Origin of the sequence: Nakamurella multipartita DSM 44233, assembly GCF_000024365.1 — a bacterium.
Classification (GTDB): Bacteria; Actinomycetota; Actinomycetes; order Mycobacteriales; family Nakamurellaceae; genus Nakamurella; species Nakamurella multipartita.
In genome coordinates, this window is the sequence record NC_013235.1 from 627,713 (window position 1) to 684,402 (window position 56,690).

Consider the following 56,690-nt stretch of genomic DNA (forward strand, 5'->3'; position numbering starts at 1 on the left):
AGATCATGACCGCCCTGATCCAGCCCGCTGCGTCGGATGTAACCGGCTCGAACGGCGCCGCCGACCACCTGTGGATGCACTTCAGCCGGATGGGCACGTTCGCGGACAAGCCGGTGCCGGTCATCGAGCGCGGCGAGGGCGCCTACCTGTGGGACACCAAGGGCCGCAAGTACCTCGATGCGTTGTCGGCGCTGTTCGTGGTGCAGGCCGGCTACGGCGTCGAGGAGATCGCCGCCGCGGCCGACGCCCAGGCTCGCAAGCTGTGCTACTTCCCGGTGTGGTCCTACGCCACCCCGCCGGCCATCGAGCTGGCCGACCGGCTCGCCGAGCTGGCTCCGGGCGATCTGAACAAGGTGTTCTTCTCCTCCGGCGGCGGCGAGAGCGTCGAGACCGCCTGGAAGGTCGCCAAGCAGTTCTTCAAGCTGACCGGAAAGCCCACCAAGACCAAGGTGATCAGCCGGGCCATCGCCTATCACGGCACCACCCAAGGCGCCTTGTCCATCACCGGCGTGCCGGGCTTCCAGATCCCTTTCGCCCCCCTGGTGCCCGGCGCGATCAAGGTGCCCAACACCGACTTCTACCGGGCCCCCGAGCATCTCGCCGGCGACGAGAAGGAATTCGGTCGCTGGGCCGCCGACCAGTTCGAGGAGGCCATCCTGCGCGAGGGGCCGGACTCGGTGGCGGCCGTCTTCGTCGAGCCGGTACAGAACGCCGGCGGGTCGTTCCCGCCGCCGGCCGGCTACTTCGAGCGGGTCCGCGAGATCTGCGACACCTACGACGTGCTGCTGGTCTCCGACGAGGTCATCTGCGCCTACGGCCGGCTGGGCACCATGTTCGGCGCCCAGAAGTTCGGCTACCAGCCCGACATCATCACCAGCGCCAAGGGTTTGACCTCCGGTTACGCCGCCCTGGGGGCCGCGATCATCTCCGACCGGATCTTCGAGCCGTTCGGCCGGGGCACCACCACGTTCCCGCACGGCTACACCTTCGGCGGCCATCCGGTGGCCTGCGCCGCCGCGCTGGCCAACCTGGACGTCTTCGCGGAACGGGACCTGCTGGGCAACGTGCTGCGCCACGAAGGCGCGCTGGAGGCCACCCTCAAGCAGCTGCTGGACCTGCCGATCGTCGGCGACGTCCGCGGCAACGGCTACTTCTGGTCGGTGGAGCTGGTCCGGGACCAGGCCACCAAGGAGCCCTTCACCCGGGACGACTGCGAGCGCATCCTGCGCGGCGTGGTCGCCCCCGGCATGTGGGAGGCCGGCGTCTACTGCCGGGCCGACGACCGGGGTCAGGCCGTCGTGCAGTTCGCCCCGCCGCTGATGTGCGGCCAGGCCGAATTCGACCAGATCGAATCCGCCATGCGGTCCGTGCTCACGGACGCCTGGACCAAGCTCTGACGCTCGCTTTCCCCGTCACCCCATCACCTCGTCACCCCGTCACTCCCATCACCCCAAGGAGTTCCACCGTGTCTGCTCTTGTCGTCGGCGTGCCCAAAGAGATCAAGAACAACGAGAACCGGGTGTCCGTGCAGCCCGACGGGGTCGCCGAACTGGTCCATCACGGCCATCAGGTGCTGGTCGAGTCGGGCGCCGGGGTGGGGTCGCGGTTCAGCGATGCCGAGTACTCCGCGGCCGGCGCGAAGGTCGTCGGCACCGCCGACGAGGTGTTCGCCGCGGCCGATCTGATCGTCAAGGTCAAGGAGCCGGTCCCGGCCGAGTACCACCGCTTCCGCGAGGGCCAGCAGCTGTTCACCTACCTGCACCTGGCCGCCGACCGGGAGCTGACCGAGTTCCTGCTGGCCAAGAAGATCGACTCGATCGCCTACGAGACGGTGCAGACCCCGGATCGCAAGCTGCCCTTGCTGACCCCGATGAGCGAGGTCGCCGGCCGGATGTCGGTGCAGGCCGCGGCCCGCGCGTTGGAGAGCCCGGCCGGCGGCGCCGGCATCCTGCTCGGTGGCGTCCCCGGCACCCCGGCGGCCAAGGTGACGATCATCGGCGGCGGCGTGTCGGGCACCGAGGCGGCCAAGATCGCCCTGGGCATGCGGGCGATCGTCCGGGTCTTCGACACCAACCCGACCCGGCTCGCCTACCTGTCCGACATCTTCGGCGGCCGGCTGGATCTGGTCACCCCCAACCGGGCCCGGATGGCCGCCTACATCGCCGACTCCGACGTGGTCATCGGCGCGGTGCTGGTGCCCGGCGCGAAGGCGCCCAAGCTGGTCAGCCGGGAGATGATCGCCAGCATGCGACCGGGCAGTGTGGCCGTCGACATCGCGATCGATCAGGGTGGGTGCTTCGAGACCAGCCGGGCCACCACGCACGCCGACCCGACCTACATCGAGGAAGGGGTCGTGCACTACTGCGTGGCCAACATCCCGGGTGCGGTGGCCCGCACCTCGACCCTGGCGTTGACCTCGGCCACCCTGCCGTACCTGGTCAAGGTCGCCGACCGGGGCATCGCCGGGGCCGCGCAGACCGACCCGGCGCTGCTGCTGGGCCTGAGCACGCTGGGCGGACACCTGGTCAACGAGCCGGTCGCCCAGGCGCACGCGCTGGCCTACCGCAACCCGGCCGACCTGCTGGTCGGCGTCTGAGGCCGGTCGTGACCGGCGCCGCGGTCTCGGGTCAGACCCGCACCGCGGCGCCGGGCACGTAGTCCGGTTCGTGCCGCTTGACCATCGCGATCACCGGGTAGGTGATCGGCAGGAAGACCACCTCGATCAGCACCTTGTACAGGTAGCCGGTGAGCACGTAGCTGAAGAACTCCCAGCCGGTGATGACGCCGAAGAACGCGATGGTGCAGAACACCAGGGTGTCGGCCAGCTCGCCGACCACGGTGGACCCGATCAGCCGGAGCCAGAGCTTGCCCTCCTTGGTCCGCTCCTTGATCTTGACCAGCACGTACGCGTTGAGCAGTTGTCCGGCCAGGTACCCCAGGATGCTGGCCAGCACGATCCGCGGGACGAACCCCAGGACCGCCTCGAACGCCTCCTGGTTGGTGTACGCGTCGGCCGCCGGCGCGATTTGCACTAGGTAGAACGTCACCGCGGCCAGCACCGAGAGGCCGAAACCCATCAGGATCGCTCGCTTGGCCCGCCGGAACCCGTACACCTCGGACAGCACGTCGCCCAGGATGTAGGTCAGCGGGAACAGGATCGCCCCGCCGTCGGTGATGATCGGCCCGAACTGGATGAGTTTGGTGGCCCCGATATTCGAGATCAGCAGCAGGCCACAGAACAGCACGACGATCAGGTCGTAATTCCCCAGGCGGGGCTTGGACCCCGACAGCGTCGGGTCCGGCGGCAATTCGGTCACCGGGTCATCAAACCAGCCTGACGGGTCCTCGTTGTACCGCCCCGTCGGCCACCCGGTCAGGCGAGCAGGTCCGCCGGCCGCACCACCCACGGCGCCCGGGGGAGTGCGGCCGGGTCGAAGCGGGTCAGCAGTTGCGCCGGGCTCACCTGCTCGCCCGGTGCGGCCAGCCCCAACGAGCCGGCGATCAGGCCGAGCACCCGCCCCGCCGGCACGCCCGCGGCGGCCAGCTCGGCCAGGGTGACCGCGCCGTCCCGCTTGGCCAGCCGTTGCCCTTCCTGGTTCAGAGCCAGCGGGACGTGGGCGTACTGCACCGGCGGCCGGTCCAGCAGGGCGGCCAGGTAGGCCTGCCGGGGCGCCGAGGTGAGCAGGTCGTCACCGCGGACGACCTGGTCGATCCCCTGCGCGGCGTCGTCGACCACCACGGCCAGGTTGTAGGCGGCGACCCCGTCGTTGCGGCGCAGAACCAGGTCGTCGACGGCGCCGGTGAACGGCCCGACGAGCAGGTCGGGCACCGTCCACCGGTCGACCTGCGCGCGCAACCGCAGCGCGCCGGGCCGGCCGGCCGCCCGGCGCTGCTCGACCTGCGCGGCCGTCAGCGCCCGGCAGGTGCCCGGGTAGGCGCCGTCGGCGCCCGGTCGGGTGGGGTCCGGGTGTGGCGCCGACGCGGCCTGCTGGATCTCCCGACGGGTACAGAAGCACGGGTAGGTCAGGCCGCGGTCGGTCAACGAATCGATGGCCTGCGCGTAGCGGTCGGTCCGGGCCGACTGCTGCACCACCGGCCCGTCCCAGTCCAACCCGAGCGCGGCCAGGTCGGCCAGTTGCCGGGCGGCCGCCCCCGGCCGGACCCGGTCCAGGTCCTCCATCCGGACCAGGAAGCCGCGGCCGGTCGACCGGGCGAACAGCCAGGCCAGCAGCGCGGTCCGCAGGTTGCCCACGTGCAGATCGCCGGACGGGCTGGGGGCGAACCGGCCCGCCCCCGCCGGCTCGGTGACCTGCGGGGTCGTCGGCGCGCTCATGGCCGCCCATCTTGCCAACCGCCCGGGGCACGATGGGGTCATGCCCGCCGAATCGGTCGACCCCGCGGTGACCGGCTACCTGTCCGAACTCGCCCGCCGCTGCACCGACCTGCTCGGGCCCGAACTGCTCGGCGTGTACACCGGGGGATCGCTGGCCCTGGACGGCTACCAGGCCGGCCGCAGCGACATCGACGTCGCCGTGCTCGTCCGGGCCGCACTGTCCCGGTCGACCACGCAGGCGCTGGTGACGGCGCTGCGTCAGGAGAACCTGCCGTGCCCGGCGCGCGGGCTGGAACTGGTGGTCTACCGGGCCGAGATCGCGGCCGCCGGCGACCTGGCGCCCGGCTTCGAGATCGAGCTGAACACGGGCCCGCGGATGCCGTTCCGGGCCGGCGAACCCGCCGACCGGCCCGCCGCCGACGGGTCGTTCTGGTACGGCATCGACCGCAGCATCCTGGCCGCCGCCGGCGTGCCGATCCTGGGCCCGCCGGCCGGCGAGGTGTTCGTCTCGCCCGACCCGACCGACCTGGCCACGCTGCTGATTCAATCCCTGGACTGGCACCTGGCCTCGGCGGTGCCGCTGGCCGACGACGCCGTGCTCAACGCTTGCCGGGCCCGCTACCGCACGGTCACCGGTCGCTGGCTGGCCAAACCGGCGGCCGGTCGGGCGGTGCTCGGTTCGGCCGATCCGGTGGACGCGGCCGTGATCGTGCAGGCGCTGGCCGCCCGCGCCGGCGGGCCGGCCCCGGATCCGGACCGGGTGCGCCGGTTCCTGTCCGACGTCCGGGACGACCTGGCCGCCCCGGCGCCGTGACCGTCAGCTCGCGGGTCCGGACGCCGGGGGCGGCACGGCCGCCGGCGCCTGATCGTGGTCGGGATCCGGCTCGGGCGGCGGGTCCGGCCGGGAGGGGGCGCCGGCGATGGCGTCACTGAGCCAGCGCCACCGGGGGTCCCATTTGGCCTGGAACTTGGCCTCGCGCCGCTTCGCCCGCTCCAGCTTGCGGCCGCGGTACCGCTGACCCCAGCGCGAGCCCGGCCGGGCCAGCCGGAACGCGGCCCACCAGGCGACCGGACTGACGAAGCACCCGACCAGGGCCGAGCGGTACTTGCCCTTGAGCACGCACACCACCAGCAGCACGAAATGCAGCACGGCCGCCGTGGTCAGGGTCAACCGCAGCTCGACGTCGTCCACCGACAGCTCGTCCACCCCGAGCGGGCTGAAGCCGAGCAGCACGAACCCGAAGACCGCAGTGGCCAGCCCGATCATCTCCACCGAGATCCGGCCCTCGTTGGACCAGTAGACGTCCTGCAGGTGCAGGATCAGCGCGAACTCGTCCAGGATCAGCGAGATCCCGATCCCCGAGAGCACGCCGGCGATCTCGATCCACGGCGAATCCGGACCGCGCAGGGCCATGATCGTGCCCAGGATCAGCAGCAGGATCCCGGGCACCGCATGGTGCACGTGCACCCCGCTGGAGGAGACGTTGTTACGGAACGGGCCGATGCCGGCCCGGATCAACCGGGTGATCAGCCGGGTCGACAGGAAGGTGACGATGAAGGCGGCGAAGCACAGGAGCAGCGGCAGCTTGCCCGGCTCGATGATGTTCTCCTGCCACCATTGCCCCATCTGCGCATGGTAGGCGGATGATCACTCGCGGGGCGGCTCGGTCGGCGCCCCGGCGATCACGTCGGAGAGCCACTGCCATCGGGGATCCCACTTCTCGTCGAAGGCCGCCTCCCGCCGCCGGCACCGCTCGAGCGTGCGACCGCGATACCGGTGCCGGGCCCACCAGGTGCCCGGACGGGCCAACCGCACCGCCGAGTACCAGGCGACGAGCGGAACGAAACACCCGATCAGTGCCGAGCGGTACTTGCCCTTGAGGACGCAGACCAGCAGCAGGGCGCCGTGGATGAGCGCGCCGACCAGCAGGGTGATCCGGATCCGGATGTCGCCGACGGTCAGGTCGTCGACCCCCAACGGGCTGAAGCCCAGCAGGGCCAGGCCGATGCACGCCGCGGCCAGGCCGGTCATCTCGACCGAGATCCGGCCCTCGTTGGCCCAGTAGACGTCGTCCAGGTGCAGGATCAGCGCGAACTCGTCGAGCACCAGCGAGGTGCCCACCCCGACCAGCACGGCGGCGATCTCGAACCAGGGCGATTCGGGCAGCCGCAGCGCCATCAACGCGCCCAGGATGAGCAGGATGATCCCGGGGACGGCGTGATGGATGTGCAGGCCGCCGGCCGAGACGTTGTTGCGGAACGGGCCGATGCCGGCCCGGATCATCCGGGTGACCACCCGGGTGGCCAGGAAGGTCACGACGAAGGCGAGCAGGCACAGCAGCAGCGGGAGCTTGGCCGGCTCGACGATGTTGTCGTACCACCACTGGCTCATGCCGGGGGCGCCGCCGCGGTCGCCGGCGGCCGTACCGGCAGCAACGCCAGCAGCCCCAGGCCGAGCACCAGCAGGATGCCGACGATGCCGGCCCGGTCGGCGTCGAAGACGAAGGTGAAGAAGCCGAACAGGGTCGGCGCCAGGAACGAGACCGCGCGCCCGGTGGTCGCGTACAGGCCGAACAGCTGTCCCTCCTTGCCCACCGGGGCGAGCCGGGCCAGGAAGGTGCGGGAGGAGGACTGGGCCGGCCCGACGAACAGGCACAGGAACAGCCCGAAGATCCAGAACATCGTCGGCCCGGAGACGAACAGCAGGATGGTTCCGGAGATCAGCATCCCGGACAGCGAGAACACGATGACCGTCTTCGGGCCGAGCCGGTCATCGAAGCGGCCCGCGGTGAGCGCGCCGATGGCCGAGACCACGTTGGCCACCACCCCGAAGATCAGCACGTCGGCGCTGTTGATGCCGTAGACGGTGACGGCCAGCACCGCCCCGAAGGTGAACACGGCGGCCAGGCCGTCCCGGAACAGGGCGCTGGCGCCCAGGAAGTACACGGTGTGCGGGCTGGTGCGGAACATCTCCCGCAGATCCCGGAACAGCACCCCGTAGGAGGCGAAGAAGCCGACCCGCTTGGCCGCCGGCGCGCCGGTGATCTCGGGCACCGCGAACAGCACGGGCAACCCGAACAGGGCGAACCACAGGGCCGCGAAGATCGCGACCATCCGGATGTTGAGCCCGTCCTGCGAGGTCACCCCGAACCAGCCCACGTCCGGGGCGATGAACCCGACGTAGCAGATCAGCAGCAGCACGATGCCGCCGAAGTAGCCCATCGACCAGCCGAACGCCGAGACCCGGCCGATCGTGCGCGGCGTGGAGACCTGGTGCAGCATCGCGTTGTAGGAGACGCTGGCGAACTCGAAGAAGATCGAACCCAGGCTCAGCAGCAGCAGGCCCAGCCACAGGTAGTGGTAGTCGTCCTGGACGAAGAACAGCCCGGCCATGGTGATCACGGTCAGCGCGGTCCAGACCCCCAGGGACAACCGCCGGCGCCCGCCGGCGTCGGCCCGCTGCCCGGTCACCGGGGCCAGCACGGCGATAAACAGGCCGGCCAGACCGAGTGACCAGCCCAGCCAGGTGTTGGCGGTGATCCCGCCGGGTAGATCGACCCCGACCGCGTCGGTCAGGTAGACGGAGAAGACGAACGTGAGGATGACCGCGTTGTAGGCGGCCGATCCCCAGTCCCACACCCCCCAGGCGACGACGCGGCCGGTGGGTACCGGCCGGCCTGCGGTGCCCGGTTCGATGGCGGGTGCGCTCATGGCTCCGTTTCCGGGGATCTGGGCTGGTCGGGTGGGTGCTGCAGCGCTGAATCTAGGACCTGGCCGGCCGATCGGCCGGCGCCGTGACCGATGTGTCACCCGACCGATGCGCGATCAGGTCGCGGTAGTGGGCGAATGCGGCCCGCGGGGTGCGCTCCAGGGTGTCCGGATCGACCCGGACCAGGCCGGTCCGGACGTGGCCCGGGGTGCCGGCCCAGCCGTCCAGCAGCGACCAGTGGAAGTAGCCGGCGACCGGCACGCCGCGGCCCGCGGCCCGGTCGACGGCGGCCAGATGCTCGTCCAGGAACGCGATCCGCGGACGGTCGTCGCCGTCCGGACGGTCGTCGAAGGCGCCGCCGGTGGTGACCACCACCGGCGGCAAGTGCGGGTACCGGCGGGCCAGGTCGACCAGCACCTGCTCCAGGGCCGGCGGGTCGATCGGCAGGTCGCCGGCGGTGCGCGGCACACCTTCCAGCGGGACCAGGGTCAGCGGCACGGACCGGTTCTCGGGCACCGCGGCGACCACCACCGGATGCTCGTAGCTCACCCCGTAGAAGTCCAGCGGGGCGGCGATCGCGGCCAGGTCGCCGTCGGCGATCACCCCGTCGGGGACCCCGGGCAGGGCCAGCAACCGGTCCGGGTAGCGGCCGAGCAGCACCGGGTCGGCGAACTGGCGGTTGTGGTACTCGTCGTAGAACGCTGCCGCCCACCGGTCCCGGCCGGACGGGCCGGCCGGCCGCACGGTCGTGTGGTGGTTGATCAGGCCGACCCGCCCCGCGCCGGCCGCCCGCAGCGCGGCGGTGGCCCGGGCGTGCCCGAGCAGCAGGTGGTGGGTGACCGGAAGGGCCCCGCCGAGCAGGGTCAATCCAGGCGCGTCCACGCCGACCGCGTGCCCCAGGGCCAGGTGCGGGAACGGATCCTCCAGGCTCGCCCAGGCGCCGACCCGATCGCCCAGCCGGGCGGCCACCGCGGCGGCGTAGTCGCCGAACCGCTCGGCGGTGTCCCGCCGCAGCCAGCCGCCCTCCAGCATCAGCTCCAGCGGCAGGTCCCACCGGTACAACGACACCCACGGCTCGATGCCCCGCGCCAGCAGGCCGTCGACCAGGGCGTCGTAGAAGTCCAACCCGGCCGGGTTGACCGGTCCGGTCCCGCCCGGCTGCACCCGCGACCAGGACAGCGTCAGCCGGTAGGCGTCCACCCCCAGCGCGGCCAGCAGATCCAGGTCCGTCGACCACCGGGCGTGGTGGTCGGCCGCCCGGGCCGGGCTGCTGCCGTCCTCGATCCGGCCGGGCAGGGTGGCGAAGACGTCCCAGATCGACGCCGTCCGGCCGGCGGTCCCGGCCGCTCCCTCGATCTGCATGGCCGCCGACGCGACGCCGAACAGCCGGGTCACGGCCGGCCCGCCGGAGGCAGCGGCTCGGTCAGGTACCGCTGCAGGGTCTGGCCCACGGACGCGATCAGCTGCTCACCGGTCAGCTGCACCACCGGGTCCAGGAACAGCAGGTAGCGGCTCACGATCACGCCCAGGATCTGCGACATCACCAGCCCGGCCCGCCGGGTGCGCTCCGGCTCGGGGATGCCCAACGCCGCGGTGAACGGCCCGACCATCCGGGCCACCACGAACTGGCGGATCAACGCGGCCCGCTGCTCGTCGGCCAGCGCGGTGCGCAGCCAGCCGGCCAACCCCGGGGCCATCGGCGATTCCCACACGCTGACGATCAGGCCGGCCAGCCGCACGCCCACCCCGTCCGGTCCGGCCGCGCCGATGCCGGCGAGCAGCGTCGGCAGGTCGATGGGCAGGTCGATGGTGGCCAGGAACAGCTCGTCCTTGGTACCGAAGTAGTGGTGCACCAGCGCGGGATCGACCCCGGCGGCGGCGGCGATCCGGCGGATGGACGCGCCGTCGAAGCCGGAGGCGGCGAAGGTGGCCCGGGCGGCGTCCAGGATGGCCGTGCGGGTGTCCGGGTTGCCCGGCCGCCGGCCGGTGCGGGCCGGCCGGGTTCGCTCGACGGCGCCGGGCATGCCGCTCCTTCGGGGGTGCTGGGTCAGGGGGTCCGTCGCCGCAGGGAGGCCGCGGCCAGGATCAGTCCCAGGATCACACAGCCGCCGACGACGGCCAGATCGACCCAGAACGTGGAGGTGGGCTCGGCGTTGTCGCCGACCTGTTGCAGCGCCTCCACCGCGTAGGACAGCGGCATCACGTCCGAGAGTGCGGAGAGCCAGCCGGCCATCTCCGCGCGCGGCACGAACAGTCCGCACAGCAGGATCTGCGGGATCACCACCACCGGGAGCATCTGCACGGCCTGGAACTCGGTGCGGGCCAACGCCGAACAGGCCAGCCCGAGGCCGACGCCGAGCAGCGCGGTCAGCACCGCGATCAGCACCACCAGGGCGGCCGAGCCGGCGGTGCTCATCCCGTACAGCCAGTACGCGCAGGCCGAGGCGATGACCGCCTGGCCGGCCGCGGCCGCGCCGAACGCGATCCCGTACCCGGCCAGCAGGTCGCCCTTGCCGGTCCGGGTGGTCATCAACCGTTCCAGGGTGCCGGACGTGCGCTCCCGCAGCATGGCGATGCTGGTGATCAGGAACATGATCACGAACGGGAAGATGCCGAGCATGATCAGCAGGATCCGGCTCACCGCGGGCGAGCCGTCGTACATGGCGTAGACCAGGCCCATCAGCACGATCGGGACCGCGATCAGCAGGCCGACGGTGCGCGGGTCGTGCCGCAGCTGGCGCAGGATCCGGGTGGTAGTGGCGGCCAGAATCCCGGGGCTGATCACGCTCATCGCGCCGCTCCCGCCCGGATCAGGTTCAGGAAGGCCCGGTCCATGTCGTCGGTGCCGGCCCGCTGCTTGATCGCCGCCGGGGTCTCGTCGGCGAGCAGCTCGCCCGCGCGCATCAGCAGCAGCGTGTCGCACCGGTTCGCCTCGTCCATCACGTGCGAGGACACCAGCACGCTCACCCCGTCGCGGGCCCGCTGCGCGAAGAAGTCCCACAGCTCCTCGCGCAGCACCGGGTCCAGCCCGACGGTGGGTTCGTCCAGCACCAGCACGGGCGGGTCACCGACGATGGCGCAGGCCAGGGACGCGCGCGACTGTTGCCCGCCGGACAGGTTGCCGGCCAGTTGCCCGGCGGCCTCGGCCAGGCCGACCTGCTCGATGGCCGCCCGGGCGGCGGACCGGTCGACGCCGGCGACGGCGGCGAAATAGTTGGTGTTCTCGGCCACGGTCAGGTCCAGGTAGATCGACGGCGACTGGCTGACGTAACCGATCTTGTCGCGCAGCGCCGGGGTGCCGGCCGGCCGGCCGAGCACGGTGACCGTGCCCGCGCGGACGACCTGCACCCCGACGACCGCCCGGATCAGCGTCGTCTTGCCCGCGCCCGACGGGCCCAGCAGTCCGGTGATCCGGCCGGCGGCAATGCGGCAGGTCAGGCCGTCCAGGACGGTCGCCTTTCCGCGCCGGACGACCAGCTCGGTGACGGTGATCGCGTCGGCCATGACGCGCCTCCTCCGCGAAGCGGTCGGCGGAATGTCAACGGTTGATGAGTTCCGCCGACTCCAGGGTAGGAGCGGCCGGCGGCCCGGTCAACAGCTGATGAATTCTCGACGGTGACCTCGCTCGCTCGTCGCGACCCCGATGACCGGCCCGGTTAGCCTGAGCCCCATGTCGCGCAGCCTCTATATCGCCTCGCCCGAGGCCCTGTCCGGAAAGTCGGCGGTGGCCCTGGGCCTGGTCGATCTGCTCAGCCGGCGGGTCGGCCGGGTGGGGGTGTTCCGGCCGATCGTCAACGCCGATCCGCAGCGCGACTCGGTGGTCGAGTTGCTGATCGCGCAGCCCGGCATCCGGCAGGACTACGACGAGGCGGTCGGCGTCACCTACGCCCAGTGGCACGCCGATCAGGACGCCGCGCTGTCCCGGATCGTGGACCGGTTCGGCGAGCTGAGCGCCGAGTACGACGCGGTCGTGGTGGTGGGCAGCGACTACACCGACGTGACCACCGGCAACGAGTGGGCCAGCAACGCCCGGATCGCGGCCAACCTGGGCTCGCCGGTGGTGCTGGTGGTGCACGGCCGCGACCGCACCCCGGCCGTCATCGCCGCGACCGTCGAGCTGGCCCGCTCCGAACTCGTGGCCTGGCACGCCCATCCGGTAGCCGCTATCGCCAACCGGGTCGACCCGGACGCGGTCGAGGACGTCCGCGAGCGGCTGTCCCGGGCCGGCCTGGTCGCCGGCGCGCTGCCCAACATCCCGCTGCTGGGCGCGCCGACGGTGGCCGACCTGCGCGACGCCTGCGGGGCGACGCTGTGGCGCGGTGACGAGGACCTGCTGACCCGGGAGTCGCTGGGCTTCCTGGTCGCCGCGATGACCCCGCCGAACGTGCTCCGCCGGCTACGGCCGTCGATGACCGTGATCGCGCCCGGCGACCGCTCGGACATGCTGCCGGCGCTGATCCTGGCCCACCAGTCGGCCACCTTCCCGGACCTGGCCTCGGTCGTGCTGACCGGCGGGTACGAGCCGCCGGCCTCGATCGCCAAGCTGATCGACGGCATCCGGGCCGACGTACCGATCCTGCTCACCGACGGCGGAACCTTCGAGACCGCCACCGGTCTGGGGCAGGTACGGGGCCGGTTGACCGCGGACTCCTCGGTCAAGCTGGAGAAGGCGCTGCAGGCGTTCGCCGAGGGGGTGGACGCCGACGCCATCGTCGACGCGCTGGACCTGGCCGACCCGACCGTGGTCACCCCGATGATGTTCCAGTACCGGCTGATCGAGCGGGCCCGGGCCGACCGCCGGCACGTGGTGCTGCCCGAGGGCGAGGAGGAACGCATCCTGCGCGCGGCGGCGATCCTGCTGCGGCTGGACGTGGCCGACCTGACCCTGCTGGGCGACGAGACCCTCATCCGGGCCAAGGCCGACACCCTGGGCCTGGACATCGCCAAGGCGCGGATCGTCTCGCCGACCACCCCCGAGCTGGTGGCCACCTTCGCCGCCGAGTACGCCCGGCTGCGCGCGCACAAGGGCATCACCCTGGAGCTGGCCACCGACATCGTTTCCGACGTCTCGTATTTCGGCACCATGATGGTCCACCTGGGGATGGCCGACGGGATGGTCAGCGGGGCCGTGCACACCACCGCGCACACCATCCGGCCCTCCTTCGAGATCATCAAGACCGCGCCGGGCACCACCGTGGTCTCCAGCGTCTTCCTGATGTGCCTGGCCGATCGCGTCCTGGTCTACGGCGACTGCGCGGTCAACCCCGACCCGACCGCGGAACAGCTGGCCGAGATCGCCATCTCGTCCGCGCAGACCGCCGCGCAGTTCGGCGTCGACCCGCGGGTGGCGATGCTGTCCTACTCGACCGGCAGTTCGGGATCGGGCGCCGACGTGGAGAAGGTGCGCACGGCCACCGACATCGTGCACACCAAGCGGCCGGACCTGTTGGTGGAGGGCCCGATCCAGTACGACGCCGCGGTCGACCCGGGCGTGGCGGTGACCAAGCTGCCGGATTCGCAGGTGGCCGGGCGGGCCACCGTGCTGATCTTCCCGGACCTGAACACCGGCAACAACACCTACAAGGCGGTGCAGCGCAGCGCCGGGGCGGTGGCCATCGGGCCGGTGTTGCAGGGGCTGAACAAGCCGGTCAACGACCTGTCCCGGGGCGCGCTGGTGGCCGACATCGTCAACACCGTCGCCATCACGGCGATCCAGGCGCAGGGGGAGACCGCGTGATACAGCACCCGATTCTGGTGGTCAATTCCGGCTCGTCGTCGATGAAGTACCAGCTGATCGACCCCGACGAGGGCCAGGCGGTGACCACCGGGTTGATCGAGCGGATCGGCGTCGCCGGCGCCGAACCGGGTCGGGCCACCCACCGGCAGGACGGCAAGGACTTCGACTACACCGGCGAGATCGCCGACCACGCCGCGGCGATCGAGGTGATGCGGTCCCTGTTCGACCGCTCCGGCCGGCCCATCCAGCGGACCGGGCTGTTCGCCGTCGGGCACCGGGTGGTGCACGGCGGGTCGTTGTTCGGCGAACCGACCCTGGTCGACGCGCAGGTGCTGGCCGAGATCAAGGCGTTGTCGGTGCTGGCGCCGCTGCACAACCCGGCCAATGCGACCGGGATCGAGGAGGCGATGGCCGCCTTCCCCGGCGTTGCGCAGGTGGCCGTCTTCGACACCGCCTTCTTCCGGGACCTGCCGGCGGCCGCCGCGACCTACGCGATCGACCGGACCGTGGCCGCCGAACATCAGGTGCGCCGCTACGGCTTCCACGGCACCTCGCACCAGTACGTCTCGCAGCAGGTGGCCGCGGTGCTGGGCCGGGAGCTCGCGCAGCTGCGGCAGATCGTGCTGCACCTGGGCAACGGGGCGTCGGTGTCGGCCGTGGACGGCGGCCGGGCGGTGGAGACCTCGATGGGCCTGACCCCGTTGGAGGGCCTGGTGATGGGCACCCGCAGCGGTGACATCGACCCGGGGGTGGTGTTCCACCTGGCCCGCACCGCCGGCCTGTCCATCGACGAGATCGACAGCCTGCTCAACCGCCGGTCCGGCATGCTCGGCCTGGCCGGGGTGTCCGACTTCCGGGACATCGACCGGCTGATCGAGCAGGGCGACACCGACGCCGCGCTGGCCCTGGACGTGTACTGCCACCGGGTGCGCAAGTACATCGGGGCCTACCTGGCCGTGCTCGGCGGCGCCGACGTCATCACCTTCACCGCCGGGGTCGGCGAGAACGCGGCCGGGGTGCGGGCCAAGGTGCTGGCCGGCCTGGAGCCGCTGGGCATCCGGCTCGATCCGGCCCGCAACGCCGAACGGGGTGGCGCGCGGGTCATCTCGACCGACGATTCGCCGGTGACCGTCCTTGTGGTGCCGACCAACGAGGAGCTGGCGATCGCCCGGGCGACGCTGGCCCTGGTGCGCTGACCATCGGTGCTCGCGGTCCTGCAGGGCCTGGCGACGATCGGCATCGTCGTCGGCGTGGGGTATCTGCTGGCCCGGACCAGCCTGCTGCCCTCGGGCACCCCGGTCGTGTTGTCCCGGTTGGTGTTCTTCGTGGCCACCCCCGCGCTGCTGCTGGAAACCCTGGCCGGGGCGTCGATCTCGGCGGTGCTGTCGGCCGGACTGGCGGTCACCGCGCTGACCACGACGGTGGCCTGGTCGCTGTACCTGCTGGTGGCCCGGTTGTGGTGGAAGCGGGACACCGCCTCGGTCGTGGTCGGTTCCCTGGCCTCGTCCTACGTCAACGCCGGCAACCTCGGGATCCCGCTGGCCGTCTACGTTTTCGGTGACGCCGCGCTGGTCGCGCCGGTCATGCTGTACCAGCTGGTGGTGCTGGCCCCGGTCGCCTTCGTGGTGCTGGACATGGTCGAGTCCGGCCGCCGCCCGTCCTGGCGGCGGGTGCTGATCCAGCCGGTGCGCAACCCGGTGATCGTCGCCTCGGTGATCGGCATCTCGCTGGCCGCGACCGGCGCCCACATCCCGCAGTTGATCGACGCCCCGCTCAAGCTGATCGCCGGGATGGCCGTGCCCGGCGCGCTGATCGCGTTCGGCATCTCGCTGCGCGGTGCGCCGATCCCCGGGCGGGGTGGCCGGGCGGCCGACCTGTCGCTGGCCGCCGCGCTCAAGCTGGTGGTGATGCCGGTGGCGGCCTACGCGTTGGGGCGCTGGGTGTTCGGGATGAGCGGGGTGCCGCTGCTGGCCAGCACGATGTGCGCGGCGCTGCCCACCGCGCAGAACGTGTTCGTCTACGCCGTCCGGTACAAGGCGGCGGTGCCGCTGGCCCGGGACGCGGTGGCCACCAGCACGCTGCTGTGCATCCCGGTGCTGGTCGTCATCGCCGGCCTGCTCAGCTGACCCCGGCCCCGTAGGCGTCCAACCAGCGGGCCAGCTGCGCGTAGACCTCGGCCCGCACCGGCGGGGTGGACAGCAGCAGATCGTGCATGCCGTCGACGATGCGCAGGCAGGTGACGTGCCGGCCCAGCTGCGTGGACCAGCGGGCCAGCGCGTCGGCGTTGAGCACCGCGTCGCCGCGCAGCAGCTCGTCGGACCACTCGCGGGCCCGGACGGTGCGGTTGCTGCACATCACCAGGATCGGCATGGTCAGCGTCAGGCCGGCGTGCGCCCGGGCGATGGCCCGCTGGGCGGCGGCCAGCCATTCCGCGCGCACCACCCCGCCGGTCACCGGCTTCCAGTCGGGATTGAACGTCCACTCGCCGCGTTCGGTGGCGTGGATGCTGATCTGGTACTGGCTGCGGGTGGGTTGCTGCAGCACCAGTTCGGGCCGGTTGCGGGCCAGCACCGCGAAGGGCCGCGGGGCCAGCGCGCGCACCGCCCAGTTGGCCGGCACGTCCAGGAACGGGCTGTTGAGCACCACCGCGCGCACCGCGCTCAGGTCGGCGTCGCGGTGCGGGGCGTCGTGCAACCAGAGCACGCCGATCAGGCCGCCGGTGGAATGGGCGTTGAAAACGATCCGCTCGTGCCCGTCGGCCCGGATGGTGGCCACCGCGGCGTCCAGCTCGGGGTAGTAGTCGGCGACGTCGCCCATCCGGGTCGGGGTCTGGTGGGGCAGCAGCGATCGCCCGTTCTTGCGCAGGTCGACCGCGTAGAAGTCCTCACCGCGGGCGAGGTGGAACTCGGCCAGTTCCTTCTGGTGGAAGTAGTCGGAAAAACCGTGCAGGTACAGAGCCGCGCCGGTGGCCGGCCGGTCGGTCCGGCGACGGACCAGGGTGGCCACGACCGGGCCCTCGCGGTCGTCGGGCAACTGCAGGGTCAGGGCTTCGTAGGGCGCGCCGAAGAAGTCGGGCCGGGGGTCGGTGAACACCTCGACGGACGGGTTTGGCACCGGGCCAGGATAGTGCGCCACACTCTGGGCATGAGGCGGGCGGCGTGACCGAGGCGGACGAGTTCGAACGGGGCACCGACGGTCCCAAGGTGATCGTGGCCGCGGTCGACGGGTCGACCACGTCGTTGCGGGCCGCCGCTTACGCGGCCGGGCTGGCCCGCCGGCAGGGCGCCGAGCTGGTGGTGGTCTACGTGGTCGCCGGATCGGCCATGGTCGGGCTGGTGCCGGCCGCGGGCCTGGCCCTGAGCGATGCCGAGCACCAAGTCGCCGACGAGCTGCGGGTACAGATCGGCGAGGCGGCCCGGCGGGCCGGGCTGCGGGCCCGGTTCATCGAGACCACCGGCGACCCGTACACCGAGATCACCCGGGTCTGCGAGAAGGTGCTGGCCGACGCCGTGGTGGTCGGTGCCTCCACCTCGGCCGGGCACCGCATCATCGGCTCGGTCGGGGTCCGGCTGGTGCGGGCCGGCAAGTGGCCGGTCACGGTCGTTCCGTGACGCGGTCCGGGCCCGGCGGGTCGACCGCCGGGCTCAGGGGGCGTCCAGGTCGACCGCGTCCGCGCCGCCGGGATCGGGACGGCCGTCCCGCTCGTCCCGGTCGGCCCACTGAAGCAGCTGATCGATCGGGAACACGGCCTGGTCGATGCCGGCGTGCAGGTCGCCCAGCTCGGCGTAGCGGGCCGGCACGGTGGCTATCGTGAAATCGTCGGGGAGGACGTCGTCGATCTCGGTCCAGCGGATCGGGGTGGAGACGGTGCCGCGGGGCGTGCCCCGGACCGAATAGGCGGACGCGATGGTGTGGTCGCGCGCGTTCTGGTTGTAGTCGACGAACAGCATCGCCGGGTCGCGGTCCTTGCGCCACCAGGCGGTGGTGACGTCCTGCGGCGCGCGGCGCTCCACCTCGCGGGCGAAGGCCAGCGCGGCCCGGCGCACGTCGGCGAAACCCCACTGCGGCGGGATGCGGACGTAGATGTGCAGGCCCTTGCCGCCGGAGGTCTTCGGCCAGCCGACCGCGCCGAGTTCGTCGAGCACCTCGTGCGCGACGTGCGCGACCCGGCGGACCCGGGCGAAATCGCAGTCCGGCATGGGGTCCAGGTCGATCCGCCACTCGTCGGGTTTCTCGGTGTCGGCCCGCCGCGAGTTCCAGGGGTGGAACTCGACGGTGGACATCTGGACCGCCCAGATCACGCTGGCCAGCTCGGTGACGCACAGCTCGTCGGCGGTGCGCTTGAAGCGGGGGAAGAACAAGGTGACCGTCTGCACCCACGGCGGGGCGCCCCGGGGCAGCCGCTTCTGGTGCACCTTGTCCCCGGCCAGGCCCTCGGGAAAGCGGTGCATCATGCAGGGCCGCTCGCGCAGCGCGTTGACGATGCCGTCGCCGACGGACAGGTAGTACTCGACCAGGTCCAGCTTGGTCGCGCCGGTCGCCGGGAAGTACACCCGCTCGGGGTGGGTGACGCGCACGGTGCGCTCGCCCACGGTCAGCTCAACGGGTTCGCTGGTGTCGCGGGAGCGGGCCACCGGATCAACGTACCCAGCCGGCCCGCGATCAGCTCAGGAGACCGGCCACGGCCTCATCGATCGGGGTGTCCCCGGCCACCAGCTCCAGGGTCAGCCCGGCGGTGCGGGGCTCGTCCAGCAGGGCCAGCAGCACCGCCGCGACGTCCTCGCGGGGCACCTGCCCGCGTCCGGTGTGCTCGGCCAGGTGAACCAGCCCGGTGCCTGACTCCATGGTCAGCGCCCCCGGGCGCAGGATCGTCCAGTCCAGGTCGCGGGTCCGCAGGTCGTCGTCGGCGGCCTTCTTGGCCACCAGGTAGGCGGCGAAGACCTCGTCGGTGCCCGGCGGGGGCGGGGCGTCCGCGCCCATCGACGACACCATGACGTAGCGGCGGACCCCGGCCAGTTCGCAGGCCTGGGCGAGCAGCACGGCGGCGCCGCGGTCGACGGTGTCCTTGCGGGCCACGCCGCTGCCCGGTCCGGCGCCGGCGGCGAAGACGACCGCGTCGGCGCCGTCCAGGATCCTGGCCAGGTCCTGCGCCGATCCGGATTCCAGATCGAAGACCAGGGGATGCGCGCCGAGGGCGACGACGTCGGCCTCCTGCGCCAGGGAGCGGATCAGGCTGATCGCGTGCTCCTCGCGCTCGCCGAGCAGCCTGGCCAGCCGCAACCCGATCTTGCCGTGTCCACCCGCGATGACGACCCGCATAGGCCCACCGTACGCACCGTCACCGGGGTGGCCCACCGGGGCGGGCCGTGCCGTCCGGCCGGCGCCTTGACATCATCGTCAAGTGCCCGACTGGCTCAGCTTGGTGCTGGCGATGGTTCCCATCGTCCTGGCGGCTGCCTTCGGCACCCGGCAGGTCATCTACTCCAAGCGGGCCCGGGAGTGGCCGGCGGTCCCGTCGGGGTGGGTCCGGGCGCAGGGCGTGGTCGTCGACGAGCAGGCGCTGGGCCGCCGCCGACCGGCCAAAGACGGCACTGCGCAACGCATTCGCCGGCCGGTGATCACCTTCCGGGCGGCCGACGGGCGGGAGATCACCTTCACCTCGCGGATCCGGGCGGCCGGCACCCCGGGCGTCGGCTCGCTGGTGGAGGTCTACCACGACCCGTTCGACCCGACTATGGCCAGCATCGCCCCGCAGTCCCTGCCCAACGTGGTGCCGGCCCTGGGGCTGGCCGAAAAGTGGGTCGTGGTCAACATCTGGATCATGGTGGTGGTGATCGGCGTGATCATCGGGCTGGTCGTCCTGCACCGGTCCTGAGGTTTCGGGACCAACTTCCGGGCCTTGCGTGGAACCAAGCCGGTGGATGTGCAACACTAGAACTGGTTAGCGCCACCCGCGACGTTTTCGCTGTCGGGTGGATCACCACGATTCTCTGCGTTTCTCGGGTCGCTCCGACGAAGATAGAAGTCGTCGGCTAGCCCGTGTGGAGCATTCGCTCCCCATGTCGGATTGATCCAAGGAGTTACGCATGGCGCAGGGCACTGTCAAGTGGTTCAACGCGGAGAAGGGCTTCGGCTTCATCACCCCCAATGAGGGTGGTCCCGATGTGTTCGTTCACTACTCGGAGATCCAGGCCGGCGGCTACCGCTCGCTCGAGGAGAACCAGCAGGTGACCTACACGGTGACCCAGGGCACCAAGGGCCCGCAGGCCACTCAGGTCACCCCGCTCTAGTTCTTCCGCTTGACCGCATGATCGTCCGGGTGGGCGTAGCGATTCTCGCTACGCCCCTCGACGTATTTCCGCCCGGTGCGCGGTTCAGTTTCCGACCCGGTTCCCGGCTCAGCCGGCGACCACGGCCCAGACGTGCGCCAGACCCCGTTGCGCCCATCGGTCGTGCAACGAGGCGAAGGTGGACCAGGCCTGCGCCGCCGGCCAGTCCGGCGGCAGCAGCGTGGCCGGCAGTCCCGGATCGATCCGGGGAAAGACCCGCCACGAATCGATGACCCGCAGGTAGTGGGCGAACGCCTGCTCGTCGGTCAATTCCTCGTCCGGCACGGCCAGATCGCTGCTGTGTTGCCGCAGGAATTGCTCGTACTGGTCCCGCAGCGCGGGCAGATCCCACCATTGCCCGACCTGAATCGGGCTCAGGTGATGGGCCTGGAACCAGGTCACGTAGTGGTCCAGATCGGCGGCGGCCAGGACCTGCCGGGTCGGCTCGGCCAGGTGCCGGGGGGCCGCCCAGACACCGGCGGCGACCGTGCCGAAGCCCAACCAGCTCAGCTCGCTGCGCAGCCGGTGCCGTTGCGCCCGTTCCGATTCCGGCACCGAGAAGACGGCGAGCACCCAGCCGTCGGCCTCGCTGGTGCTCGGCCGGTGAAAGATGCGGCGATCGCCGCTGTTCAGATCGGCCAGGCCCGCGGCGGTCAGCCGGTAGCCGGCCCGGCCGTCGACCCGGTCCGGGTCCAGGAAACCCCGGGCCTTGAGCCGGCTCAGGGCCTGGCGCACCGCGGGTTCGGCCACGCCGGCCGCGGCCAGGCAGCGGATCAGGTCGGAGACCGCGATGGCGCCGCCGATCTCGCGCAGGAACGACCCGGCGAACGAGACGATCACCGACGACGGGCTGCCCGGCCGGTCCGGAGGCAACACGGCCGAGCCGGTCGGCGCGGCCACGATCAGTGCGCCGGCGCCGACAGCGTCCGGATGACCTCCATCGCGTCCCAGACCTCGGTGAACGAGGCCGGCAGCGGCGAGAGCCCGATCCGGATCGCCTGCGGGGCGCGGAAATCGATGAGCACCCCGGCTTCGGTCAGCCGTTGCGAGAGTTCCCGGGCGTCGGGCCGGGCGATGCTGACGTGACCGCCGCGCCGGGCCGGGTCGCACGGGCTCATGACGGTGAAGCCCTGCGGCACCAGGGTGTCCTCGGCGATGGCGGTGACCATCTCGGTCAGCGCAACGGCCTTGGCCCGGATCGCGGCGATGCCGGCCTCGGCGATGACCGCGGCGCCCTCGCGCACTGCGAGCAGGCCCAGCAGCGGCGGGGTGCCGGACATCATCGAGCGGATGCCGGCGGCCGGCCGGTAACCCTGCTCCATCTCGAACGAGTCCTGCCGGCCCAGCCAACCCCAGATCGGCTGGTCCAGCCCGGCGTGGTGCCGGGCGTTGGCGTACAGCAGCGCGGGTGCGCCGGGACCGGCGCCGACGAACTTGTAGGTGCAGCCGACGGCGAAATCGACGTCCCAGGCGTCGAGTTCGATCTCGGTGGAGCCGACCGAGTGGCACAGGTCCCAGACGACCAGCGCGCCGGCCCGGTGCGCGACCTCGGTGATGGCCGGCGCATCGGCGAGAAACGCCGACTGGTAGGCGATATGGCTCAACGTGACGACCGCGGTCCGCTCGTCGATGACGGCCGCGACGGCCTCGGGGGTGACGCCGCCGTCGATCGGCGGCTCCAGCCAGACCAGCTCCAGGCCCAGGTCCCGGGCCAGCGATTCGGCGACATAGCGGTTGGTCGGGAAGTTGTCCCGGTCCAGGATGATCTTGGTGCGACCCGGCCGCAGGTTCAGCGCGGCCCGCATCGCCTTGTAGAAGTTCACCGTGGTGGAGTCGGCGATGATCGTCTGCCCGGGGGCGGCCCCGAGCGCGGCCGCGGCCAGCTCGTCACCGACCAGCTCCGGCAGATCCATCCAACCCTCCGACCAGCCGCGGATCAGCCGGCCGGCCCACTGCTCGTGGGTGAACCGCTGCCAGGAATCGGCGATCGCGGCCAGCGGCCGGCCCAGGGAGTTGCCGTCCAGGTAGGCCACGACGTCGTCGGTGGCCGGCAGGTAACGGTCCCGGAAGCCGGCCAGCGGGTCGGTCCGGTCGAGGTCCTGCGCCTGCGCGCGGGTGATCGATCCGGTGATCGCGCCGGTGGTGAGGCTGCTCATGCGTGCTCCTTGGCCGGGGCGCCGATCTCGGTGCGCACGGCGTACAGCTCGGGGAAGAAGGTCAGGGACAGTGCGCGGGACAGGAAAGCCACCCCGGAGGATCCACCGGTGCCCCGCTTGTAGCCGATGATCCGCTCGACGGTCTTGAGGTGCCGGAACCGCCAGGTCTGGAAGGTGTCCTCGATGTCGACGAGTTCCTCGCACGTCTCGTAGACGTCCCACTGGTGCTCGGGATCGGCGTACACCGCGGTGAGGATGCCGACCAGCTCTTCGTTGCGGGTGTGCGGCTCGGCGAAGTCGCGCTCGAGCAGCTCGGCCGGGATCGGGTAGCCGCGCCGGGCCAGGTAGAGCAGGAACTCGTCGTACAGGCTGGGCGCGTGCAGGTCGCGGTCCAGCTGGGCGGCGGTCTGCGGCTCGTGCGCGAACACCGCGATCATCGCGCGATTCTTGTTGCCCAGCAGGAACTCCAGCGTCCGGTACTGGGCCGACTGGAAGCCGGAGGACTTGCCCAACACGTCGCGGAACTGCGCGTACTCCGACGGCGTCAGGGTGGCCAGCACCGCCCACTGCTCGATCATCTGGCGCTGGATGTGCTTGACCCGGGCCAGCCGCTTCAGCGCGGGACCGAGCTCGTCCTGGGCGAGCAGACTGATCGCGGAGCGGATCTCGTGGATGATCAGCTTCATCCACAGCTCGGTGACGTGGTGCACGACGATGAACAGCATCTCGTCGTGGTGGTCGGACACCGGCTGCTGTGCGTGCAGCAGTTCGTCCAGGTGCAGGTAGCTGCCGTAGTTCAAACCCTGCAGGTCCCGCTCGATGCCGTCCTCGAGGGGTCGGATGTTGCCCGTCATGGTTGCCTCCGCCGCCACGGTATCGCGTACCTATGACGTGCGTCAAGCAGACGCAATAAACCCGCCCGGCCCCGGCCTGGCCCGACCCGGCCCGGTCCGGTCCGGCCCGGCACCTGCAGTTGATCATGGGGAGATGGTCGTTCTGGCGGAGCCAGAACGACCATCTCCCCATGATCAACACCCAGGCGGGGCCGCGGCGAGGCAAGGCGGGGCGGGGGGTCAGGCGAGGCCGCGGCGGGGCGCTGGGCGGTCACCGTGGGTGCGACAAGAGTCACTCTTTGCAGCAATCGGCTTGCTATCGGCATGTAGTCCGGGTCAGAATCATGAACGTTCAATCAAATGACACTTCCGTCCGACCGATCTTTGAAGGAGCGAGCATGGCCACCATGACCCGCAGTTCCGATACCTCGACGTCCGCCCGCAGCGCCGTCGCCACCGCCACTGGGTTGGTGGTGCTGCGCGTGGTCCTGGGCGCGGTGATGATCGTGCACGGCTGGCAGAAGTTCTTCGTGGACGGCATTTCCGGCGTCAGCGGGTTCTTCGGCCAGATGGGCGTCCCGCTGGCTGGATTCAGTGCGGCGGCGGTGGCCACGGTCGAGCTCGTCGGCGGCGTCCTGCTGATCCTGGGTCTGGGCACCCGGGTGGTCGGCGCGCTCTACGCCCTGTGCATGGTCGGCGCGATCGTGTTCGTGCACGGGGCCAACGGGTTCCTGGCCGCCGCCGGTGGGTACGAGTTCGTCCTCGTGCTGGCCGCCGTCTCGGCCGCGCTGGCCCTGCTCGGCGGCGGTCGCTACGCGCTGGACGCGCTGATCAAGCGCTGACCTCAGCGGGGCGGCTCGTCCCGGGTGAGCTGGCCGATGCGTTCGGCCGCCCCCGGGGCGAGCGCCGTCAACTCCTGGCGATCGCCCAGCACGATGTCGTCCCAGCTGAACTCGGGCGCCACCACGGTCGAGACCAGGGTCCAGGCCCCGGCACTGGACGAACCCTGCCACCACCCGCCCGGCACGTGCAGCTGCGGCAATTGCCCGGCGGCCACGTCGGGGCCCAGCACCACCTCGTGCGCCGCACCGGTGGGTTCGATCAGCAGCAGCCGCAGCGGCGCGCCCTGATGGTGGAAGTAGACCTCGTCGCTGCCCAGCCGGTGCATGGCCGAGAAATCGCTGCCGATCAGCATGTACAGGATCGCCGAGATCCCGCCGCCGGTGAAGGTGCGGCGAAACCGCCCGCCCTCCAGGGCGAGCGGCTCCAACTGCAGCGACTGGGCCAGTGCCCGGCCGGCGTCCAGCTCGGCCGGGTCCGTACTCATGTCAGGACGGGAATCGTCGACAGCGCCGCGTCCAGGTCGGCGTCCGAGAGCCCGGAGTCGACCATCCGGTCGTTGAGGTAGGCGTCATAGGCGCCCAGGTCCAGCAGGCCGTGCCCGCACAGCGCCGTCACGATCACCTTCTCCTCGCCGGATTCCTTGCAGGCCAACGCCTCGCGCATGGTGGCGGCCAGCGCGTGCGTGGGTTCGGGGGCCGGCACGATGCCCTCGGTGCGGGCGAACCGGACCGCGGCGGCGAAGCACTCGGTCTGCTCGATGGACAGCGCCTCCATCAGCCCGAGCTCGTAAATGTGCGAGATCAGCGGGGCCATGCCGTGATAGCGCAGGCCACCGGCGTGGATCGGGTCCGGCACGAAATCGTGGCCCAGGGTGTGCATCTTCATCAGCGGCGTGAAGCCGGCGGTGTCGCCGAAGTCGTAGCGGTACTCGCCGCGGGTCAACGACGGGCACGAGGCCGGCTCGACCGCGCGGATCACCGGGTTCTGCCGGCCGGCCAGCTTCTCCCGCAGGAACGGGAACGCCAGGCCGCCGAAGTTGGAGCCGCCGCCGGTACAGCCGATCACCAGGTCGGCACCGGTCTCGCCGGCCTTGGCCAGCTGCAGCAGCGCTTCCTCGCCGATCACCGTCTGGTGCAACAGCACGTGATTGAGGACCGAGCCCAGCGCGTACTTGGTGTCGGCGGCTCCCGCAGCCTTCTCCACGGCCTCGGAGATGGCGATGCCCAGCGATCCGGGGTGATCCGCGGCGAACGCCCGCCCGGCCGAGGTCAGCTGGGACGGTGAGCGGTGCACCGTGCCGCCGAACGTCTCGATGACCGTGCGCCGGTAGGGCTTGGCGTCGTAGGACGCGCCGACCTGCCAGACCTCGCACTCGACGTCGAACAGCGAGCAGGCGAACGCCAGCGCGGTGCCCCATTGGCCGGCGCCGGTCTCGGTGGTCAGCTTCTTCACGCCGGCCTTGGCGTTGTAATAGACCTGCGGCACCGCCGTGTTCGGCTTGTGCGAGCCGGCCGGGGAGACGCCCTCGTACTTGTAGTAGATCCGGGCCGGCGTGCCCAGCGCCTGTTCCAGGCGGTGTGCCCGGAACAGGGGCGAGGGCCGCCACAGCCGGTAGACGTCCTGCACCTCGTCCGGGATCGGGATGTACCGCTCGGTCGAGACCTCCTGCAGGATCAGGTCCATCGGGAACAGCGGGGCCAGGTCGTCCGGGCCGACCGGTTCGTGGGTGCCCGGGTGCAGCGGCGGCGGGGGCGGGGCCGGCAGATCCGGCACGATGTTGTACCAGCTGGTGGGCATCTCGGATTCGTCGAGAAGGTACTTGTGCTGCCGAATGGGCATCTGCGCCGCCTTCGCCGTCGAGCTGTTCGGGACTGCGAGGCTACCCGGCCCGGCCGAAGGACCCGATCAGGCCCAGAGGTCGGCCAGGTCGGGCAGCGCCACCCGGGTCCCGCGGGCGGCGGCCCCGGCCGGGTCGGCACCCGGCCGCGGCGGGGTCAAGTCCACCACCTCGACCCGATCCAGCGCGGCGTCGTCCAGGAACCGGCTCAGCGGCGCCATCGAGTGCCGGTCGTCCCGGGCGTGCCGGTGGTGCGGCATCCGCAGCGGGGCATACAGATTCAGCTCGTCGGCGGCCCGGGTGAGCGCGACGTAGAACAACCGGGCCTCCTCCTCGACGCCTTCCGGGGTGCCCAGGGCCATGTCCGAGGGGAAGGAGCCGTCGACCAGGTGCAGCACGTGCACCACCGGCCATTCCAGACCCTTGGCCGAATGCACGGTGGACAGCACCAGGTAGTCGTCGTCCTGGCTCGGCGGTCCGGCCAGGTCGCTGGTCGAGGCGGGCGGGTCCAGGGTGAGCTCGGCCACGAACGCGGCCAGGTCGGGGGACTGGTCGGCCGCGCCGACCAGTCGTTCGAGGTCGCCCAGCCGGGCCGACCAGTCCCGGTAACGGGCGGTCAGCAGCGGCCGCAGCAGCTCCAGGCAGCCGCGGGCCCGCTCGCCGATTCGGTTCCGGGACCGGGCGTCGGCCAGGGTGGACAGGCTGGCGGCCAGAGCGACCCGGCTCATCGCCGGGGCCGCCGCGACCGCCTCGGCGTGCCGGTCCAGGTCGGCCGAGAGCTCCGGGTCGGCCAGCGACCCGAGCAGGCTGCGGGCCCGGGCCGGACCGATCCCGTCGTGCAGCCGCAGCAGCCGGTACCAGGCGACCTCGTCCCGCGGGTTGTCCAGCAGCCGCACGGCGGCCACGAAATCCTTGACGTGGGCCGCCTCCAGGAACTTCAGACCGCCGTACTTGACGAAGGGCACTCCGCGGGCGGTCAGTTCCACCTCCAGCAGGTCGCTGTGCGCGGCGGCCCGCATCAGCACCGCCTGCTCCCGCAGCCGCCGCCCCTTCTGGTGCGCCTCCAGCACCGAGTCGACGATGATCCGGGCCTCGGCGGGGGCGTCGTGGCAGCGCACCAACCGGGCCGGTCGCCCCTCTCGCCGGTCGGAGTGCAGGGTGATCCGGTGCTCGCCCTCGGCGCCGGGCCGGACCACGTTGGCCAGATCGAGCAGCCGCTGATGCGAGCGGAAGTTGCGTTCCAACCGGACCACGGTGACCTCGGGCAGCTCCTGCACCAGGCTTCGCAGATGGGCGTGGTCGGACCCGCGGAAGCCGTAGATGGCCTGGGCGTCGTCCCCGACGACCGTCAGCCCGTGCCCTCCCGGCCGCAGTGCGTGCACGATGTCGACCTGGGTGGCATTCACGTCCTGGTACTCGTCGACCAGGACGTGGTCCCAACGGCCGGCGATCTGCGGACCGACCACCGGATCGGCCAGCAGGCTGCGCCAGGCCAGCAGCAGATCGTCGAAATCGAGCAGACCGCGGTCGCGTTTGCGCGCGACATAGGCCCGGAACAGCTCCATCACCGCGTCGACGTGGGGCTGCACCCAGCCGAAATCGGTCTTGATCAGCGCCCGGGCCGGCACGCCGGTGTTCACCGCGCGCGAGTAGATGTCCACCAGGGTGGCCGCCCGCGGAAAGCGGCGGTCGGTGCCGTCCAACCCGTGGTCGTGCCGGAGCAGATCCATCACGTCGGTGGCGTCGGCCCGGTCGAGCACGCTGACCGCCGGCGGCAGGCCGAGGGCCTCGGTGTGCCGGCCGATCACCGCGTGTGCAACGGCGTGAAACGTCCCGCCGGCCAGCCGTTGTCCGGCGTCCGGCTGCGTGCACAGCCGGGCCGCGCGGGAGACCATCTCGTCCGCGGCGCGGCGGGTGAAGGTCAGCAGCAGGACCCGCTCGGCCGGCACGCCCCGGTCCAGCAGGCTGGCCACCCGGGCGGTCAGGGTGCGGGTCTTGCCGGTGCCCGCGCCGGCCAGGATGACCAGCGGGCCGTCGCCGTGCACCACGGCCGAGAGCTGCGCGTCGTCCAGCCCGGCGTCCCACCCAGTGTCGAACATTCGTGCGATTCTAGTTCGTTTCGACTCCGGAACCGGTCCGACGCGCCCGCCGCTCAGCCGGCCCGGCGGCGGCTGCCGACCACCCCGATCCGCGACGACGCCGCCCGGATCAGCACCGATGTCCAGGTGCGGTACGGCCGCCACGGCTCGGCGATCTGCTCGAACGCGGCCCGGGTGACCGGACCGTCCACCCGGTAGTGCAGCCCGACCAGCTCGAGCAGCATCGGCTCGTCGACCGGCAGCACGTCGGTGAAGCCGACCGCCCGGATGGTGATCAGCGAGGCGTAGAAGGGGCCGATTCCCTTGAGCCGCTGCATATCGTCCTGGCAGGCGGTCGGCCCGATGTGCCGTAGCCGGGCCACGTCCAGAGTGCCGGTCAGCGCCTGCCGGGCGATGCCGTGCATCCGGTGGATCTTCTCCGGGGTCAACCCGGGGAACTCGGTCACCCGCAGCAGCTGCTCGGGCGTCGGCATCGCCGCCAGCCGCCGGCCGGCCAGCTCGAAGGTCCGGCCGTGCCGTTCGGACAGCTGGGTGCGGACCTGGGCCATCTGCTGCGCCGGCCGCCGGGCGGACAGCACCGACCACAGGGCCGCTTCGTAGGGCGAATAGAACAGCGGCGGCAGCAGCCCGGGGGCGACCTCCTGCAGCCGACCGATCACCGGGTCCCGGTGGCCGACGTCGAGGAATTCACCGCCGTCCTGATCCAGCGACAGCACCCGCGCGACCTGGGCCCGCACCGCGTCGACCCGATCCGGGCCGACCCCGTCTACCCTGCCGTGCACGGTGCCGTCGGCATCCTGCCGCACCGCAACGCCCACCTGGTCGGCATAGCCGTCCAGGCAGAACGCCATCCGCATCACGCCGTCGAACGAGTCGGCCGCGCGCCCGCCGAACCCGAACTCGGCCGATTCCTGGAGCCGGAACGGGGTGGTCGGGGTGATCGAGAAACTGGTCATGGCGGCATCATGCCGACAAGGTCCGACAGTGCCCGGTTCGCCGGCGGCTCGCTCAGGACGCCGGATCGATCAGGCAGGTGTTCATGTCCCCGCTGGCGAACCCGCGTTGGAAGGAGGCGTCGCGCTCGTCCGGATCGCCGTGACCGGCCGGATCGCCGCCGAAAGCGGTGGTCATCGCAACCATTTCGTCCTGGGCGGTCGCCGGCAGGGTCAGGTACCCGTCCCGCACCGCCTTGCCCAGCGCCGCGCCGCCGAAGCAGTCGGCCTGCAGCTCGTAGCGCTTGCTGCCGTCGAACAGGGCCCCGTCGACGCCGTCGTGGACGAGCCGCGCCTGGACGGCGTGGCCGGTCTCGTGGGCGATCACCATGAAGACCATGGTCCGGCCCAGATCCTGGTGCTGGTGGAAGAACTGCAGATCCCAGGCCAGGAAGCCGGTCCCGTCGGTGGAATTGCCGCAGAAGAACGCGTTCGCGGTGTAGTTCTTGCCGTCGCCGCAGTCGGCGACCGAACCGGTGTCCGAGTCGTAGAAGCCGTCGCCGTTCCACAGTTCGGGGGCCGACCACGCCTCGGGGGAGCCGTCGGCCCCGACCCGGCCGGCGAAGGACTCCGCCCAGAACCGCTGGGTCACCGCGACCGCCGCCGCGGCCGCGCCGCGGATGTCGTCGTCGGAGGCCTCGCTCCACGGGGCCGGCTCGGGGGCGGGCTCCGCGGCCGGGGCCGGCTCGGGGGCCGCTTCGGTGGTGGGTGCGGCGACGGGTGCAGGAGCGGGCTCGGCGGCCACGGTGGTCGGCGGAGGCGTGGTCGGCGGGGGCGTGGTCGGGTCGGTGGTCGGTTGAGTGGCCGGCACGTAGGCCGCGGGGGTCGGGTCGGGTGTCGGGCTGGTCGGGTCCGACGACGCGCTCGGCCGGGTGGCGGCCGGGTCCATGACGGCGGTACCGGCGGTCGGTGCCGCGCACCCGGCCAGTCCGACCAGGGCGGCGGCGGCGACCACGGCAATCCCACGACGTCGATCGATACGCACGCTTCCCCCTCGCGGTCATCCATCACGTTCAGTGATTCGACCGCCTCAAAAGTGGTTCCTCTCGCCTGAGGTTAGGGCATTCGGGGCACACGACTGGGGGAATGTGTAACTCATAGTGATGATTCTGTCGATGCGAAGGCGATGCCGGCACCCAACGGGGCAAGATCGGGAACGGGGGGTAATCGCGGTATCCCGCTCGGTAGCCGGTCGCCATTGGCTCGTCGCTCCCGCGGCGACCGATCGGCCGCCTCATCCGCCGGTGGTTGAATCGGCGACATGTCCGGACTGGTCGATCTCGCGGTGGCCGCGACGGTCCTGGCCGCACCGATGGCCGGCGGGCCGAGCACGCCCGATCTGGTGACGGCCACCGCCGCGGCCGGCAGCCTGGGGTTCCTGGCCGGCGGATACCGGACCGCGGCCCAGCTGGCCGCGCAGATCGCCGAGGTTCGGGCGATCACCCCGACGTTCGGGGTGAATCTGTTCGCGCCCAACCCGATTCCGGTCGACCCCCAGGCCTACGCGCAGTACGCCGCCCGGTTGGCCGAGCGGGCGGACCACTTCGGTGTCGTGTTGCCGCCCCGGCCCATCGAGGACGACGACGGCTGGCCGGACAAACTCGACCTGCTGATCGAGGACCCGGTGCCGCTGGTCAGCTTCACGTTCGGGCTACCGCCGGCCAGGGCGATCCGGGCCCTGCAGCGCGCCGGCAGCGCGGTCGCCCAGACGGTGACCGGCCCCGCGGAAGCGCGCTGGGCGCTGGACGCCGGAGCCGACCTGCTCATCGTGCAAAGCGCCGACGCCGGCGGGCATTCCGCGGTCTTCGATCCCTCGGTCCGCCCGCCATCCCCGGCGCTGCCGGACCTCATCCGGCAGATCGCGGCGACCACACCGCGGCCGCTGATCGCGGCCGGCGGGTTGTCCTCGGCCGACCGGGTGGCGGCGGCGCTCCGGGCGGGCGCGGCCGCCGTCATGGTCGGCACGGCCTTGCTGCTGGCGGACGAGGCCGGGACCTCGGCCGTGCATCGGGCGGCGATCGCCGGGCGTCCCGGTCCGACCGTGATCACCCGGGCGTTCACCGGTCGCCCGGCCCGCGGACTGGTCAACGAGTTCATCGTGCAGTTCGAACCACGGGCGCCGCTGGGCTACCCGGCCCTGCACCACCTGACCAGCCCGCTGCGCAAGGCCGCGGCCGCCGCCGGCGATCCGGAATGGGTGCACCTGTGGGCCGGAACCGGCCACGGCGCCGTCACTCCCGGGCCGGTCGCCGACATCCTGCGGCGCCTGGCCGTCTGAGTCGGAGGTGGGCGGGTACTCGTCGAACGACTGACCAAGGGTCGGCCCGGCGCTCACCCGTCCGGCCGGCCGACCACGGGAAGGTGCGCCATGACCGATCAGGACCGAACTCCCGACGCTTCCGCCGACGTCCGCGAGCGGGCCGGTGCGACGGAGGACTACGGCGGGGTGCCGATCAGCGACGCGGAACTCGCGCAGGTGTGGATGAGTCCCGACGCGGCGGAGGCCGCGGGCGCCGCCGACCCGGACAACGCCGAGTCCGCGGGGGCCCCGGAGTCGGAGCCACCCGCGGACGAGAGCGCCGCTGCAGCGCAAGGCGCGGTCACCCGGCCCGAGGTGCCGGCGGACGACCCGGCACCGGCCGAGCCGGCGTGACCGCGCGCGCGGTTCAGGCCGCGGCGGTCTGAACCGGGGCCGGCTGGACGGCCGGCTCCAGGGCCTGGTCCAGGATCTGCCGGACGTCACCGACCGGGATGACGGTGAGCGCGTCGAGCACCTCGGCGGGCACGTCGTCCAGGTCGGGCTCGTTGCGCAGCGGGATGAACACGGTGCTCACCCCGGCCCGCTGCGCGGCCAGCAACTTCTGCTTGACCCCGCCGATCGGCAAGACCTTGCCGTTGAGGGTGACCTCGCCGGTCATCGCCACGTCCGAGCGGACCGCCCGGCCGGTGGCCAGTGAGGTCAGCGCGGTGACCATGGTGACGCCCGCGGACGGGCCGTCCTTGGGCACCGCACCGGCCGGCACGTGCAGGTGGATGGTCCGGTTCAACGCCCCCGGCTCGACGCCCACCTCGGCCGAGTGCGACCGGACGAAGGACAGCGCGATCTGCGCCGACTCCTTCATCACATCGCCCAACTGCCCGGTCAGGGTCAACGACCCCTTGCCCGGCTCGGCTCCGGCGGCCACCGGCTCGGCCGACGCCTCGATGAACAACACGTCGCCGCCCATCCCGGTCACCGCCAGTCCGGTGGCCACCCCCGGCACCGAGGTCCGCTCGGCGGTCTCCGAGGTGAACCGCGGCCGGCCGATCAGGGCCCGCAGATCCGGTTCGTCGACCACGATCGGTGCCGTGGCGCCGCCCGACAGCTTCGTCGCGACCTTGCGGAACACCTTGGCCAGCAACCGTTCCAGCTGCCGGACGCCCGCCTCCCGGGTGTAGTCGGCGGCCAGCTTGCGCAGGGCGGCGTTGGTCAGCTCGACCTCGTCCGCGCTCAGCGCCGCCCGCTCCAGCTGCCGGGGGAGCAGGTGGGTGCGCGCGATGGCGACCTTGTCCTCCTCGGTGTAGCCGTCCATGGTGATCAGTTCCATGCGGTCCAGCAACGCGGACGGGATGGTCTCCAGCACGTTCGCGGTGGCCAGGAACAGCACGTCCGACAGGTCCAGGTCGACGTCCAGGTAGTGATCCCGGAACGTGTGGTTCTGCGCCGGATCCAGCACCTCGAGCAGCGCCGCCGCCGGGTCACCCCGGTAGTCGGCGCCCACCTTGTCGATCTCGTCCAGCAGCATCACCGGGTTCATCGAACCGGCCTCGGTGATCGCGCGGACGATCCGACCCGGCAACGCGCCGACGTAAGTCCGCCGGTGGCCGCGGATTTCGGCCTCGTCCCGCACACCGCCCAGGGCGACCCGGACGAACTTCCGACCGAGGGCCCGAGCGACGGACTCACCCAGTGACGTCTTGCCGACACCGGGCGGACCGACCAGCACCAGCACCGCGCCCGAGCCACGTCCGCCGACGACCTGCAGGCCACGCTCGGCCCGCCGGCCGCGCACGGCCAAGTACTCGGTGATGCGGTCCTTGACGTCGTCCAGGCCGTGGTGGTCGGCGTCCAGCACCTCGCGGGCGGCCGTCACGTCGGTCTTGTCCTCGGTCTTGGACTGCCAGGGAAGCTCCAGCACGGTGTCCAACCAGGTCCGGATCCAGCCGGACTCGGGGCTCTGGTCGCTGGCCCGCTCGAGCCGGCCGACTTCGCGCAACGCCGCCTCGCGGACCTTGTCCGGCAGGTCGGCCTGCTCGACGCGGGAGCGGTAGTCCGCAGTGTCATCAGTGCCCTCCGCCGTCACATCTCCCAGCTCCTTGCGGATGGCGGCCAGTTGCTGGCGCAGCAGGAACTCGCGCTGGGACTTCTCCATGCCCTCGCGGACGTCGTCGCGGATCTTCTCGGCCACGTCCATCTCGTTCAGATGAGCCCGCGTCCACTCGATCAGCAATTCCAAACGCTCGATGACGTCCGGCGTTTCCAGAACCTGCCGCTTCTGCTCGGCGGTCAGGTAGGGCGCCCAACCGGCGGCGTCGGCCAGCACCGACGGCTCGGTCATCTTCTCCACGGTGTCGATGACCTGCCAGGCGTCCCGCTTCTGCAGGTTGGCGATGACCAGCGACTTGTACTCGGCGGCCAGCTCCTTGGCCCGCGCCGCCTGCTCGGCGGTGCTCTCGTCGGAGACGAGTTCGGCCTGCACCCACAGCGCGGCGCCGGGGCCGGCGACGCCGGTGCCGATCCGGGCCCGCTGCCCGGCCCGCAGCACCGCGGCCGGCGCGCCGCCGGCCAGCCGGCCGACCTGCTCGATGCTGGCGACGACGCCGTAGGTGGCGTACCGGTCGGACAGCCGCGGCGCCAGCAGCAGCTCGCCCTTGGTGCCGGTCCGGTCCCCGGCCTCGTCCCCAGTTCCGTCCTGGGCAGCGGCCTGGGCCGCGTCCAGGGCGGCCTGGGCGGCCTCGTCCAGTTCGATCGGCACGACCATGCCGGGCAGGACCACGACATCGGTCAGGGACAGTACCGGCAGACGACGGATATCGGTCATGTGAACACCCTTCAAGAGTTGAGTCTGTGTCACTCAAGGCTCTTGAGCCGGGGTTTGTTCCCGTTCGGATCCCGACCGCTTTCGCCGGCAGCGAAACGGAATTCGCGGGGGTCGGTCAGCGGGCCCGCGGGGCCGCGGTCGACTTGCGCGGGATCAGGGTCGGGGTGGCGACCAGGGTGCGCGGCTCATCGCCGGGCGTGTCCTCCAGGAGCAGGTCGATGGCCCCGCGCGCGATGAGGTTGAACGGCTCGCGGATGGTGGTCAGCGGCACGGGAAGCTTGCTGACCACAGGGATGTCGTTGTACCCGATGACCGACAGGTCGTCCGGGATGCGCAGGCCGCGGGCCGCGGCGGCGGCCATCACGCCGATGGCGTTGTTGTCGTTCACCGCGAAGATCGCGGTCGGCGGGTCGGCCAGGTCGAGCAGGGCGTGCGCGGCGCTCTCGCCGGCCTCCATGGAGAACGAGTCGCCGACGATCAGGGCGTCATCCAGCGGGATGCCGGCCTCGACCAGGGCGTTGCGATAGCCGTCGCGGCGGTTGGTCGCGGTGGTCGCGTAGCCCGGTCCCATCACCAGCCCGATCCGGCGGTGGCCGTGATCGATGAGCTTGCGGGTGGCCAGGTAGCCGCCCAGGGTGTCGTCCCCGATCGAGGTCGAGTGGATGCCGTCGGCGCGCAGGGCCAGCACCTGCCGCGCTCCGAACTGGCTCTCGTCGATCCGCAGGGGGGCGTCGGTGCGGGCGGTGGTCCGGATGATGCCGTCGACCCGCCGGCGCAGCAACGACTCGACCGCCAGCCGCTCGGCCTCGGGCCGGTCATGGGTGGTGGCCACGACCGCGAACAGCCCCCGGGCCAGCGCCCCGGCGGCGATCTCCTCGTAGAGCATGGCCATGACGGTGTCGGTGAGCCGGGGCACGACGACGCCGATCGTGCTGGTTCCGGAACGCCGCAGGCCGGCGGCGAGCGGGTCGCGCACGTACCCGAGATCGGCGGCCGCCTGGCGGACGCGGTCGGCGGCGGCGGTGCGGGACGGGGGCAACCGCTCGTCCAGCACCCGGGAGGCGGTCGAGGTGCTCACGCCGGCCGCCAGAGCCACATCGCGCAGGGTCGCCACGCACTGAGCGTAGGCGGTGTGACGCCGATCATTTCGAACCGGGTGTTGACGCCGCCACCGGCGAAGGGCATAGTTGCAATCGTTCCCGCAAACCTTCCAGTCCTTCTTCGCAGATGGACCGGAACGTTCCCGCAATCCTTCCCAAGGAGTCGACGATGTCTCTCGGAAACCTGGACCTGCGTGGTCTGAACCCCGCCCCGGTCACCCCTTTCACCGTTGACGGCGACGTCGACTACGCCGCGCTGGCCGGCCTGGGCAAGTTCCTGGCCTCGGTCGAGGGGGTCAAGTCGCTGGTCGTGCTCGGGCACGCCGGCGAGGGCACCTTCCTGACCCAGGACGAGCAGGTCAAGGTGATCGAGACGCTGGTGGCCGAGGTCGGCGACCAGGTCGCCATCGTCGCCGGCATCACCGGCGAGGGCACCAAGGTCGCGGTCGAGGAGGCCCAGCGGGCCGTCGCCGCCGGCGCCAAGGCGGCCCTGACCTACCCCTCGCACGGCTGGCTGCGGTTCGGCTACCAGGACGGGGCCCCGCAGGACCGCTACCGCGCCATCTGGGAGGAAGCCGGCCTGCCGCAGATCCTGTTCCAGTACCCGGACAACACCAAGGCCAGCTACAACCTGGACACCCAGCTGGAGATCGCCGGCCAGGAGGGCGTGTTCTGGACCAAGAACGGCGTGCGCAACATGCGCCGCTGGGACACCGAGATCCCGGTCCTGCGCCGCGAATACCCCGACCTGCAGATCTTCTCCTGCCACGACGAGTACCTGCTGCACACCATCATGGACGTCGACGGCCTGCTCGTCGGCTACGGCAACATCGCCCCCGAGCTGCTGGTCGAGTTCATCAAGGCCGGCAAGGCGCAGGACTGGACCGCGGCCAAGAAGATCCACAACCAGCTGCTGCCGGTGACCAAGTCGGTCTACCACCGCGGCTCGCACATGGAGGGCACCGTCGCCCTCAAGCACGCCCTGGTCGCCCGCGGCATCCTGCCGCACGCCACCGTCCGCAGCCCGCTGCTGCCGCTGGCCGACGGCGCCGACGTCGAGATCGCCGACGCCCTCAAGGCTGCCGGCATCATCTGATCCGGCCCCAGTAATTCGGCCGCAGTGAGTCGGCCACAGTGATTCGGCCGGAGATCGACGGGCCCGCCGCCCGATTCGATCCCGTGCCCGCTCGATCCGGTCGGCCCGACGGCCGCGGATCACGGGGTGGGGCCAGCGCATGCCGCGCCGGCCCCACCCGCCGGGTTCCCCGCCCAGTTTCGGCCCGCGCCATTGACGCCGGCCCGGGGGCCCGGTTCGGTGACAGTGCAGTCCCGACGCCGCTGCCGCGTGACGCGCAGGGCGAGGATCTAGGAAGCCAGATGACCACTTCATACGCCGGCGAGCCCACCGCGGTCGCCAACGCCCAACTGGTGAGCCGCCTCGAGCGGATCCCGGTGACCCGTCGCCTGCTGCTGATCCGCGTGATCATCGGATCGGCGACGTTCTTCGATGCCTACACCGTGCTGGTCATCGCCTTCGCGATGCCGCAGCTGGTGACCGAATGGGGGCTGAGCCCCACCCAGGTCGGACTGATCCTGTCCGCCGGGTACGTCGGCCAGATCTTCGGCGCGCTGGGCTTCGGCCAGCTCGCCGAGAAGATCGGCCGGCTGCCCACCCTGCTGATCACCATCATCCTGTTCGTCTCGATGGACGTGGCCTGCCTGTTCGCCACCGGCGGCACCATGATGATGATCTTCCGGTTCCTGCAGGGCGTCGGCACCGGCGGCGAGGTCCCGGTCGCCTCCGCCTACATCAACGAGTTCATCGGCGCCAAGAAGCGCGGCAAGTTCTTCCTGCTCTACGAGCTGATCTTCCCGATCGGCCTGATGTCGGCCGGCATCATCGGCTACTTCCTGGTCCCGGCGTTCGGCTGGAAGGCCCTGTTCATCGTCGGCCTGGTCCCGGCCATCCTGATGATCCCGCTGCGCGTGCTGATGCCCGAATCGCCCCGCTGGCTCGCCTCCCGCGGCAAGATCGACAAGGCCGACAAGGTCGTCACCATGCTGGAGAACGAGGCGATCAAGCAGGGCAAGCCGCTGCCCGAACCGGTGGTGCGCCCAGTCGACCCGAAGACCACCGCCAAGTCCGACTGGCGCGAGCTGTTCAAGGGGATCTACCTCAAGCGCACCCTGATGATCTGGGTGCTCTGGATCGCCGCGTACACCATCAACAACGGCATGGTCACCTGGCTGCCCACCCTGTACAAGACCACCTTCGGCATGAACACCCAGGACGCCATCTTCTACGGCTGGATCACCTCGGCCGTCGGCGTGCTCGCCTCCGTGGTCTGCGCGCTGACCATCGACCGGGTCGGCCGCAAGCGCTGGTACACGTGGGCGTTCCTGCTGGCCGTCGTCCCGCTGGTCACCCTGTACTTCCTCGGGGCCACCACCGCGCTGCAGGTCACCGTCTTCGCCACCGCGACCTACGCCATCCTGCAGACGATCTCGTTCTCGCTGTACCTGTACTCGGCCGAGCTGTACCCGACCCGGCTGCGGGCCATCGGCACCGGCTTCGGCTCCGCCTGGCTGCGGGCCGGCTCGTCCATCGGCCCGGTGCTGGTCGGCTTCATCGTGGCCGGGGTGGGCATCCAGTTCGTGTTCCTGGCCTTCGCCGCCATCGCCGTGATTGGCGGCCTGACCGTCAGCCGGTTCGGCGTCGAGACCAAGGGCCGCGTGCTGGAGGAACTCTCGCCCTGAACCACCCGCCGCCGGTCCACCCGGCCCGCACGTCCGGCGTCCCGTCCACCGATCCGGTGGGCGGGACGCCGTCGTGTCCGACCTCGGGCGCACACTGGTCGCCAGGCATCGACGGTGGAGTCGACCCGGGAACCGGGATCGACCTGGCGGGCGGGAGGTGGACATGGCGGCTGCACCGGGCGCCGCGGCCGCACCACTGGTGTACCGGTCCGCGCGGGGCAAGTGGGTGCTGGCCGCGACCGTGCTGGGCAGCGGATTGGCCCAGCTGGACGGAACCGTCGTCAACGTGGCCCTGCCCCGGATCGGCGAGGACCTGGGCGGCGGGCTGACCGCCCTGCAATGGACGCTCAACGCCTACACGCTGACCCTGTCCGGCCTGCTGTTGCTGGGTGGCTCGCTCGGCGACCGGATGGGCCGGCGACGGATCTTCATCCTGGGCGTCATCTGGTTCACCGTGGCCTCGGTGGGTTGCGCGTTCGCGCCGAGCACCGGCCTGCTGATCGCGATGCGCGCGCTGCAGGGCGCCGGCGCGGCCCTGCTGACGCCGGGGTCGGTGGCCATCCTGCAGGCCTCGTTCCGGCCGGACGACCGCTCGACCGCGGTCGGCGCCTGGTCCGGGCTGGGCGGGGTGGCCACCGCGATCGGCCCGATCGTCGGTGGCCTGCTGGTCGGCGTCGCGCCGTGGGGCTGGCGGCTGGTCTTCCTGATCAACCTGCCGATCGCGGCCGCCGTGATCGTGCTGTCCCGCCGCTACATCCCCGAGTCCCGGGACGAGCAGGCGACCGGACGGGTGGACGTGCCCGGCGCGCTGCTCGCCTCGTTCGGCCTGGGCGGGTTGGTGTTCGGGCTGACCGAGGGTCCGGCCGGCGGCTGGACCCCGCCGGTGGTCGCGATCACCGTGGCCGGCGTGCTGCTGCTTGGCCTGTTCCTGCTGGTGGAGAGCCGGACCGCGGAGCCGCTGCTGCCGTTGGGCCTGTTCGCCGACCGGCAGTTCAGCGCCGCCAATCTGGTCACCTTCGCGGTGTACGCCGCGCTGGCCGGGGCGCTGTTCCTGCTGCCGGTGCAGCTGCAACTGGTGGCCGGGTTCAGCCCGGTGCAGGCGGGTGCGGCCACCCTGCCGATCACCGTGATGATGCTGTTGCTGTCGGCCCGGATGGGCCGGCTGTCGGCCCGGATCGGCCCGCGGCTGCCGATGACGGTCGGCCCGCTGGTGGCCGCCACGGCGATGTTCTGGCTGTCCTTCGTCGACGCCGGCGCCACCTTCCTGGGCGCGGTGGTCGGCCCGATGCTGCTGTTCGGGCTGGGCCTGTCGTTCACGGTCGCGCCGCTGACCTCGACCGTGCTGGCCGCGGCGCCCGATCACCAGGCCGGGGTGGCCTCGGCGATCAACAACGACGTGGCCCGGGTCGCCGGACTGCTCGCGGTGGCGGTGCTGCCCGCGCTGGCCGGCCTGAGCCCGGCGGCCTACGCCGACCCGGCGCTGATGTCGGGAGGCTTTCACCGGGCCGTGCTGATCGCCGGCGCGGTGTGCGCGGCCGGCGGCCTGCTGGCCTTGGTGACCATCCGCAATCCGGTGGCCGGACCGGAGCACGAGCATGCCGACCCGGCCCTGGAGTGTGCCGCCTGCCCGGTGCTGGCCCCGCACATCAAGCCCCGCTGACCATGACCGACCCCCGCCGATCGACCGGCCGGCGGCGGGGCGATGATGGCAGACTCCACGACAGGAGGTGGCCATGGCCGGGCTCACTCGAGGCTTCACCGGACGGCGTCAGCGGGATCCGCGGTTGCCCCCGGGCCAGTACGACACCGGGGCCGACTGGCCGGTGCTAACTGCGGAGGTCACCCCCCGGATCGAGCCGGAGCGCTGGTCGATCAGCGTCGACGGGCTCGTGCAGACCCCGACGACCTGGACCTGGGCGCAGGCCCATGCGTTGCCGCCGTCGCGGTACGAGGGCGACATCCACTGCGTCACCACGTGGTCCAAGCTGGGCACCAACTTCGACGGGGTCAGCGTGGACACCCTGCTCGAGCAGGCCGGGCCGCAACCGGAGGCGGCATTCGTGCTGGCCACCTCGTCCACCGGCTACACCACCAACCTGCCGTTGGCCGACGTCACCGGGGGCAAGGCATGGGTGGTCTGGGCGCACGAGGGCCGGCCGCTGCCCCGCGATCACGGTGGCCCGGTCCGGCTGCTGGTTCCGCACCTGTACTTCTGGAAGTCGGCCAAGTGGATCAGCAAGCTGACCCTGCTCGACCACGACCAGCAAGGCTTCTGGGAGCGCAACGGCTATCACGACCGGGGCGACCCCTGGCTGGAACAGCGGTACCAGGGTGACTGACCAATTCGACCGGATCACGCCGACGGGCTCGATGATGGCCCCCGGGGGTGCCGTCGCGGCCTTCGCGCCGGCCCCCACCGGCCGGTGGACCACCGCCACCGTCGTCTCCGTCGCTCACCCGAGCCCGCACGCGGTGATCCTGCGGCTGGACGTGCGGGACCGGATCGACCACCTGCCCGGCCAGCACTACGTGGTCCGGCTGCGGGCTGAGGACGGCTACACCGCGCAGCGGTCCTATTCGGTGGCCTCGCCGCCGTCCGACCCGCTGGTCGAGCTGTGGGTGGAGCGGTTCCCCGAGGGGGAGGTGTCCCCGTTCCTGGCCGACGTCGTCGCCCCCGGTGACGAACTGGAGGTGCGCGGTCCGATCGGCGGTTGGTTCGTCTGGGATGCCGCCATGCCGGCCATCGGGGTGGCTGGCGGGAGCGGCGCGGTCCCGCTGCTGGCCATGCTGCGGCACGCCCGCGCGCTGGGCCGGCCCGACCTGCTGCAGCTCGCGGTGTCCGCGCGCACCCTGGCCGACCTGCCGTTTCCCGACGAACTGGCCGACGCCGGCGCGCTGATCGCGCTGACTCGGCAGGACTATCGGGACCGCCCGGCCGGCCGGCTGACGGCGGCGGAGCTGCGCCCGCTGGCCAGTTGCCACGAGACCACGTTCGTCTGCGGTTCGGCGTCGTTCGCGGAATTTGCCAGCCGACTGCTGGTCGACTTGGGCTGCACGTCGGCGGATGTGCGGGTCGAGCGGTTCGGCCCCACCGGTTGACGACCGGCCCCCGACGTGCCCGGCCGTCTACCCGTGGTTATACATCACCACACCATCTCTAGCCCAGGGGAGACGGATAGTTCCCCGCCTGGTCTGACGCGTCCCGGTGATTCGGTCTTCAGACTCAATGTCCGATTGGCGAATTTATGGGTGCGTCGCTGGCGCCCAACCTCACCTTCGCCGTCGGGGTCGACCGCAGGCGAGGGGTGTGCGATCGGCCGTGGGCGGCGCCAGGTGCTGGGAGGGCTCGTGGCGACACAACGTGGGACGGCTGGAGCTGGCTGGCTGACGGACTTATCCGGCCCGGTCTGGCCGGGATTGCTGCTCAACCCGGACGCCTTCGTGGCGCGGGCTCCCGCGCACGTGTTCGGGTTCCCGTCCGGGAGCCTGCGCGTGCTCACGGCGTCGGGTCAGGTCCGGCGCATCGGCGAGATCCTGATCGTGGCCGACGGCGGCCCGGAGACCGGCCCGGAGACCGGCTCGGACTCCGACCTGGGGCAGGCGCCCGTCACGGCGATGATCCGGCTCAGTGAGCCGGTGGCCGACCAGGATTCGACCTTCCTCAACCGGGCGGCGGTGGGCCGCGCGCTGGCCGCCGGGTCCACGCTGTGGGCGGCCGTGACCGAGCAGGTGCCGGCGCCGGTGCCCTGGCCGGCCGTGCCGGTGACCCGAGGGGCCGACGACGGGCAGCGGGACCCGCTCGCGGTCAAGAACGTGACCACGACCAACGAGGACTGGTGCACTATCTTCTGGTGGCTGTGTTGACGACCGGCAGTACCGAGGCGGTCGCCGACCGGCTGCGCCGGCTCCGCTTCCACCGCGTCGACCTGATCATCCTTCCGGTGGTGTTCCTGGCCGACGTGCTGGTCTTCTCCCGGATGTTGCGGATCGAAGGGGCCACCGCGGCCGAGCGGGTGGCCATCGTCATCTATTCGGGCGCCGGGATCGGGCTGTTGCTGCTGCGCTGGCGGGCCCCGGTCGCGGTGTACATCGCCGCCGTCGTGCTGGCCTTGCCGCCACTGCTGATCTCCGACTACTACATCCCGTTCCTGATCCCGCTGGTCGCGCTGGCCGCGGTCGCCCAGTTGCGGCCGCCGCGGGTGTCCCTGTGGTGCCTGGCGGCCTCCGTGCTGCCGATCGCGCTGCTGGTCGGCAAGGCCGTCCTGCAGGCCTCGCCCTCGGGTCGGCTGCCCTCGGCGGCCGGCTCGGCGGTCTTCTACTCGGCCGGGTTCGTGCTGGCCTGGGGGCTGGGCCAGTGGATCGGGCGCAACCAGCGGCGGCTCGAGCAGATCCGGGTGCAGCACGAGCTGGAGGTCCGCGAGCAGCAGAAACTCGCCGAAAACGCGGTGTCGGTCGAGCGGCTGCGGATCGCCCGGGAACTGCACGACATCGTCGCGCACTCCGTCACGATCATGGTCTTGCACGCCGCCGGGGCCCGGCGGGTGGTGCGCACCGACCCGGACCGGGCCGCCGAGTCGTTGACCACCATCGAGGAGTCCGGGCAGCAGGCCATGACCGAGCTGCGCCGGCTGCTGGCCCTGCTGCGGGAGTCCGACGACGGACCGGACCGTGTCGATGCCATGGTGCCGGGCCTGGCCCACGTCGATCAGATCCTCGCCCAGGTGCGCAATTCCGGGGTGCGGGTCACCCTGGAGATCAGCGGGCAGCCGGCCCGGCTCGACGCCAGCGTCGACCTGGCGGCCTACCGGCTGATCCAGGAGGGCATCACCAACGTGACCAAGCACTGCGGAACCGGCGCCCAGGTGGCGGTGACGGTGGAGTGGGGTGCCGAGAAGGTCACGGTCGCCGTCGAGGACGACGGGCTGGGAGTGCGCTCGGCGGCGCCGGCCGGCGGCGGCGGGCACGGCCTGGCCGGGCTGCGCGAGCGGATCGCGATCGCCGCCGGGGAGTTCTCGGCCGGCCCGACCGAGTCCGGCGGATTCCGGGTGGCCGCCCGGCTGCCGGTGTCCACCGGATCGCCGATCCCGCCGCCGGCCAAGGCGTCGCGGCCGGTCGAGGAGCACCTCGGGGTGGATCGGTGATCCGTGTCGTCGTGGTCGACGACGAGCGGATCGTGCGGTCCGGCATCGCCCTGCTGCTCTCCGGCGAGGACGACATCGAGGTGGTCGCCGACCTGGACGGCGGGGTGAAGGCGGTCGAGGTCGTGCGGCTCCGGCGACCCGACGTCGTCATCGCCGATGTGCGGATGCCGGGGATGGACGGGGTCGAGCTGACCCGGCGCATCGTGGAGGATCCGCACCGCACGGGCAACCCGCCCAAGGTGCTGGTGCTGACCACCTTCCACGTCGACGAGGCGGTCTACGCGGCGCTGCGGGCCGGAGCGACCGGGTTCGTGCTCAAGGACGCCGCGCCCACCGAGCTGGTCGCCGCGGTCCGCGCGGTCGCCGCCGGCGAGGCGTGGCTGGACCCGGCGGTCGCCCGGCAGCTGATCGACGAGTTCGCCTCGCATACGCCGGCCGACCTGCCCGGACCGTCGGAACTGCAGGCCCTGACCGCCCGCGAACGCGAGGTGCTGGTGCTCATCGCGCACGGCCTGTCCAACGCGGAGATCTCCGACCACCTGGTGGTGGGGGAGGGCACGACCAAGACCCACGTGAACCGGATCTTCAACAAGCTCGGCCTGCGGGACCGCGCCCAGGCCGTCGCCATGGCCTACAAGAGCGGGCTGCTGCGACCGGAGGATCCGCTGCCGGCCAAACGCTGAGCCGGCCTCAGGCCGTCGCGGCCTGCGGGGTCGAGGCCGGGAGCGGCTCGGTGAATCGGGCCAGGGCGACCGCCCCGCTGACCGCGACCAGGAACCTGGCGGTGGCCACCAGCGCGAAGCCGCTGCGAACCTGATCGCCGAGGAAGACCAGACCGATCACCGAGGGCACCACCGTGCTGGTCGTGTAGGACACCGCGGCGACGACCGTGACCCGCCCGCGTTGCAGGGCCATCGCGAACAGGGCGGTACCCAGCACACCGTTGACCACGATCGCCCACAGGGCCGGATCGATCACCGCCCGCCAGAGCGGCGCGGGGACGTCCAGGCTGCGGGCGGCGACCGCGACGAGGCTGAAGCACAGGCCGGCGCCGAAGGCGAGCAGGACGACCGACACGATGCCCTTGAGCCGGGTGGCGACGGCGGCCAGGCCGGCGATCGGCAGGGCCAGACCCAGCAGCAGCCAGTACCAGCCCGGAGCCAGCGGGGGGACCTCATGGGGTTGGGAGGACAGACCCAGCAGCACCAGTCCGCACAGGGACCCGCCGAGGGCGATCCAGCCGATGCGATCCAGCGGGCGCCCCATCGCGGCCAGGATCAACGCGGTGACGGCCACGCTGGAGGCGACGATCGCCTGCACCAGATACAGCGGCAGCACCTGCAGGGCCAGCACGGTGAAGGCGAACCCGAGCAGGTCGACGGCCAGCCCGGCGAAGTAGACCGGCTCGCGCAGCAGCGCGCCAACCTCCGCCTGGCCGGTGGCGCGGTGGCGGGCCCGGCGCACCCCGATCGCCTCGACCGCCGACCCGGCCCCGGAGCCCAGCGAGGCGAGCACCGCCAGCGTCAATCCGACAAGCATCCGGGCAGTCTCGCATCCACCCGGCGCCCGGATCGGATCCCACCGCCGATCGCGAGGTCCGGAACGAGGCGGCTCTGATCGTTACACAGCGCAATACGCCGGTAACGCTTCGCGCCTAGCGTTCGCACCGCCGGCGCAGCCCACCCGCGCGCATCCGCGCCGCCGGTCACGGCCGCCGTCGTCCGCGTGCTCGTCACCGTCCCCGTCGTCCCCGCTGCCCCGTCATTTCACCGGTGCCGGCGGGTGTCGCCGTGCGACGAGCGGCCCACCACCCCACCCCCATCCGGGAGGCCATCGATGACCGACATCGAACGCAAGCTCAGTCCGTCCGCGCCGGAGGCGACGACGGTGCCGGACGCGCCACCGACGGTGCCGCCCACCCATGAGGAATTCCATGGGTTGGACGCGGCCAAGGAGACGCTGGAGGATTACACGCTGCGGTTCGCGCCGCGGTCCTATCGGCGCTGGTCCACCGGGGTGGTGGCGACCTCGGCGCTGGGCGGCATCGCCTACCTGGCCGACTTCGCGATCGGCGCCAATATCGGCATCGCGCACGGCACGGTCAACGCCCTGTGGGGCATCATGATCGCCGCGGTGATCATCTTCATCACCGGCTTCCCGCTGGCCTACTACGCCGCGCGCTACAACATCGACCTGGACCTGATCACCCGCGGCTCCGGCTTCGGCTACTACGGCTCGGTGCTGACCAACGTCATCTTCGCGACGTTCACCTTCATCTTCTTCGCCCTTGAGGGCTCGATCATGGCCCAGGGCCTGCAACTGGGGCTGGGCATCCCGCTGTGGCTCGGCTACGCCGTGTCCACGCTGATGGTCATCCCGCTGGTCATCTACGGCATGAAGGCGCTGGCCAAACTGCAGGTCTGGACCACCCCGCTGTGGCTGGTGCTGTTCGTCATCCCGATGGTGTACCTGCTGGTCAGCCACCCCGACTCGGTCGAGACGTTCTTCCAGTACCAGGGGGCCGACGGCAACGGCGCGCCCAGCTTCGCGGCCATGATGCTGGCCGCTGGCGTCTGCCTGTCGCTGATGGCGCAGATCGCCGAGCAGATCGACTACCTGCGATTCATGCCCCCGCGGACCGAGGCCAACAAGCGCTCGTGGTGGCGGGCGGTCATCCTGGCCGGCCCGGGCTGGGTCATCTTCGGCGCCATCAAGCAGGTCGTCGGCCTGTTCGTCGCGGTCTACATCATCGCCAAGCTCACCCCGGATGCGGCGGCCACCGCCAACGAGCCGGTGCACCAGTTCCTGACCGTGTACGAGCAGTTCCTGCCCGGCTGGGCGGCCATGACGCTGGCCGTCATCCTCGTCGTCATCAGCCAGATCAAGATCAACGTGACCAACGCCTACTCCGGTTCGCTGGCCTGGACCAACAGCTTCACCCGGGTCACCAAGCGCTACCCGGGCCGGCTGGTGTTCGTGCTGTTCAACCTGGCCGTCGCGCTGCTGCTGATGGAGCTGAACATGTTCAGCGTCCTGAACACCATCCTGGGCTTCTACGCCAACTGCGCCATGGCCTGGGTGGTCACGGTGGCCGCCGACATCGTCATCAACAAGGGCCTGCTGAAGATCTCGCCGACGGTGCCGGAGTTCCGCCGCGGCATGCTCTACGCGTTCAACCCGGTCGGCTTCGTCTCGGTCATTCTGTCCGCCGGCCTGTCGATCGCGGTGTTCTTCGGCTTGTTCGGCGAGGCCATCCAGCCGTTCTCGCCGATCGTGGCGATCGTGCTGGCCCTGGTGCTGACCCCGCTGATCGCGGTGATCACCAAGGGCAAGTACTACCTGCGGCGCACCGACGACGGCATCGACGTCCCGATGTTCGACGCCGACGGCAACCCCTCCGGCGAGCACCTGACCTGCCACGTCTGCCGGGTCGACTACGAGCGCCCGGACATGGTCAAGTGCGAGACGCACGACGCCTACATCTGCTCGTTGGACCTGTCCACCGACAAGGTCGGCGATCACGTCCTGCCGGCCCAGGCCTGATCGCGCCCGGCTGCGGCCCGCCCGGTTGACCGGCACCGGCCGTCCGGCCGCCTCGGCATGACCGATTCGGTCTGGCTGACCAGCCCACGGCGAAGCAGGGCACGATTGATCGGCGGCCGGCACGGGCGCAGGACCACTTCGGTGTCCCCGACGGATCAATCACGACTGCCAGCCCGACCGACCTCCGGGGCGCCCGAAACGGCGCCCCGGAGGTCGATGGCTGTTGGCCGGCGCGGGTCGGCACGTCCGGCCGGAGAGTGGGCGGCTGGTTCGTCGTTCTTGACCGCCGGATGTTCCCCTGCGGATCGACAGCGCCTGCTCTCCCGCACGCAGGAATTTGCACCCACTACGTCCCGGCGCGTGTCCCCGCTGTGAAGGCATGCCAGGCGCGCGGCCGGTCGCCCCTTCGACCCGCACTCAGCCCAACTCGACCCACACCGGCGGGGCATCGGTGGGTGCTCCGGTAGATGTGGCCGCCGGATTGAAAATGGGTTGATGATGTGCGCGTCATAGTCGGGTGTTGCGGCGGGGGCATTGGTCGGGGTCGATCCAGGTTGGCGGGATGACTTCGGGGTGGCCGTCTTTCGCCATCCGCACGGTCCAGTCGCCTTGATGAATCAACGTGTGGTGGAAACCGCACAGCACAGCACCGTTGGCCACGCTGGTGGGTCCACCGTCAACCCAGAACTGGATGTGGTGCAGGTCGGACCAGCGGGCGGGCCGGTCGCAGCCGGGGAACACACATGCCTTATCGCGCAGGGTGATGGCGCGGCGGATGCCGGCGGGCCAGATGCGGGTGGCCCGGCCGATGTCCAGGGGTTCGCTGGGGGAGCCGAGGACGGCGGGGATGACGTCGCAGTCGCACAGCAGCCGCCGCGCTTGGGCGGGGCCGACGGTGACGCCGGTCGCGTCGAGGGTGGCCTGTCCCAGCTGTTCGGTGAGGGCGTCGTACTGGATGGTCATGGTGACGTGGGGTCGTTCCCCGGTCTGGGTGGGTCCATCACCGATGGCGAGGTACCCGTCCAGGACGGTGCCCAGGGCATGGGCGAGGCGGGTTCCGGCGGACCGTTGGTCCTTGACGCCGTCGGTTTCCGGGCGGGGACGGGCGTACGCGTCGGTCGCGGCGATGAACGCGGCGACGGTGAGGTCGTCGAGGCGCCCTTTGATGCCGGTCAGTCCGGTGCGGGCGTCCCGGGAGCCGAGGGCGAGTTCGGCGCGGTCGGCCGGGTCGCGGGGTTCGAAGTCGCCGTCGGGGTCGAGGGTGTCGATGAGTTTGCCGGCGACCCTGCTCAGGTCGGTCGGGTCCATGTCGTGGGCGTGACCGACCAGGGTGGTCTCGGCCTGCTCAAGGATGTCGGGCGCGATGTCGGTGGGGATGCGGCTCATCGTCTTGACCACGATGCTGACCTGTTCGGCGCCGAGCACGCCGGAGCGGAGCGCGGCCCCGAGCGCGGGCAGCCGGGGTGGGATCTCGCCACCGCTGATCGCGTCCTGCGGGAGGACGGCCTGGGCGGCGCGGACCCGGCTCCGGGCATCCCCGGGTCCGATGCTCAGCGCATGCCGGAGCAGGGCGGCGGTGGAGGGTTGACCGTGGGTTTGCGCGAGGTGGGCTAGGTCGATTTCGCCGGCGACGGCGACCTGCACGGCGTAGGTGAGCCGGGCGAGGTGTTCTACGGAGCGGGCCGCGTTCAGCAGATCACCACCGGGCAACTTCCAATATTCGGCGTGCAGCAACTGGTCCAGACCGGCGGCGACCTGCTCGGCGACGTGCTGAACGTCGTCGATGGTGGTCACCGCGGTGGTCATGGTTCAGTATGGCATAGGTGTACGAAATAAGCAATCTGAACTGGTCAAATAGAGAAACAGTTGTCGGCCGGTACGAGCATTGCCCCGATTCGCAAGCCTGCGCATCGACGAGGCGCACGCGGCCGGAGTTGGTCATTGCCGAGCTCGCAATCAGACCATCCCAGGCAGGTCCGACAGTGCCGTTGAACCGTGGCCGGCCACAGTCAGCTGCCTGGACGTGCGCCCTGACGCGGCTCGGGTCGCCCGCAGCCGGTCGTGGTCATGTCGGAGGTCGCCGCCGGCCCATCCCGCCTGGTGGCCGGCAGCGCCTGCATCTGCGCTGAGTCCTGACCACCTGCGTCCCCCCACCGCAAGCCCGCGCCGGATCAGCGCGCGACCGAAGCTCAGACCCAGTCCTGGTGTCCGCACGGCCCAACTCCGGGTACTGACCGGAATGATCAGTCCGGCGCGGGCCGGCCGGGACGATGGAAGGCTGGAGCCGTGGCAGATCGCGAGTTCGACATCGTCCTGTTCGGTGCGAGCGGCTTCGTCGGGCGGCTGGTCGCGGAGCAGCTGGCCGGATACGCAGCGGCCGGCACCCGGATCGCGGTGGCGGGGCGGACGCCGGCCCGGGTCGAACAGGTCCGGGACAAGCTCGGGGTCGACTGGCCGGTCCGGACCGCGGACAGCGCGGACGAGGAGTCGGTCCGCAAGCTCGCCGAGTCGGCCGGCGTGGTGGTCAGCACCGTCGGCCCGTACGCGCGGCACGGCCTGCCGCTGGTCCGGGCGTGCGCCGCGGCCGGAACCGACTATGCCGACCTGACCGGCGAGGTGTTGTTCGTGCGGCAGAGCATGGCCGCCGCGCACGACCGGGCGGCGGTCACCGGCGCGCGGATCGTGCATTCCTGCGGGTTCGACTCGGTGCCCAGCGACCTGGCCGTCCTGCTGCTGGCCGACCGGGCCGCGGCCGACGGCGCCGGTGAGCTCACCGATGTCGACCTGCTCGTCCGCCAGGTCCGCGGCGGGTTCAGCGGCGGCACCGTCGACTCGATGCGCAACCAGCTCCGGGAGACCCGGGAGGACCCGGAGCTGCGCCGTCTCGCCGCCGACCCGTACGCGCTGAGTCCGGACCGGGCCGCCGAACCGGACCTGGGCCGGCAACCGGACGTCGGACCGCCGTCGCGCCTGGCGGACGGCACCTGGGTCGCCCCGTTCGTGATGGCCTCGTACAACACCCGGGTGGTCCGGCGGAGCAACGCATTGCTCGACCACCGGTACGGCCGCGCGTTGCGGTACCGGGAGTTCGTGGCCACCGGGACGTCCTGGTCGTCACCCATCACGGCGACCGCCGCCACCGCGGGGCAGGCGCTGCTCGGCGTCGCGATCGCGCAAACCTGGCTGTCGCCGGTGGTCGACCTGGTGCTGCCGTCCCCCGGTCAGGGTCCGAGCGAAAAAGCAAGACGCGAAGGCCATTTCCGGCTCGAGGTCCGGGCCACCACCACCTCCGGCGCTCGCTACCGGGCGACCGTGGCCGCATCCGGCGACCCGGGTTATGCGGCCACCTCGGTGATGCTGGCCGAGAGCGCCCTGGAGCTGGCCGGCACGCGGCACGACGGGCAACGGGGAGGAGTGCTGACCCCGGCGGTCGCGCTGGGTGAGGGGTTGGCCGATCGGTTGCGGGCCCGCGGTTTCACCCTCGACGTCGAGGATGCCTGACCGCGAGACCACATCAGCCCGCCGTTGCGATCGACGGTGAGAGTGCGGTAACAGCGCGGGCCGCCAGGATGATCACCATGACGACCGGAACCAGCCACGCCATCACCCCCGAGCTGCATCTGATCGAGGGTCACCACCCGCACAGCCTCTGGGAAGACCCCGATTTCCCGACGATCGCGGTGTACCGGGGCGCGCGCCGGCTCTAACTGCTCGACACCGGCGCCGGTCCGGAACAACGGGCGGCCATCCAGCGGGTGACGGCTGCGCTGCGCGACGGGGTGGACGAGGTGGTACTGCTCAACAGCCACGCTCACCTCGACCACCTCGGCAACAACGATCTCCTGTCCGAGGTTGCCGGGGCGCTGCCCACTCGTCACTACATCCCCCGAGATGCCCGACCGGGTCTGGATTCCGTCGCGTCCTTCAGCGCGATGTACCGCAGCGGGCTGCCCTACTTCGACTATCTGGCCGGGCTCACCCTGCCGCCGGAGGCCATCGCCGCCCTGCTGCGCCGACTCGGGGCACCGGCCGACCTCACGGGCGACCAGGTTGCCGATCTCGGTGCGAGGATGGCCACGCTCGGCCTCGGTCCGGCGGTGAGCGGGTTCATCCCGTCCATGGTCATGGACATCGTGCTGCAGACCTACCCGCCGACCTTCCCATCGGTCGAGACGATGTCGGACTACGAGGATCTTGGGCCGGCGCAGGAGATCGTCCTGGGTAGCACCCGGTGGACCGGGTGGACGTTCCCCGACGACGCCGGCCGGCCCGAGGTGCACGTCCTGCAGTCGGGCGGACATTCGGCCGGGGGAGTGGTTTTCCATCTGCCGCGGGCCCAATTCCTGATGCTGGCCGACGAGACCTCGTCGGTGCCCATCTGGAGTGACAGCGACCCGCGTCGCACCGAGCAGACCGCCCTCCGGGCGCTGACCATGCTCGACGAGGGTGCGGTCACCGCGTTGTGCGCCGGCCACCGGCCCATGCTGCCGCTCTCGGGCGATCAGGCTCGTACGGCCCTCCGTGGGATCATCGACTCCGGCGCGGCATTCGAGAAGGCCGTCCGGAGCGTGCTGGAACGCTTCCCCGAGGGCCTGTGCATCGACGAGCTCTACGACACCCTGGTCGACGAGGCGCCAGCCGAATCGATCATCGCGGTACTCGTCGGACTCCAGTTCCCGGTGTTCGCCACCTTTCTCAAGCTGACGCTGCTCAACCACTGCAAACTCTATGGCTACGTCGAGGGCCTGGACGCGACTCACCGGCGGACGTTTGCCCTCCCGCCGGCCGCCTGAACCGGCTCAACCGCGGCGCGAATCGTCCGGCTTGGCCGCCCCGCGCTCAACCCCGTCGGGTCCGTACATCTGCTCGCTGGACCTGTCCACCGACAAGGCTTGGCGATCCCATGCTGCCCGCTCAGACCTCCTGCGGTGATCTGAGCAGGACCAGCAGCACGGCGGTCAGCCACAGGCCGCTGGCCAGGGCTCCGGCCAGCACGTCGGTCGGAAAGTGCATCCCCCGGTAGACCCGCGACGCGGCGACCACCACCGGGATGGCGAACCCGACCACGGCCAGGCTGACCGCCAGCCAGCGGGGGCGCACGGTGCGCAGGCAGATGACGGCCAGGCCGCCGTACAACGCGACCGCCGCCCCGGTGTGCCCCGACGGAAAGCTGGACGTCGGCGGGGCCTGGTCGAGCGGGGCGATCCCCGGCCGGGCCCGGTGCACGATCGCGGTGAGCGCCAGGAAGATCAGCAGCTCGCCGACGATCGCCACCACCACGACCACGGCCTCCCGCCAGCGGCCCAGGGCCAGCCGCAGCACCAGCACGGCGACCGCGGCCACGATCAGGGCGACGAGCGTGTCGGCCATCATGCTGCCCAGGTGACTGGTCTGGTCCAGGGCCGGGGTGCGATGGTCGGGGGCCCACTGGCTCAGCCGGGTGTCCAGGCCGCTCACCGCCGCGGGCACCGAGCCGTCGATGATGAGCAGGCCCAGGACCCACATCAGGGCGATGATGCCGGCGGCGGCCGCGAGCAACCACGCACCGGCCCGGACGGCCCGGCCTCGGGCGCGGGTTGCGGGGGTGCTGCGGGGAACGTGGTCGTCGATGGACATGGGCGGACCTCCAGTCGGTCACCCGAAAGTTCCCCGTGCGGGCGGCGGCCACGCCCCGGTCGTTGGACACTGCGGGCATGCTGCAACTGCGCATCTACGTGCCGTCCGCCCTCGCGGACCCGGTCCTGCAGGCCCTGGACGCCGACCCCGGCGTCAGCGCGCTGGCGATCGTGCGGGACGCCTCGATCCGCCCGCCCGGCCACCTGATCATGGGTCTTCGGACTTGATAGGGCTCCGGGCCTCCGACCTGCGGCGGCGTGTCGGGTGAGATGAGGGCTCGTGGCCTTCGAAACTGGTTGTTCTCTACGCAATCAGCCGAAGGACCACGAGCATGGACCAGAGTAGTAGCTCGCTGCTGTTGGACATTGACGGGTTGGTCGTCGACCGGGTCGTCCGCAACGACGCCGGCCGACGGGTCGTGCACTGCTCGACCGACCCCCAACTGGCCGGCTGGTGCCCGGAGTGCGGTGAGCAGTCGAAGTCTCCGAAGGCGTGGGTGACGACCCGCCCGCGGGACGTCCGGCTCGGCGAGGACAAGCCGATCCTGTTGTGGCGCAAACGGAAATGGCGCTGCCAGGTCGACAGCTGCGAGCGGAAGGTGTTCACCGAATGCCTACCCGAGCAGATCCCCGCCCGGGCCCGGATCACCACCCGCGCCCGCCGGCTGGCGGCCGAGGCGATAGGCGACCACACCCGACCGGTGTCCGGCGTCGCGGCCGAGTTCGGCATGGACTGGCGCATCGCGCACGACGCGTTCGTCGCCCACTCTGCCGCGGTGCTCCCCGACGCGCCGCCGCCGGTCACCGTGCTGGGCGTCGACGAGACCCGCCGCGGCAAGGCCCACTACGAGACCGACCCGACCACCGGGGAGAAGACCTGGGTGGACCGCTTCGACACCGGCCTGGTCGATCTGAGCGGCAACGGCGGGCTGTTCGCACAGGTCAACGGCCGCACCAGCAAGGTCCTCATCGAGTGGCTGCAGGCGCAGGACCCGGACTGGCTCGCCACCATCACCCACATCTCGATGGACACGTCCGCGACGTACGCCCGCGCCGCCCGCCTCGCCCTGCCGAACGCCGTCGTGGTCGTGGACCGGTTCCACCTGGTCGCCCTGGCCAACAAGGCGGTCACCGACTACCGGCGGGAGTTGGCCTGGGCGCTTCGTGGCCGGCGGGGCCGCAAGAGCGACCCGGAATGGGCGCAACGGAACCGGCTGCTGCGCGCCGTGGAGACTCTCACTCCGGACGAGCTGGCCAAGGTGCGGGAAGCGATGCGCCGGGCCGACCCCTCCGGCGGCCTCGAGAAATGCTGGCAGGGCAAGGAACTGCTCCGCAAGCTGCTCAAGCTCGCCGGCACCAACCCCGACCGCGGACAGATCTTCAACGCGCTGACCGCGTTCTACCTGCACTGCGCCGACTCCGAGATCTCCCAGCTGCGCAGGCTCGCGTGGACGGTGCATGCCTGGCAGAACTCGATCATCGCCGGCCTGCACACCGGCATCAGCAACGGCCGCACCGAGGGCTACAACCGGATCGTCAAACACATCGGCCGGATCGCCTTCGGCTTCCGCAACCAGGACAACCAGAAGCGCCGGGTACGCTACGCCTGCACCCGGAAATCCCGGGCGTCAACCAGCCACGCGAAGCCCTGCTAACTCTGAAGAGCCCTGATCATGGCCGACGTCGCCCGGGAAGCCGCCAACGACGTGATCGAGCGGCTGGGCCAGCTCGGCGTGCCCCGGGACGGCACCATCCATATCGACCCCGCCCCCACCTGGATCTCGCAGGCCGGCTTCACCGCCGAACGGCGGGTGCCCGGCAGCAGCGCCGACGCCGTCGTGTGGGCCGACGTCGTGCAGCGCTCCTACGACGACTCCGAGCTCAACTGGACCTACCTGAGCTTCATGAGCCTGGCCACGCTGCTGGCCGCGATCGCGATCATCCTGGACTCCCAGGTGCTGGTGATCGGCGCGATGATCCTGGGCCCGGACTTCGGCCCGGTGGCCGCGCTGGGGGTGGCTCTGGTGCGCCGGCGCTGGGCCCTGTTCGGGTTGGCCAGCCGCACCTTGGTGCTGGGTTTCGGGGTGGCCATCGCGGTGACCACGCTGCTGGCCGTGCTGGCCCATGCGCTGGGCTGGATCGACGCCCTGGACGTGGTCCGGCCGCGGCCCGGCACCGGCTTCATCTACACCCCGGACAAGTGGTCGTTCATCGTGGCGGTGATCGCCGCGGCCGCCGGCGTCCTGTCCGTCACCTCGGCGAAACTGCACGGCCTGTCCGGGGTTTTCGTCTCGGTGACCACGGTGCCGGCGGCCGGCAACATCGCGCTGGGGATCGCGCTCGGGGTCGGGCACGAGGTGTGGGGCAGCCTGCTGCAGCTGGGCATCAACCTGTCCGGGATGGCCGTCGCCGGGTGGCTGACGCTGGCCATCCAGCAACAGATCTGGACCCGCATGTCCATCCGCCGGCGCAAGCAGCGCGCGTTCCCGGAGAAGTAAGCGGTTACTGCTCCGGCATCGGCAACACTTGCTCCAGCAGCTGCCGGGCGTGGGCCACCACCTGGTCGTCGGAGAGTTCGCCGCTGCGCAGCAGAGCCAGGGCTGCGGCCATCGGTTCGTTCGACGTCGCCAATTCCAGGGCGATGCCGTCCGGGTCGCGGAAATTGAGGTGATGGCCGAACTCGGCTTCCCGGATCGGGGTGAACTCGGCGCCCGCGTCGCGCAGGCGCTGCTCCCACTCTCGCAGCTCGGCCAGGCTTCCGACGGTCAGGGCGACGTGATCGAGCCCGGTCGCCAACTCGGTGAAACGCCCACCGTGCGCGTCCGGATGTTGTTTCAGGGCCAGCATGATGGCGCTGGGATTGTGCAGGTAGATCCGTGTCGGGCCGAAGTCGGCCACCTGCAGAAAACCCAGCACGCCGGTGTAGAAGTCGTGGCTGGCGACCAGATCCGTCACCGACAGAGCGACATGATCGACGGCGGAGAATGTCGGCACCGGGCCTTCCATCTTCAACGTATAGCGCACCGGGGGGCTTGCGGCAAGGCCCGGGTGGGCCCGCAGAATCGGCGACCGGAGGTGGCGCGGGTGCGCGAGCAGTGGGTGGTGGGACTGGACGAGGTCGACCAGGGGTGGGCTGCGCTGGTCGGCGGCAAGGGTGCGAATCTGGGCGAGCTGATGCGGATCGACGGGGTCGAGGTGCCCGACGGATTCTGCGTGACGACGACGGCCTTTCGGCAGGTGCTGGAACGGGAGCCGTGGATCGACGGGTGGCTCGACCGGTTGGCCGGTCTGGATCCCGCCGACCGCGCGGCGATCGGGCCGCTGACCGCCGAGATCCGGCGCCGCATCGAGAACATCGTTCTGCCGGCGGATCTCGCGGCGGCGATCGAGGCGGCGGTGGCGGCCCTGGGCGTGCAGGCCGCCTACGCGGTGCGGTCAAGCGCGACCGCCGAGGATCTGCCGACGGCCTCGTTCGCCGGCCAGCAGGACAGCTTCCTGGACGTGGTGGGCGCGGCGTCCATCGAGCGGCACCTCGTCCGGTGCTGGGCCTCGCTGTTCACCGAACGGGCTGTCGCCTACCGGCAGCGTCGCGCCATCGACCACCGGGCCGTGCGAATGGCGGTGGTGGTCCAGCGGATGGTGCCGGCCCGGGCGGCCGGCGTCATGTTCACCGCCGACCCGATCACCGGCAACCGCCGGATCGTCTGCGTGGAGGCCGCGGCCGGTCTCGGTGAGGCGCTGGTTGCCGGCCGGGTGAACGGTGAGGTGTACCGGTTGCGCGACGGGCAGATCGTCGACCGCACAGTCTCTTCCGTGGGCCCGGTGCTGACGGATGATCAGGTCCGGCGGCTCGCCGAGTGGGGCCGGCGGATCGAGGCGCATTTCGGTCGCCCGCAGGACATCGAATGGTGCCTGGCGGACAACGAGTTCCAGTTCGTGCAGAGCCGCCCGATCACCACCCTGTTCCCGATCCCGCCGGCCGACGACGAGGACAACCACGTCTACCTGTCGGTGGGCCACCAGCAGATGATGACGGAGGCGATGCGGCCGCTGGGGTTGTCGTTCTGGCAGATGACGACGCCCGCGCCGATGGCCGAGGCCGGCGGGCGGCTGTTCGTCGACGTGACCCGCCGGGTGGGCACCCCGGCCGGCCGGGCGGCGATGCTGGCGGCGATCGGCCGCTCGGACCCGCTGACCGGCGACGCGCTGCGTTCGGTCCTGGAACGCGACGGCTTCATCCCTCTGCGGCCCGACGATGCCGCTCCCGAGCCACTTCCCGGCGGTGAGGTGCCGATGCTGGACCCGGATCCGGGGCTGGTCACCGAGCTGATCGCGCGCACCCAGGCGTCCATCGCCACCGCGGAACGCGAGATCCAGCCGTTCACCGGCCCGGAGCTGCTCGACTTCATCCAGGCGGATCTGCAGGAGCTGCGGCGGATCCTGTTCGACCGGCAGAGCCATCAGGCGTTCATGACGGCCATGCAGGCCGCTTGGTGGCTCAATGAGCACGGGCAGAACTGGCTGGGCGAGAAGAACGTGGCCGACATCCTGACCCAATCCGTGCCGCACAACGTCACCTCCGAGA

At 71.3% G+C, this 56,690-nt stretch carries 53 protein-coding genes and 1 pseudogene (1 of these 54 cut by a window edge); 28 read left to right on the top strand and 26 right to left on the bottom strand.

The features are described from left to right. Positions 1 to 5: 5 nt before the first annotated feature. Entirely contained in the window at positions 6 to 1,397 is a 1,392-nt protein-coding gene (locus tag NAMU_RS02815; RefSeq protein ID WP_015745899.1) for an aspartate aminotransferase family protein, read from the top strand. A 68-nt stretch (positions 1,398 to 1,465) separates the two neighbouring features. Beyond that, the gene (gene ald, locus NAMU_RS02820) at positions 1,466 to 2,596 is read left to right on the top strand and encodes an alanine dehydrogenase (protein ID WP_015745900.1); all 1,131 of its coding nucleotides are present in this window, start codon (positions 1,466 to 1,468) and stop codon (positions 2,594 to 2,596) included. A 31-nt stretch (positions 2,597 to 2,627) separates the two neighbouring features. Here the strand turns inward: ald and NAMU_RS02825 are convergent, their stop codons facing one another. Together NAMU_RS02825 and gluQRS are read right to left on the bottom strand one after the other, a co-directional pair. Beyond that, positions 2,628 to 3,317, bottom strand: coding sequence for a queuosine precursor transporter (locus NAMU_RS02825; RefSeq protein ID WP_015745901.1), 690 nt, complete (start codon positions 3,315 to 3,317; stop codon positions 2,628 to 2,630). A 56-nt stretch (positions 3,318 to 3,373) separates the two neighbouring features. Continuing rightward, on the bottom strand, positions 3,374 to 4,333 hold the full coding sequence (gene gluQRS / locus NAMU_RS02830) for a tRNA glutamyl-Q(34) synthetase GluQRS (protein WP_015745902.1): 960 nt from the start codon (positions 4,331 to 4,333) through the stop codon (positions 3,374 to 3,376). 40 nt (positions 4,334 to 4,373) lie between these two features. Between gluQRS and NAMU_RS02835 the strand changes: the two genes are divergently transcribed. Continuing rightward, positions 4,374 to 5,147, top strand: coding sequence for a DNA polymerase beta domain-containing protein (locus tag NAMU_RS02835; RefSeq protein WP_015745903.1), 774 nt, complete (start codon positions 4,374 to 4,376; stop codon positions 5,145 to 5,147). A gap of 3 nt (positions 5,148 to 5,150) precedes the next feature. Here NAMU_RS02835 and NAMU_RS02840 read toward each other — a convergent pair whose 3' ends face one another. Genes NAMU_RS02840 through NAMU_RS02870 form a run of 7 tightly spaced genes read right to left on the bottom strand, consistent with a single transcriptional unit; the run spans position 5,151 to position 11,546 of the window. Next, positions 5,151 to 5,960 (bottom strand): hypothetical protein, encoded by an 810-nt coding sequence (locus NAMU_RS02840; RefSeq protein WP_015745904.1) that lies wholly within the window; start codon positions 5,958 to 5,960, stop codon positions 5,151 to 5,153. Positions 5,961 to 5,981: 21 nt separating this feature from the next. Continuing rightward, entirely contained in the window at positions 5,982 to 6,725 is a 744-nt protein-coding gene (locus tag NAMU_RS02845; RefSeq protein ID WP_015745905.1) for a hypothetical protein, read from the bottom strand. Beyond that, on the bottom strand, positions 6,722 to 8,044 hold the full coding sequence (locus tag NAMU_RS02850) for an MFS transporter (RefSeq protein WP_015745906.1): 1,323 nt from the start codon (positions 8,042 to 8,044) through the stop codon (positions 6,722 to 6,724). Before NAMU_RS02850 ends, NAMU_RS02845 begins: the two co-directional genes overlap by 4 nt. A 52-nt stretch (positions 8,045 to 8,096) precedes the next feature. Continuing rightward, the gene (locus NAMU_RS02855) at positions 8,097 to 9,437 is read right to left on the bottom strand and encodes a family 1 glycosylhydrolase (protein WP_015745907.1); all 1,341 of its coding nucleotides are present in this window, start codon (positions 9,435 to 9,437) and stop codon (positions 8,097 to 8,099) included. Then, positions 9,434 to 10,066, bottom strand: coding sequence for a TetR/AcrR family transcriptional regulator (locus NAMU_RS02860; RefSeq protein ID WP_015745908.1), 633 nt, complete (start codon positions 10,064 to 10,066; stop codon positions 9,434 to 9,436). The genes NAMU_RS02855 and NAMU_RS02860 overlap by 4 nt, the downstream gene beginning before the upstream one ends. 23 nt (positions 10,067 to 10,089) lie before the next feature. Further along, entirely contained in the window at positions 10,090 to 10,824 is a 735-nt protein-coding gene (locus tag NAMU_RS02865; RefSeq protein ID WP_041369703.1) for an ABC transporter permease, read from the bottom strand. 5 nt (positions 10,825 to 10,829) lie between these two features. Further along, on the bottom strand, positions 10,830 to 11,546 hold the full coding sequence (locus NAMU_RS02870; RefSeq protein ID WP_015745910.1) for an ABC transporter ATP-binding protein: 717 nt from the start codon (positions 11,544 to 11,546) through the stop codon (positions 10,830 to 10,832). A gap of 166 nt (positions 11,547 to 11,712) precedes the next feature. On the opposite strand from NAMU_RS02870, the gene pta reads away from it, so the two are divergent. From pta to NAMU_RS02885, 3 genes are read left to right on the top strand one after another with little or no spacing between them, the layout of a single operon-like run. Then, complete coding sequence (gene pta / locus NAMU_RS02875) at positions 11,713 to 13,779, top strand: phosphate acetyltransferase (protein ID WP_052307769.1); 2,067 nt, start codon at positions 11,713 to 11,715, stop codon at positions 13,777 to 13,779. Then, positions 13,776 to 14,975, top strand: coding sequence for an acetate/propionate family kinase (locus NAMU_RS02880; RefSeq protein WP_015745912.1), 1,200 nt, complete (start codon positions 13,776 to 13,778; stop codon positions 14,973 to 14,975). The genes pta and NAMU_RS02880 overlap by 4 nt, the downstream gene beginning before the upstream one ends. Positions 14,976 to 14,981: 6 nt before the next feature. Beyond that, positions 14,982 to 15,905, top strand: a complete 924-nt coding sequence (locus NAMU_RS02885; protein ID WP_015745913.1) for an AEC family transporter — start codon at positions 14,982 to 14,984, stop codon at positions 15,903 to 15,905. Here the strand turns inward: NAMU_RS02885 and NAMU_RS02890 are convergent. Continuing rightward, positions 15,898 to 16,893: an alpha/beta hydrolase gene (locus NAMU_RS02890; RefSeq protein WP_015745914.1), complete on the bottom strand. Its 996-nt coding sequence runs from the start codon at positions 16,891 to 16,893 to the stop codon at positions 15,898 to 15,900. The two genes, NAMU_RS02885 and NAMU_RS02890, sit on opposite strands and share 8 nt — an antisense overlap. Positions 16,894 to 16,937: 44 nt before the next feature. On the opposite strand from NAMU_RS02890, the gene NAMU_RS02895 reads away from it, so the two are divergent. Then, positions 16,938 to 17,390, top strand: coding sequence for a universal stress protein (locus NAMU_RS02895; protein ID WP_015745915.1), 453 nt, complete (start codon positions 16,938 to 16,940; stop codon positions 17,388 to 17,390). Between the two features lie 33 nt (positions 17,391 to 17,423). Here NAMU_RS02895 and ligD read toward each other — a convergent pair whose 3' ends face one another. Then, positions 17,424 to 18,413: a non-homologous end-joining DNA ligase gene (ligD, locus tag NAMU_RS02900; RefSeq protein ID WP_015745916.1), complete on the bottom strand. Its 990-nt coding sequence runs from the start codon at positions 18,411 to 18,413 to the stop codon at positions 17,424 to 17,426. 28 nt (positions 18,414 to 18,441) lie between these two features. After that, positions 18,442 to 19,098: an SDR family oxidoreductase gene (locus NAMU_RS02905; protein WP_015745917.1), complete on the bottom strand. Its 657-nt coding sequence runs from the start codon at positions 19,096 to 19,098 to the stop codon at positions 18,442 to 18,444. Between the two features lie 82 nt (positions 19,099 to 19,180). On the opposite strand from NAMU_RS02905, the gene NAMU_RS02910 reads away from it, so the two are divergent. Continuing rightward, on the top strand, positions 19,181 to 19,654 hold the full coding sequence (locus tag NAMU_RS02910; RefSeq protein WP_015745918.1) for a DUF3592 domain-containing protein: 474 nt from the start codon (positions 19,181 to 19,183) through the stop codon (positions 19,652 to 19,654). Between the two features lie 211 nt (positions 19,655 to 19,865). Beyond that, positions 19,866 to 20,069: a cold-shock protein gene (locus NAMU_RS02915; RefSeq protein WP_015745919.1), complete on the top strand. Its 204-nt coding sequence runs from the start codon at positions 19,866 to 19,868 to the stop codon at positions 20,067 to 20,069. 108 nt (positions 20,070 to 20,177) lie between these two features. Here the strand turns inward: NAMU_RS02915 and NAMU_RS02920 are convergent, their stop codons facing one another. From NAMU_RS02920 to kynA, 3 genes are read right to left on the bottom strand one after another with little or no spacing between them, the layout of a single operon-like run. Then, positions 20,178 to 21,008, bottom strand: coding sequence for a PaaX family transcriptional regulator (locus NAMU_RS02920; protein WP_015745920.1), 831 nt, complete (start codon positions 21,006 to 21,008; stop codon positions 20,178 to 20,180). Positions 21,009 to 21,010: 2 nt separating this feature from the next. After that, positions 21,011 to 22,264 carry a kynureninase gene (locus NAMU_RS02925; protein ID WP_015745921.1) on the bottom strand — a complete coding sequence of 418 codons (1,254 nt, stop codon included), beginning with the start codon at positions 22,262 to 22,264 and terminating at the stop codon, positions 21,011 to 21,013. Beyond that, positions 22,261 to 23,118 (bottom strand): tryptophan 2,3-dioxygenase, encoded by an 858-nt coding sequence (kynA, locus tag NAMU_RS02930; RefSeq protein WP_015745922.1) that lies wholly within the window; start codon positions 23,116 to 23,118, stop codon positions 22,261 to 22,263. The genes NAMU_RS02925 and kynA overlap by 4 nt, the downstream gene beginning before the upstream one ends. Before the next feature lie 377 nt (positions 23,119 to 23,495). On the opposite strand from kynA, the gene NAMU_RS02935 reads away from it, so the two are divergent. Next, a complete protein-coding gene (locus tag NAMU_RS02935) occupies positions 23,496 to 23,939 on the top strand; it encodes a DoxX family protein (protein ID WP_015745923.1) in 444 nt (147 codons plus the stop codon). Between the two features lie 2 nt (positions 23,940 to 23,941). Here the strand turns inward: NAMU_RS02935 and NAMU_RS02940 are convergent, their stop codons facing one another. The 5 genes from NAMU_RS02940 to NAMU_RS02960 form a co-directional block, all read right to left on the bottom strand. After that, positions 23,942 to 24,424, bottom strand: coding sequence for a cupin domain-containing protein (locus NAMU_RS02940; RefSeq protein WP_015745924.1), 483 nt, complete (start codon positions 24,422 to 24,424; stop codon positions 23,942 to 23,944). Then, positions 24,421 to 25,779: a TrpB-like pyridoxal phosphate-dependent enzyme gene (locus NAMU_RS02945; RefSeq protein ID WP_015745925.1), complete on the bottom strand. Its 1,359-nt coding sequence runs from the start codon at positions 25,777 to 25,779 to the stop codon at positions 24,421 to 24,423. The genes NAMU_RS02940 and NAMU_RS02945 overlap by 4 nt, the downstream gene beginning before the upstream one ends. A 66-nt stretch (positions 25,780 to 25,845) precedes the next feature. Beyond that, on the bottom strand, positions 25,846 to 27,876 hold the full coding sequence (locus NAMU_RS02950; RefSeq protein WP_015745926.1) for an ATP-dependent helicase: 2,031 nt from the start codon (positions 27,874 to 27,876) through the stop codon (positions 25,846 to 25,848). A 53-nt stretch (positions 27,877 to 27,929) separates the two neighbouring features. After that, positions 27,930 to 28,832 (bottom strand): DNA-3-methyladenine glycosylase family protein, encoded by a 903-nt coding sequence (locus tag NAMU_RS02955; protein WP_015745927.1) that lies wholly within the window; start codon positions 28,830 to 28,832, stop codon positions 27,930 to 27,932. A gap of 52 nt (positions 28,833 to 28,884) precedes the next feature. After that, entirely contained in the window at positions 28,885 to 29,853 is a 969-nt protein-coding gene (locus NAMU_RS02960; RefSeq protein ID WP_015745928.1) for a neutral zinc metallopeptidase, read from the bottom strand. A 276-nt stretch (positions 29,854 to 30,129) separates the two neighbouring features. Here NAMU_RS02960 and NAMU_RS02965 point away from each other — a divergent pair, with 276 nt between their 5' ends. Together NAMU_RS02965 and NAMU_RS02970 are read left to right on the top strand one after the other, a co-directional pair. Further along, positions 30,130 to 31,146: a nitronate monooxygenase gene (locus tag NAMU_RS02965; RefSeq protein WP_015745929.1), complete on the top strand. Its 1,017-nt coding sequence runs from the start codon at positions 30,130 to 30,132 to the stop codon at positions 31,144 to 31,146. A 90-nt stretch (positions 31,147 to 31,236) separates the two neighbouring features. Then, the gene (locus NAMU_RS02970; protein ID WP_015745930.1) at positions 31,237 to 31,521 is read left to right on the top strand and encodes a hypothetical protein; all 285 of its coding nucleotides are present in this window, start codon (positions 31,237 to 31,239) and stop codon (positions 31,519 to 31,521) included. Between the two features lie 13 nt (positions 31,522 to 31,534). Here NAMU_RS02970 and lon read toward each other — a convergent pair whose 3' ends face one another. Both lon and NAMU_RS02980 read right to left on the bottom strand, forming a co-directional pair. Beyond that, on the bottom strand, positions 31,535 to 33,949 hold the full coding sequence (lon, locus tag NAMU_RS02975) for an endopeptidase La (RefSeq protein ID WP_015745931.1): 2,415 nt from the start codon (positions 33,947 to 33,949) through the stop codon (positions 31,535 to 31,537). A 115-nt stretch (positions 33,950 to 34,064) separates the two neighbouring features. Next, on the bottom strand, positions 34,065 to 35,063 hold the full coding sequence (locus tag NAMU_RS02980; protein WP_015745932.1) for a LacI family DNA-binding transcriptional regulator: 999 nt from the start codon (positions 35,061 to 35,063) through the stop codon (positions 34,065 to 34,067). A 155-nt stretch (positions 35,064 to 35,218) separates the two neighbouring features. Between NAMU_RS02980 and NAMU_RS02985 the strand changes: the two genes are divergently transcribed. The 8 genes from NAMU_RS02985 to NAMU_RS03020 all read left to right on the top strand — a co-directional run bounded on the left by NAMU_RS02985 (position 35,219) and on the right by NAMU_RS03020 (position 43,630). Then, the gene (locus tag NAMU_RS02985) at positions 35,219 to 36,145 is read left to right on the top strand and encodes a dihydrodipicolinate synthase family protein (RefSeq protein WP_015745933.1); all 927 of its coding nucleotides are present in this window, start codon (positions 35,219 to 35,221) and stop codon (positions 36,143 to 36,145) included. A gap of 281 nt (positions 36,146 to 36,426) precedes the next feature. Next, positions 36,427 to 37,806 (top strand): MFS transporter, encoded by a 1,380-nt coding sequence (locus tag NAMU_RS02990; RefSeq protein WP_015745934.1) that lies wholly within the window; start codon positions 36,427 to 36,429, stop codon positions 37,804 to 37,806. Positions 37,807 to 37,969: 163 nt separating this feature from the next. After that, positions 37,970 to 39,466, top strand: a complete 1,497-nt coding sequence (locus NAMU_RS02995) for an MFS transporter (protein ID WP_015745935.1) — start codon at positions 37,970 to 37,972, stop codon at positions 39,464 to 39,466. Positions 39,467 to 39,539: 73 nt separating this feature from the next. Then, on the top strand, positions 39,540 to 40,145 hold the full coding sequence (locus NAMU_RS03000; protein WP_015745936.1) for a sulfite oxidase-like oxidoreductase: 606 nt from the start codon (positions 39,540 to 39,542) through the stop codon (positions 40,143 to 40,145). Between the two features lie 31 nt (positions 40,146 to 40,176). Then, on the top strand, positions 40,177 to 40,905 hold the full coding sequence (locus NAMU_RS03005) for an FAD-binding oxidoreductase (protein ID WP_015745937.1): 729 nt from the start codon (positions 40,177 to 40,179) through the stop codon (positions 40,903 to 40,905). 249 nt (positions 40,906 to 41,154) lie between these two features. Further along, positions 41,155 to 41,670 (top strand): hypothetical protein, encoded by a 516-nt coding sequence (locus tag NAMU_RS03010; RefSeq protein WP_015745938.1) that lies wholly within the window; start codon positions 41,155 to 41,157, stop codon positions 41,668 to 41,670. Then, the gene (locus NAMU_RS03015) at positions 41,658 to 42,947 is read left to right on the top strand and encodes a sensor histidine kinase (protein ID WP_138179917.1); all 1,290 of its coding nucleotides are present in this window, start codon (positions 41,658 to 41,660) and stop codon (positions 42,945 to 42,947) included. Before NAMU_RS03010 ends, NAMU_RS03015 begins: the two co-directional genes overlap by 13 nt. Beyond that, the gene (locus NAMU_RS03020; RefSeq protein ID WP_015745940.1) at positions 42,944 to 43,630 is read left to right on the top strand and encodes a response regulator transcription factor; all 687 of its coding nucleotides are present in this window, start codon (positions 42,944 to 42,946) and stop codon (positions 43,628 to 43,630) included. Before NAMU_RS03015 ends, NAMU_RS03020 begins: the two co-directional genes overlap by 4 nt. A 7-nt stretch (positions 43,631 to 43,637) precedes the next feature. Here NAMU_RS03020 and NAMU_RS03025 read toward each other — a convergent pair whose 3' ends face one another. Next, positions 43,638 to 44,486, bottom strand: a complete 849-nt coding sequence (locus NAMU_RS03025) for a DMT family protein (RefSeq protein ID WP_015745941.1) — start codon at positions 44,484 to 44,486, stop codon at positions 43,638 to 43,640. A gap of 297 nt (positions 44,487 to 44,783) precedes the next feature. On the opposite strand from NAMU_RS03025, the gene NAMU_RS03030 reads away from it, so the two are divergent. Beyond that, positions 44,784 to 46,490, top strand: coding sequence for a purine-cytosine permease family protein (locus tag NAMU_RS03030; RefSeq protein WP_015745942.1), 1,707 nt, complete (start codon positions 44,784 to 44,786; stop codon positions 46,488 to 46,490). 507 nt (positions 46,491 to 46,997) lie between these two features. Here NAMU_RS03030 and NAMU_RS03035 read toward each other — a convergent pair. Further along, positions 46,998 to 48,296 (bottom strand): HNH endonuclease signature motif containing protein, encoded by a 1,299-nt coding sequence (locus NAMU_RS03035; protein WP_015745943.1) that lies wholly within the window; start codon positions 48,294 to 48,296, stop codon positions 46,998 to 47,000. 480 nt (positions 48,297 to 48,776) lie between these two features. Here NAMU_RS03035 and NAMU_RS03040 point away from each other — a divergent pair, with 480 nt between their 5' ends. The 3 genes from NAMU_RS03040 (at position 48,777) to NAMU_RS03045 (ending at position 51,283) form a co-directional block, all read left to right on the top strand. Continuing rightward, positions 48,777 to 49,991 (top strand): saccharopine dehydrogenase family protein, encoded by a 1,215-nt coding sequence (locus NAMU_RS03040; protein ID WP_015745944.1) that lies wholly within the window; start codon positions 48,777 to 48,779, stop codon positions 49,989 to 49,991. 77 nt (positions 49,992 to 50,068) lie between these two features. Next, a complete protein-coding gene (locus NAMU_RS31325; RefSeq protein ID WP_015745945.1) occupies positions 50,069 to 50,197 on the top strand; it encodes a hypothetical protein in 129 nt (42 codons plus the stop codon). Beyond that, positions 50,198 to 51,283: an MBL fold metallo-hydrolase gene (locus NAMU_RS03045; RefSeq protein WP_138179919.1), complete on the top strand. Its 1,086-nt coding sequence runs from the start codon at positions 50,198 to 50,200 to the stop codon at positions 51,281 to 51,283. It begins immediately after the preceding gene. A 121-nt stretch (positions 51,284 to 51,404) separates the two neighbouring features. On the opposite strand, the gene NAMU_RS03050 is transcribed toward NAMU_RS03045, so the two are convergent. Continuing rightward, positions 51,405 to 52,106: a phosphatase PAP2 family protein gene (locus NAMU_RS03050; protein WP_015745947.1), complete on the bottom strand. Its 702-nt coding sequence runs from the start codon at positions 52,104 to 52,106 to the stop codon at positions 51,405 to 51,407. A 77-nt stretch (positions 52,107 to 52,183) separates the two neighbouring features. On the opposite strand from NAMU_RS03050, the gene NAMU_RS29720 reads away from it, so the two are divergent. The 3 genes and pseudogenes from NAMU_RS29720 (at position 52,184) to NAMU_RS03065 (ending at position 54,603) form a co-directional block, all read left to right on the top strand. Continuing rightward, complete coding sequence (locus NAMU_RS29720) at positions 52,184 to 52,333, top strand: hypothetical protein (protein ID WP_015745948.1); 150 nt, start codon at positions 52,184 to 52,186, stop codon at positions 52,331 to 52,333. A gap of 42 nt (positions 52,334 to 52,375) precedes the next feature. Beyond that, positions 52,376 to 53,760: pseudogene (locus NAMU_RS03060) on the top strand (ISL3 family transposase). A gap of 18 nt (positions 53,761 to 53,778) precedes the next feature. Beyond that, entirely contained in the window at positions 53,779 to 54,603 is an 825-nt protein-coding gene (locus NAMU_RS03065; protein WP_015745950.1) for a DUF389 domain-containing protein, read from the top strand. A gap of 4 nt (positions 54,604 to 54,607) precedes the next feature. On the opposite strand, the gene NAMU_RS03070 is transcribed toward NAMU_RS03065, so the two are convergent. Continuing rightward, a complete protein-coding gene (locus NAMU_RS03070; protein WP_169312464.1) occupies positions 54,608 to 55,099 on the bottom strand; it encodes a VOC family protein in 492 nt (163 codons plus the stop codon). 90 nt (positions 55,100 to 55,189) lie between these two features. On the opposite strand from NAMU_RS03070, the gene rph reads away from it, so the two are divergent. Then, positions 55,190 to 56,690: the 5' portion of a rifamycin-inactivating phosphotransferase gene (rph, locus tag NAMU_RS03075; protein ID WP_015745952.1), read on the top strand. The gene runs 1,028 nt beyond the window's last position; 1,501 of the gene's 2,529 nt are visible here — the first part of the coding sequence; the start codon lies at positions 55,190 to 55,192; the stop codon falls past the right edge of the window.

Coding starts and splice junctions, on each gene's coding strand:
- NAMU_RS02995 (WP_015745935.1), top strand. CDS start 37,970: ATGGCGGCTGCACCGGGCGCCGCGGCCGCACCACTGGTGTACCGGTCC.
- NAMU_RS02905 (WP_015745917.1), bottom strand. CDS start 19,098: ATGCGGGTCGTCATCGCGGGTGGACACGGCAAGATCGGGTTGCGGCTG.
- kynA (WP_015745922.1), bottom strand. CDS start 23,118: ATGACGGGCAACATCCGACCCCTCGAGGACGGCATCGAGCGGGACCTG.
- NAMU_RS02935 (WP_015745923.1), top strand. CDS start 23,496: ATGGCCACCATGACCCGCAGTTCCGATACCTCGACGTCCGCCCGCAGC.
- pta (WP_052307769.1), top strand. CDS start 11,713: ATGTCGCGCAGCCTCTATATCGCCTCGCCCGAGGCCCTGTCCGGAAAG.
- NAMU_RS02950 (WP_015745926.1), bottom strand. CDS start 27,876: ATGTTCGACACTGGGTGGGACGCCGGGCTGGACGACGCGCAGCTCTCG.
- NAMU_RS02955 (WP_015745927.1), bottom strand. CDS start 28,832: ATGACCAGTTTCTCGATCACCCCGACCACCCCGTTCCGGCTCCAGGAA.
- NAMU_RS02815 (WP_015745899.1), top strand. CDS start 6: ATGACCGCCCTGATCCAGCCCGCTGCGTCGGATGTAACCGGCTCGAAC.
- NAMU_RS03005 (WP_015745937.1), top strand. CDS start 40,177: ATGATGGCCCCCGGGGGTGCCGTCGCGGCCTTCGCGCCGGCCCCCACC.
- NAMU_RS31325 (WP_015745945.1), top strand. CDS start 50,069: ATGACGACCGGAACCAGCCACGCCATCACCCCCGAGCTGCATCTGATC.
- NAMU_RS02985 (WP_015745933.1), top strand. CDS start 35,219: ATGTCTCTCGGAAACCTGGACCTGCGTGGTCTGAACCCCGCCCCGGTC.
- NAMU_RS02860 (WP_015745908.1), bottom strand. CDS start 10,066: ATGCCCGGCGCCGTCGAGCGAACCCGGCCGGCCCGCACCGGCCGGCGG.
- NAMU_RS02840 (WP_015745904.1), bottom strand. CDS start 5,960: ATGGGGCAATGGTGGCAGGAGAACATCATCGAGCCGGGCAAGCTGCCG.
- NAMU_RS02990 (WP_015745934.1), top strand. CDS start 36,427: ATGACCACTTCATACGCCGGCGAGCCCACCGCGGTCGCCAACGCCCAA.
- NAMU_RS03030 (WP_015745942.1), top strand. CDS start 44,784: ATGACCGACATCGAACGCAAGCTCAGTCCGTCCGCGCCGGAGGCGACG.
- lon (WP_015745931.1), bottom strand. CDS start 33,949: ATGACCGATATCCGTCGTCTGCCGGTACTGTCCCTGACCGATGTCGTG.
- NAMU_RS02835 (WP_015745903.1), top strand. CDS start 4,374: ATGCCCGCCGAATCGGTCGACCCCGCGGTGACCGGCTACCTGTCCGAA.
- NAMU_RS03065 (WP_015745950.1), top strand. CDS start 53,779: ATGGCCGACGTCGCCCGGGAAGCCGCCAACGACGTGATCGAGCGGCTG.
- NAMU_RS02970 (WP_015745930.1), top strand. CDS start 31,237: ATGACCGATCAGGACCGAACTCCCGACGCTTCCGCCGACGTCCGCGAG.
- NAMU_RS02845 (WP_015745905.1), bottom strand. CDS start 6,725: ATGAGCCAGTGGTGGTACGACAACATCGTCGAGCCGGCCAAGCTCCCG.
- NAMU_RS03050 (WP_015745947.1), bottom strand. CDS start 52,106: ATGTCCATCGACGACCACGTTCCCCGCAGCACCCCCGCAACCCGCGCC.
- NAMU_RS03000 (WP_015745936.1), top strand. CDS start 39,540: ATGGCCGGGCTCACTCGAGGCTTCACCGGACGGCGTCAGCGGGATCCG.
- gluQRS (WP_015745902.1), bottom strand. CDS start 4,333: ATGAGCGCGCCGACGACCCCGCAGGTCACCGAGCCGGCGGGGGCGGGC.
- NAMU_RS02945 (WP_015745925.1), bottom strand. CDS start 25,779: ATGCCCATTCGGCAGCACAAGTACCTTCTCGACGAATCCGAGATGCCC.
- NAMU_RS29720 (WP_015745948.1), top strand. CDS start 52,184: ATGCTGCAACTGCGCATCTACGTGCCGTCCGCCCTCGCGGACCCGGTC.
- NAMU_RS03035 (WP_015745943.1), bottom strand. CDS start 48,296: ATGACCACCGCGGTGACCACCATCGACGACGTTCAGCACGTCGCCGAG.
- NAMU_RS02850 (WP_015745906.1), bottom strand. CDS start 8,044: ATGAGCGCACCCGCCATCGAACCGGGCACCGCAGGCCGGCCGGTACCC.
- NAMU_RS02915 (WP_015745919.1), top strand. CDS start 19,866: ATGGCGCAGGGCACTGTCAAGTGGTTCAACGCGGAGAAGGGCTTCGGC.
- NAMU_RS03025 (WP_015745941.1), bottom strand. CDS start 44,486: ATGCTTGTCGGATTGACGCTGGCGGTGCTCGCCTCGCTGGGCTCCGGG.
- NAMU_RS02925 (WP_015745921.1), bottom strand. CDS start 22,264: ATGAGCAGCCTCACCACCGGCGCGATCACCGGATCGATCACCCGCGCG.
- NAMU_RS02940 (WP_015745924.1), bottom strand. CDS start 24,424: ATGAGTACGGACCCGGCCGAGCTGGACGCCGGCCGGGCACTGGCCCAG.
- NAMU_RS02965 (WP_015745929.1), top strand. CDS start 30,130: ATGTCCGGACTGGTCGATCTCGCGGTGGCCGCGACGGTCCTGGCCGCA.
- NAMU_RS02870 (WP_015745910.1), bottom strand. CDS start 11,546: ATGGCCGACGCGATCACCGTCACCGAGCTGGTCGTCCGGCGCGGAAAG.